This window comes from Enterobacter sp. 01-M-02-SI-ECC (genome assembly GCF_047530595.1).
In the GTDB taxonomy this organism is placed as follows: Bacteria; Pseudomonadota; Gammaproteobacteria; order Enterobacterales; family Enterobacteriaceae; genus Enterobacter; species Enterobacter cloacae_M.
This window is the reverse complement of record NZ_JBLKCZ010000016.1, coordinates 3,068-58,923: the sequence shown is the minus strand read 5'-3', so window position 1 is coordinate 58,923 and position 55,856 is coordinate 3,068. Positions and strand designations below refer to the sequence as shown.

Below are 55,856 nucleotides of genomic sequence, written 5' to 3'. Positions count from 1 at the left end.
GCGGTTGGACCGTCCTGACGCTCAACACCGTATTTCCACGCCACCGCGGATTCAACCTGGTCACATGGACGCCATGTGCTCATGTTCGGGGTCACACGCAGGGAAGCCACCTGCTCTACCGGCTGGTGAGTTGGACCATCTTCGCCCAGACCGATGGAGTCGTGGGTGTAGACCATCACCTGACGCTGTTTCATCAGCGCGGCCATACGCACGGCGTTACGTGCGTATTCAACGAACATCAGGAAGGTAGAGGTGTACGGCAGGAAACCGCCGTGCAGGGAGATACCGTTGGCAATCGCGGTCATACCGAATTCACGTACACCGTAATGGATGTAGTTACCGGCAGTATCTTCGTTGATTGGCTTAGAACCAGACCACAGGGTCAGGTTAGATGGTGCCAGGTCAGCGGAGCCGCCCAGGAATTCTGGAAGCCATGGGCCGAACGCTTCAATCGCATTCTGAGACGCTTTACGGCTCGCGATTTTAGACGGGTTCGCCTGCAGCTTAGCGATGAATTCGTTGGCTTTCGCGTCGAAGTCAGACGGCATTTCACCTTTCATACGACGGGTGAATTCAGCCGCTTCCTGCGGGAACGCTTTCGCATAGGCAGCGAATTTCTCGTTCCAGGCCGCTTCTTTCGCCTGGCCTACTTCTTTTGCATCCCACTGAGCGTAGATCTCAGATGGAATTTCGAATGCAGGGTGTTTCCAGCCCAGCGCTTCGCGGGTCAGTGCAATTTCCGCATCACCCAATGGCGCGCCGTGGGAGTCGTGAGTACCCGCTTTGTTCGGGGAGCCGAAGCCGATGATGGTTTTGCACATCAGCAGGGACGGTTTGTCCGTCACCGCGCGCGCTTCTTCCACTGCACGTTTAATCGAGTCAGCATCGTGACCATCAACGCCACGCACTACGTGCCAGCCGTAGGCTTCGAAACGTGCTGCAGTGTCGTCGGTGAACCAGCCTTCAACGTGACCGTCGATGGAGATACCGTTGTCGTCATAGAACGCAACCAGTTTGCCCAGCTTCAGGGTACCTGCCAGGGAGCACACTTCGTGAGAAATGCCTTCCATCATGCAGCCGTCGCCCATGAACGCGTAGGTGAAGTGGTCTACGATGTCGTGACCAGGACGGTTGAACTGCGCCGCCAGCGTCTTCTCGGCAATCGCCATACCCACAGCGTTAGCAATACCCTGACCCAGCGGGCCGGTGGTGGTTTCTACGCCAGCGGTGTAACCCACTTCCGGGTGACCTGGAGTTTTGGAGTGCAACTGACGGAAGTTTTTCAGCTCTTCAATTGGCAGATCGTAGCCGGTGAGGTGCAGCAGGCTATAGATCAGCATTGAGCCGTGGCCGTTGGACAGCACGAAGCGGTCGCGGTCAGCCCATGACGGGTTCTGCGGGTTGTGGTTCAGGAAATCACGCCACAGGACTTCGGCGATATCAGCCATACCCATAGGAGCCCCTGGGTGGCCGGATTTGGCTTTCTGTACTGCGTCCATGCTCAGCGCACGAATAGCATTAGCAAGCTCTTTACGTGAGGACATTTTAACTCCAGATCGGACTGTTAAAGGCCATGCCCTTGACGACAGCGCGTTTTGGGCTACGCCGGAAAAAAGTGCCAACAATGTAACCCAAGCCGCAAGTCATGTACATGGAGCATTCTTTTGCTTGTTAAGAAATCTCTGGATCATGCTCGCATGTTGCGCAATCTGCTCGCCCGGCCCTGCAGATATTCCTTATACTTAGCCCGACACCGGCTTCGCTGACGGTGCCCTTTTCGGATTTTATTCAGTTTAACGAGTACGGAAGCAACCTCATGAAAATGCGTGCAATAGTGCTGGCCCTGGGTACAACGCTCCTGCTGAGCGGCTGTCAGAATATGGATTCTAACGGTCTGATGACGTCAGGCGCAGAGGCCTTTCAGGCCTATTCCCTGAGCGATGCGCAGGTGAAAGCGCTGAGCGACCAGGCCTGTAAAGATATGGACGGAAAAGCCACGCTTGCGCCGGCTAACAGTACCTACACGCAGCGTCTGAATAAGATTGCTTCCGCGCTGGGCGACAACATCAACGGCCAGCCGGTGAACTACAAGGTGTACATGGCGAAAGACGTGAACGCCTTCGCGATGGCGAACGGCTGTATCCGCGTCTATAGCGGACTGATGGACATGATGACCGACAACGAAGTGGAAGCGGTGATCGGCCACGAAATGGGCCACGTTGCCCTGGGCCACGTGAAGAAAGGGATGCAGGTTGCCCTGGGCACCAATGCCATCCGCGCAGCGGCGGCCTCAGCGGGCGGTATCGTTGGCAGCCTGTCGCAGTCACAGCTTGGCGACGTGGGTGAAAAGCTGGTTAACTCTCAGTTCTCACAGCGTCAGGAGTCCGAGGCGGATGACTACTCATACGATCTGTTGCGCAAACGCGGCATTAATCCTTCAGGCTTAGCCACCAGCTTCGAAAAACTGGCCAAGCTGGAAGCCGGACGCCAAAGCTCCATGTTTGACGATCACCCGGCCTCAGAAGAACGCGCACAGCATATTCGCGACCGTATGGCCGCAGACGGAATTAAATAATTTCAGAAGGAGGCAATTTTGCCTCCTTTTTATTTCGCATGAATTGTTAACTTAACAGCACGTATCGATAACACCCCTGAAAGCCCCGCCAAATCTGCCCTATCGCATTGAAATGTCTGGTCACATAATTATTGCAAAGGTCTCTTTTTCCGGTAATTATCACGCCCGCAGTTATTCAAATTACTATATCCAGACAGAGACGTTCCCTCCGTGAAAAAAGAATTATCATTAATTGCTTTAAGCTTATTTGCCGCATTACCTGCCGCTGCAAGCCAGCAATCCGACAGCCAGGGTTTTATTGACGACAGCCATCTGGACCTGTTTTTACGCAATGCGTATATCAGCCGCGATTACCATCAGGGCCAGCAGGACAAAGCCGAGTGGGGTCAGGGGATCATTGCCACGTTTGCATCCGGCTATACCGAAGGGCTGGTGGGCTTTGGCGTGGACGGTATTGCTCAATACGGCGTGCGCCTGGACGGCGGCCGTGGCAAGAGCGGCGCGGGCGGCATCGACTTCTTTAAGCAGGAAGATGACGGCCGGGCAAAATCCGATCTGGCAAAGTTTGGCGCCACCGCCAAAATGCGCATCTCGAATACCGTACTGAGCTACGGGAATCAGCGCCCTGAGCTGCCCATCGTGAATGCCGACAGCTCCCGCCTGCTGTTTGAAAGCTATACCGGCACCATGCTGACCTCAAAAGAGATCGACGGTCTGGAAGTCAACGCTGGTTACTTCACCGACGAGCAGCGTAAAAGCGATGACCGCCACGACAGCGGGCTGAAGAGCCTCTCCTTCGGCGGTGCGAGCTATCAGTTTAACGACCAGTTCAGCGGCGCGCTGTACGCCTCTCATAATGAAGAGGTAATGAACAAGCAATACCTGGGCATGAACTTCAAACAGCCGTTCAGCACCGGGCAGCAGCTGGTACTCGACTTCAACGGCTATAACTCCCGTCTGGACCAGGGTTACGCGGACAGCCTCGACACGGGCCGCAGCAACACCATCTGGAGCCTGGCGGCGAGCTACATCTGGGACATTCACACGTTCAAAGTGGCGTACCAGCAGAGCAGCGGCAGCACCGGCTACAACTACGGCGGCTATCGCGACAAGGGCGGCGTGGGTGATGGCGGTAACACCATCTGGCTGGCGAACTCCTACTGGTCTGATTTTAATGGCGAAGATGAACGTTCCTGGCAGGCATCCTACGGTCTGGACTTTGCCGGCCTTGGCTTACCGGGCCTGAGCTGGACCACCGCCTACGTGCGCGGCGATAACATCAAAACCTCTGAAACCAGCAACGGCAAAGAGCACGAGTGGTTTAACCAGATCCAGTACCAGGTGCAGGATGGTCCGGCGAAGGATCTGAAGCTGAAACTGCGCTACTCCGTCCTGCGCGTCTCCAGCAACGCCAGCGAGTACAACGTGGGCGGGGACGAGATCCGCGCTTACGTGGAATACCCGTTTAACGTGTTCTAAAGGCAATAAAAAACCTCTCAGTAGAGAGGTTTTTTTTCACGCAAGGCGAGGCTTATTCGCCTTTTTTGGCTGCCTGAATATAGAGCATTTCCAGCGCCAGAGTCGCTGCGGCCAGCGCGGTGATCTCGGACTGGTCGTACGCAGGCGCCACTTCCACCACGTCCATCCCGACAATGTTCAGATCCTTCAGGCCGCGCACCAGCTTAATGGCACGATCTGAGGTCAAACCGCCGATGACCGGCGTACCGGTGCCCGGTGCAAATGCCGGATCCAGACAGTCGATGTCGAAGGTCAGATACACGGGCATATCACCCACGATCTGCTTCACCTGAGCGATGATGTCGTCGACGCCGCGATCGTTAACCTGGCCCGCATCCAGCACGGTGAAACCGTTGTCTTTGTCGAACTCGGTGCGAATACCGATCTGCACCGAGTGGTTCGGGTCGATCAGACCTTCGTTCGGCGCGGTGAAGAACATTGTGCCGTGGTCGAACTCGCAGCCGTTCGCGTAGGTGTCGGTATGCGCATCGAAGTGCACCAGCGCCATTTTACCGAAGTGCTTCGCGTGGGCGCGCAGCAGCGGCAGGGTCACGAAGTGGTCGCCGCCGAAGGAGAGCATGCGCTTACCGGCGGCCAGCAGCTTCTCGGCGTGGGCCTGCAGCTTTTCGCTCATCTCACGCGCGTCGCCGAAGGCATACACCAGGTCACCGCAGTCCACCACGTTCAGGCGCTCGCGCATGTCGAAGTTCCACGGGAAGCGGTTGTGCTCCCAGGCCAGGTTAGTGGAAACCTGACGGATCGCCGCCGGGCCGTGACGACCACCCGCGCGGCCAGATGTCGCCATATCGAACGGCACGCCGGTGATCACCCAGTCAGCGTCGCTGTCGTACGGCTGGAAGTTCATCGGAAGGCGTAAAAAACCAAACGCGTTAGATACCAGAGAGTTATCGTACTGATGACCTAAAGTGCTCATGTCCTGACCTCTTTTAAAGTCGATACATTAAAAACAGATGAAAAAAAATCCCCTCCGCGTCGTTAAACCCGACGAGGAAGGGATTGATTCGTAAATCGCTTATTAGGGCGAATTATCGCCGGTAATGCATACGGGTTCAAGTGAGTATAGCATTCTGCCGGATGGCGGCTTCGCCTTATCCGGCCTACGTTCGTAGGCTAGGTAAGCGCAGCGCCACCGGGCATCAGCGACTTAGCGGTCTGATGCCCTCACCCCGCCCCTCTCCCACAGGGAGAGGGAGGTTTTCCTACTCGTCTTCCAGGTAGGTATACCCGTACAGACCCGCTTCAAACTCTTCCAGGAACTGCTGCTGGAGCGCGTCGTCCAGACCGGTGTTTTTCACCTGATCGCGGAACTGTGTCAGCAGGGTTTTCGGATCGAGCTGAACGTATTCCAGCATGTCCGCCACGGTGTCCCCTTCATCGGACAGCTCAACTTCCACGCTGCCGTCAGGGAACACGAACACGTCCACCGCTTCGGTATCACCGAACAGGTTATGCATGTTGCCGAGGATCTCCTGATACGCGCCGACCATAAAGAAGCCCAGCATCGGCGGGTTCTCCGGGTCGTATTCCGGCATTGGCATCGTCGTTGCGATACCGTCGCCGTCGACGTAGTGGTCGATGGCGCCGTCGGAGTCACAGGTGATGTCCAGCAGCACCGCACGGCGTTCCGGGGCATGGTTCAGCCCTTCCAGCGGCAGAACCGGGAAAAGCTGGTCGATACCCCAGGCATCCGGCATCGACTGGAACAGCGAGAAGTTGACGTAAATCTTATCCGCCATACGCTCCTGCAGCTCGTCGATAATCGGACGGTGCGCGCGGTTGCTCGGGTCGAGTTGTTTCTGCACTTCATGGCACATGTTCAGGTAGAGCTGCTCCGCCCAAGCGCGCTCCTGCAGGCTGAAGGTGCCTGAAGAATAACCCACGTGAATGTCATGCAGATCCATCTGGCTGTCGTGCAGCCATTCGCGCAGGGAACGACGCGTGCCCGGCTCGTGCATCTCCTGCCAGGTTTCCCACATGCTTTGCAGGGAACGCGGGGCATCGTCTGCCGGAGGCGTTGCCTCGGAGATTTCGCTACGCTCAACGCCGATGATGTTAGAAACCAGCACCGTATGGTGCGCGGTCACCGCGCGACCGGATTCGGTGATCACCGTCGGGTGCGGCAGGCCGTTCTCTTCACAGGCATCGCCGATCGCCCAGATGATGTTGTTCGCGTATTCGTTCAGGCCGTAGTTCACGGAACAGTCAGACTGCGAGCGGGTCCCTTCGTAGTCCACGCCCAGGCCGCCGCCCACGTCGAAGCACTGAATATTTACGCCAAGCTTATGCAGCTCAACGTAGAAACGCGCTGACTCACGCACGCCGGTCGCAATATCGCGAATGTTGGCCATCTGCGAGCCGAGGTGGAAGTGCAGCAGCTGAATGCTGTCCAGACGACCGCGCTCGCGCAGGATTTCCACCAGCTGCAGTACCTGGTTTGCCGCCAGGCCGAACTTGGATTTTTCGCCGCCGGAGGACTGCCATTTGCCGGAACCCTGTGACGCCAGACGCGCACGCACGCCAAGGCGTGGCACCACGTTCAGACGCTCGGCCTCTTCCAGCACGATGGCGATTTCGGTCATCTTCTCGATAACCAGATAGACCTTGTGGCCCATCTTCTCGCCAATCAGCGCCAGACGAATGTATTCACGGTCTTTATAGCCGTTACAGACGATCACTGAACGGGTCATGCCCGCATGCGCCAGAACTGCCATCAGTTCAGCTTTGGAACCGGCTTCCAGACCCAGCGGCTCGCCGGAGTGGATCAGAGATTCAATTACGCGGCGGTGCTGGTTCACCTTGATCGGGTAAACCAGGAAGTAGTCACCTTTATAACCGTAGGACTCACGCGCGCGCTTAAACGCGGCGTTAATCGAACGCAGGCGATGTTGCAGGATCTGCGGGAAGCAGAACAGTGCAGGCAAACGCTGGCCCTGAGCTTCACGGGCTTTAACCAGCTTCGCGAGATCCACGCGCGCTTCAGGGACGTCCGGATCCGGGCAGACGCTGATGTGGCCCAGTTCGTTGACGTCGTAATAGTTATTGCCCCACCAGGCAATATTGTAAGTGCGCAGCATCTTGCTGGCTTCCTCGGAGCTCATCGCAACCTCCTGCATAGAACGTAGTACACCCTGTTCGCCCGCTGACGAAGGCGAAAAAGAAGACATGTCGTCAGACATAGCGAACCTCAACTCTTTGTATTAAGTGTAAAACAGTTGACTACTATCGCAGCGTTATACGGCGATAACAACCCATAAACGGCTCCGTTTCCCAGCAGAGTATGCTGAAATCCAGACCGTGCGACCGGTTTCTTATTCATATCATTGTAAAACACGTATCCGAACTCTGTATGACAAGGTTCGGCGAAACCACGAGAAAACTCTTGTATTAACAAGAGCGCCCTTGTTCAGTTTTCACAAAGCGCGACCGGCCCTGGAATCCTGAGAAGCGCCGAGATGGGTATAACATCGGCAGGTTTGCAGACTAAAAATGCGGGTTGCGGGAATCAAATGCGCGCCAGAACGGCTGCGCTGAATTAGCGGAAAACGATGGTTCATTATCTCGTATCACCTCCACGGCCGCTTCTGCTGAAACGGACCCCAAGCCAAAGCTAAAAGTTCACTGCTTAACCCGGCTGGAAGTGGCGACACGATGAGTTCATCGAGCGCTTATTTTATATGAGCCGCGCGCCGCGTTTTATACCGAGAAGGGGGCTAAAAAGCAAAACAAAAATGCGCGTGTTGCCGGAGCCGTCAGGAATTATTGCCAGCCGCAATTTCAACTGAGTGAGAGGTTAGTCAAAAAAAACTGGAAATCGGGCGAAGAAGTGACCTAAAATAGCCATCCAGATGTTAATCCATCTATACTGATTAACACTCATACTGCCAGTGTCAAAAACCTGCAGGCCTTGGTAGAATTATCTCCTTTGGCTATTCCACACAGCAGCTTGAGCTAACCAAATTCCTCTTAGGTGAAATAAAACATGGCAAAACACCTGTTTACGTCCGAGTCCGTATCAGAAGGACATCCTGATAAAATTGCTGACCAAATCTCCGATGCGGTGCTGGATGCGATCCTGGCGCAGGATCCAAAAGCGCGCGTAGCGTGCGAAACCTATGTCAAAACCGGCATGGTTCTGGTTGGCGGTGAGATCACCACCAGCGCATGGGTTGATATCGAAGAGATCACCCGTAATACGGTGCGTGAGATCGGCTATGTGCATTCTGATATGGGCTTTGATGCCAACTCCTGCGCGGTTCTGAGCGCGATTGGCAAACAGTCTCCAGACATCAACCAGGGCGTTGACCGTGCCGATCCGCTGGAACAGGGCGCGGGCGACCAGGGCCTGATGTTCGGCTATGCAACCAACGAAACCGACGTGCTGATGCCAGCACCGGTCACCTACGCACACCGTCTGGTGCAGCGTCAGGCTGAAGTGCGTAAAAACGGCACCCTGCCGTGGCTGCGCCCTGATGCGAAAAGCCAGGTCACTTTCCAGTACGACGACGGTAAAATCGTCGGTATTGACGCGGTGGTTCTGTCTACCCAGCACGCCGAAGATATCGATCAGAAATCCCTGCAGGAAGCAGTGATGGAAGAGATCATCAAGCCGGTTCTGCCGACCGAATGGCTGAGCTCTGCGACCAAATTCTTCATCAACCCAACCGGACGCTTCGTTATCGGCGGCCCAATGGGTGACTGTGGCCTGACCGGTCGTAAAATCATCGTTGATACCTACGGCGGCATGGCGCGCCACGGTGGCGGTGCGTTCTCCGGTAAAGATCCGTCTAAAGTTGACCGTTCTGCGGCGTACGCGGCGCGTTATGTGGCGAAAAACATCGTTGCTGCCGGCCTGGCTGACCGCTGTGAGATCCAGGTTTCCTACGCGATCGGCGTGGCTGAGCCAACCTCCATCATGGTTGAAACCTTTGGTACCGAGAAAGTGCCTTCAGAACAGCTGACTCTGCTGGTGCGCGAGTTCTTCGACCTGCGTCCATACGGCCTGATTCAGATGCTGGATCTGCTGCACCCAATCTACAAAGAAACCGCTGCATACGGTCACTTTGGTCGTGAACATTTCCCATGGGAAAAAACCGACAAAGCCGCCCTGCTGCGTGAAGCTGCCGGTCTGAAGTAATCGACTGACATCTGCGTGATAAAAGGCCAGCCTTCAGGCTGGCCTTTTTTTGTCGGGTGACGCCGCAAAGGCGCACATATGGAACCGATTACACCGCACCGGATGCGTCTCGCTTTCAGAATATTCTCTTTGCATGATCGCCTTTCTTCTGCTGTTACATCTCATTTCAGTTAAGTCTGAAATGTGTTCTTTCGCGATGCATATCACCTCGTTTACCTCTATATTTTCAAAGCTTTAATTATTTTTACGGTTGCACCTTAGTGTAACCGATTACACCTATGTGATTAATCTCACATATTTTTACGGGTCACTCACCTACCCTTTATATCAATAAAACTGATAACCCAACTGGAGGGCATAATGCCTGACAATAAAAAACAGGGGCGTACGTCCAACAAGGCGATGACATTCTTCGTCTGTTTCCTCGCCGCCCTGGCAGGATTACTTTTTGGCCTGGATATCGGCGTCATTGCCGGTGCATTACCTTTCATCACTGACGAGTTCCAGATCAGCGCTCATACCCAGGAGTGGGTGGTCAGCTCCATGATGTTTGGCGCGGCCGTCGGGGCCGTCGGCAGCGGCTGGCTCTCCTTCAAGCTCGGGCGTAAAAAGAGCCTGATGATCGGCGCGATCCTGTTCGTTGCCGGTTCACTCTTCTCTGCCGCTGCGCCTAACGTTGAGGTCCTGCTGGTTTCCCGCGTGCTGCTCGGCCTGGCCGTGGGCGTGGCGTCCTATACCGCCCCGCTTTACCTGTCTGAAATCGCGCCGGAGAAAATCCGCGGCAGTATGATTTCGATGTACCAGCTCATGATCACCATCGGTATTTTGGGCGCGTACCTTTCCGATACCGCGTTTAGCTACAGCGGCGCATGGCGCTGGATGCTCGGCGTGATCATCATCCCGGCCATTTTGCTGCTGATTGGCGTCTTCTTCCTGCCGGACAGCCCGCGCTGGTTCGCCGCCAAACGTCGATTCCACGATGCCGAACGCGTGCTGATGCGCCTGCGCGATACCAGCGCCGAAGCGAAAAACGAGCTGGAAGAGATCCGCGAAAGCCTGAAGGTCAAACAGTCCGGCTGGGCGCTGTTTAAAGAGAACAGCAACTTCCGCCGCGCGGTGTTCCTTGGCGTATTGCTTCAGGTGATGCAGCAGTTCACCGGGATGAACGTCATCATGTATTACGCGCCAAAAATCTTTGAGCTGGCGGGCTATACCAACACCACCGAACAAATGTGGGGGACCGTCATCGTGGGTCTGACCAACGTGCTGGCGACCTTTATCGCCATCGGTCTGGTGGACCGCTGGGGACGTAAGCCAACGCTGACGCTGGGCTTCCTGGTGATGGCAGCCGGTATGGGTGTCCTCGGTACCATGATGCATGTGGGCATTCACTCACCAACCGCCCAGTACTTTGCGGTCGGCATGCTGCTGATGTTTATCGTCGGGTTTGCGATGAGCGCTGGCCCGCTGATTTGGGTTCTGTGCTCTGAGATCCAGCCGCTGAAAGGGCGTGATTTTGGTATCACCTGCTCTACCGCAACCAACTGGATTGCCAACATGATCGTCGGAGCAACGTTCCTGACCATGCTCAATACCCTGGGCAACGCGAACACCTTCTGGGTCTACGCAGGTCTGAATATCTTCTTTATTGTGCTGACAATCTGGCTGGTTCCAGAAACCAAACACGTTTCTCTGGAACATATTGAACGTAACCTGATGAAAGGTCGTCCGCTGCGCGAAATCGGCGCCCACGACTGATCCTCACGCGGGAGGCGCCTCTTGCGCCTCCCCGCTTCGCGCTTTATGCTCTGCCCCTATGAAAGCACCCCGTCTCCCCATCGCCCTTCAGCAAGCCGTTATGCGCTGCCTGCGGGAAAAACTCGCCCAGGCGAACCTGAAGCTCGGCCGCAATTACCCTGAACCTAAGATCGTTTATCAGCAGCGCGGAACCGCGGCGGGTACCGCCTGGCTCGAGCCGTATGAGATCCGCCTTAACCCGGTGCTGATGATGGAAAACCAGCAGGCGTTTATCGAGGAAGTGGTACCGCACGAGCTGGCGCATCTGCTGGTGTGGAAACACTTCGGACGCGTCGCGCCCCACGGCAAGGAGTGGAAGTGGATGATGGAAGCGGTGCTCGGCGTTCCGGCACGCCGCACCCATCAGTTCGAACTGGAATCGGTGCGCCGCAATACCTTCCCCTACCGCTGCCAGTGTCAGCTGCACCAGCTTACCGTCCGCCGCCATAATCGCGTGGTGCGCGGCGAGGCGACCTACCGCTGCGTCAAATGCGGCGAGCCGCTGGTTGCGGAATAATCATCTGAACTTTCAGGAACTTTCCTGATCTGACTGATTGCATACGGGAACAACATTCGTTACGTTGCGGGCTCGTTTTGACACGGAGTGTAAGATGTCCCGTAATTTTTCTCTCGCGGTCGCCTTTCTGACGACGGCGCTCTCAGGCCATGCTCTGGCCGACGGTATCAACAGTTTTTCCCAGGCCAAGGCAGCAGGCGTGAAGGTAAACGCCGATGTGCCGGGGGATTTCTACTGCGGCTGTAAAATTAACTGGCAGGGTAAAAAAGGGGTCGTTGACCTTGAGTCCTGCGGCTATAAGGTGCGTAAAAACGAAAACCGCGCCAGCCGCATTGAATGGGAACATGTCGTTCCGGCCTGGCAGTTTGGCCACCAGCGCCAGTGCTGGCAGGATGGCGGACGTAAAAACTGCGCCAAAGACCCGGTTTATCGCCAGATGGAAAGCGATATGCATAACCTGCAGCCTGCCGTAGGTGAAGTGAACGGCGACCGGGGTAATTTCATGTACAGCCAGTGGAACGGTGGCGAAGGCCAGTACGGCCAGTGCGGTATGAAGGTTGATTTTAAAGAGAAAGTCGCCGAGCCCCCTGCCCGCGCGCGCGGCAGCATTGCCCGCACCTACTTCTATATGCGTGACCGTTACGACCTCAACCTCTCCCGCCAGCAGACGCAGCTGTTCAACGCCTGGGACAAGCAGTACCCGGTGACGGAGTGGGAATGCCAGCGCGACGAACGTATCGCCAGAGTCCAGGGGAATCACAACCCTTACGTCCAGCGGGCTTGCCAGGCGCAAAAGAGCTAACCTACACTACGGCAATTCGCTTATATCGCATGACACATGGAATTTCTGACTATGCGCATTCCCCGCATTTACCATCCTGAACTGATTACCGCAGGCCGCGAAATCGCCTTGTCTGATGACGCCGCCAACCACGTTGGCCGCGTGCTGCGCATGGGCGCAGGCCAGGCAATACAGCTGTTCGACGGCTCGAACCAGGTTTTCGACGCGGAAATCACGCGGTCTGATAAAAAAAGCGTACACGTTAACGTCCTGCGTGGCGAAGTGGATGATCGGGAATCACCGCTGCACATCCATCTGGGCCAGGTGATGTCGCGCGGCGAGAAAATGGAGTTCACCATACAGAAATCCATTGAACTGGGTGTAAGCCTCATTACGCCACTTTTTTCTGAGCGCTGCGGCGTTAAACTGGATGCGGAACGTCTGAACAAAAAGATCCAGCAGTGGCAGAAAATCGCCATTGCGGCTTGCGAACAGAGTGGCCGCAACCGTATTCCGGAGATCCGCCCGGCGATGGATCTGGAGGAGTGGTGTGCAGAAGAGGAAAGCGGGCTGAAGCTCAATCTTCATCCGCGCGCCAGCGCCAGCATCAATACGCTGCCCCTGCCCGTTGAGCGCGTACGCCTGCTGATTGGCCCCGAAGGCGGCCTGTCGGCGGACGAAATTGCGATGACGGCACGTTACCAGTTTACTGATATTCTGTTGGGACCTCGCGTTCTGCGCACTGAGACAACGGCACTCACGGCCATTACCGCGCTACAGGTACGGTTTGGCGATCTGGGTTGAAGCATTAACGGAGAAGAACATGATCAAGCTCGGCATCGTGATGGACCCCATCGCAAACATTAACATCAAGAAAGATTCCAGCTTCGCCATGCTGCTGGAAGCGCAGCGTCGCGGCTATGAACTCCACTATATGGAGATGAACGATCTTTACCTGATCAACGGTGAAGCCCGCGCGCGCACCCGCATCGTTAACGTCGAGCAGAACTATGACAAATGGTATGAGTTCGGCACCGAGCAGGATATTGCCCTGGCCGATCTCAACGTCATCCTGATGCGTAAAGATCCGCCGTTCGACACCGAATACATCTACAGCACCTATATCCTTGAGCGCGCAGAAGAGAAAGGCACGCTGATCGTCAACAAGCCGCAGAGCCTGCGCGACTGCAACGAGAAGCTCTACACCGCCTGGTTCTCTGACCTGACGCCGGAAACCCTGGTGACCCGCAGCAAAGCGCAGCTGAAGGAATTCTGGCAGAAGCACGGCGATATCATCATGAAGCCGCTGGACGGCATGGGCGGCGCGTCGATTTTCCGCGTTAAGGAGAGCGACCCGAACATTGGCGTGATTGCCGAAACGCTGACCGAACTGGGCACGCGTTACTGCATGGCGCAGAACTATATTCCGGCGATTAAAGACGGCGATAAGCGCGTTCTGGTGGTAGATGGAGAACCGGTTCCTTACTGCCTGGCGCGTATCCCGCAGGGTGGCGAAACTCGTGGGAACCTGGCAGCCGGCGGTCGCGGTGAGCCGCGCCCGCTGACCGAAAGCGACTGGGAAATTGCCCGCCGCGTTGGCCCAACGCTGAAAGCCAAAGGCCTGATCTTCGTTGGCCTGGATATCATCGGCGATCGTCTGACCGAAGTGAACGTCACCAGCCCGACCTGCATTCGTGAAATTGAAGCGGAATTCCCGATTTCGATCACCGGAATGCTGATGGACGCTATCGAAAAACGTTTACAGAAATAACCTAACAATACTATTAGTGACAGCGCCTGTGTTTGTCCCCATACTGGGCGTTGTCGCTTTTTAAACCAGGAAACAGTACCTCTGACAATGAATTTACAGCATCACTTTCTTATTGCCATGCCTGCTCTCCAGGACCCGATTTTTCGCCGCGCCGTGGTTTATATTTGTGAATACAATGAAGACGGCGCGATGGGTATTATCATCAATAAACCACTGGAAAATCTTCAGGTTGAAGGAATTCTGGACAAGCTGAAAATCTCGGCTGAAGCGCGACTGCCGGAAATACGTCTTGATAAACCGGTGATGCTGGGTGGACCTCTTGCAGAAGATCGCGGCTTTATCCTGCATACGCCGCCGGTATTCTCTTCCAGTATTCGAATTTCGGATAACACCGTCATCACCACCTCGCGTGATGTGCTCGAAACGCTGGGTACCGCAGAGCAACCTTCTGAAGTGCTGGTGGCGTTGGGCTATTCGTCCTGGGAGAAAGGCCAGCTTGAGCAAGAGATCCTTGATAACGCCTGGCTTACCGCGCCTGCGGACATGAACATCCTGTTTAAAACCCCTATCGCCGATCGCTGGCGTGACGCGGCGAAGCTGATTGGCATTGATATCCTGACCATGCCTGGCGTAGCGGGGCACGCCTGATGAGCGGAACGCTTCTGGCCTTCGATTTTGGTACCAAAAGCATTGGCGTCGCCGTGGGGCAGCGCATCACCGGTACCGCGCGTCCGCTTACGGCCCTGAAGGCCAATGACGGCACGCCAGACTGGAATCTTATCGAGCGTCTGCTCAAAGAGTGGCAGCCGGATGATGTTATTGTTGGGCTGCCGCTGAACATGGACGGCACAGAACAGCCGCTTACCGCCCGGGCGCGTAAGTTCGCCAATAAAATCCATGGCCGCTTTGGCGTCTCCGTGAAGCTGCACGACGAGCGTCTCAGCACCGTCGAAGCGCGTGCGGGCCTGTTTGAGCACGGCGGCTTCCGTGCGCTCAACAAGGGCAGCGTGGACTCTGCTTCCGCCGTGATTATCCTCGAAAGCTATTTCGAGCAGGGCTTTTAAGCACGGGGGCCTACAGCCGGCCCTGCGCCCGTCTCTCCGCCAGGCTCTGGTCAAAGTTCTGCATTCCTGCCTGCTGACCGGTTTGAATGATCCCGGGCAGTTGCCACGTTTTCCCTTCACGAATCAAATTCGCCGCCGCCGCAGTGTTCACCAGCAGTTCATACAACGCGACGCGCCCGCCCTGCAGATCGGGAAGCAGCCTCTGCGCCAGCACCGCTCGCAGGCTGCCGCCCAGCTGGTTACGCACCGGATCTTTCTCCTGCGCCGGGAACGTATCGACCAGCCGTTCAATCGCCTGCGATGCCCCGCGCGTATGCAGCGTCGCCAGCACCAGGTGTCCGGTTTCCGCCGCCGTCAGCGCCAGGCGGATCGTTTCGCTGTCGCGCAGCTCCCCCAGCAGAATAACGTCCGGATCCTGGCGTAAGGCGCTGCGCAGCGCTTCAGCAAATGACGGGCTGTGCTGGCCTATCTCCCGCTGCTGGATCAGACAACGTTCGCTCTGGTAGATAAACTCCACCGGATCTTCAAGCGTGAGGATATGGCCGTCAGCATGGTGGTTGAGAAAATCGACCATCGCCGCCAGCGTAGTGGATTTGCCGCTGCCGGTCGCCCCCGTGACCAGAATCAGCCCGGCGTCATTGGACAACAGTTCCGGGATCGCCCGCGGCGCGCCCAGCGAAGAGAGCTGTGGGCAGCTACGCGGCAGCAGCCGCAGCGTCACAGAGACACCTCTCATCTGCTTAAAGGCACTGCCGCGCAGCCGCTGGCCTCCCGTCACCGTCGAGGCAAAATCCACCTGCCCCTTTGCCCACCATATCCCCTGCTGCTCATCGTTGAGCCACGCTTTCAATAACGCTCCGACATCGGGAGGCGGAAAAGGAGCGGGTTCAAGCCGACCTAATCTGCGCCAGCGCGGTGGCGAATCACTGCACAGGTGTAGATCGGAGACGTTATGCTTTACACTAAGAGCCACAATTTCTTCCACATCCATAGACTACTCCTCGGAAAATGAACGACATTGCGCATAACCTGGCACAGGTCCGGGACAAAATCTCAGCCGCCGCAGCGCGCTGCGGCCGTGCTTCAGAAGAAATTACGCTGCTTGCAGTCAGCAAAACCAAGCCTGCGAGCGCCATCGCAGAAGCTATTGACGCAGGCCAGCGGGCGTTTGGTGAAAACTACGTTCAGGAAGGCGTGGATAAAATTCGCTACTTTCAGGAACAGGGGAATACGGATCTGCAGTGGCACTTTATTGGCCCCCTGCAGTCGAACAAAAGCCGTCTGGTAGCAGAACACTTCGACTGGTGCCACACCATCGATCGCCTGCGTATTGCTACCCGCCTGAATGACCAGCGTCCGGCAGAAATGCCAGCGCTTAACGTGCTGATTCAGGTCAACATCAGCGACGAAAACAGCAAGTCCGGCATTGCGCTGAGCGAGTTGGACGCGCTGGCCGCAGAGGTTGCCGAACTGCCGCGCTTGACCCTGCGCGGGCTGATGGCAATTCCGGCGCCTGAGTCAAGTTATGAAAGGCAGTTTGCCGTGGCACAGCAAATGGCTGTAGCATTTGAGGCGCTTAAAGCGCGCTATAACACGGTAGACACGCTTTCACTGGGCATGTCAGATGATATGGAAGCCGCCATCGCGGCAGGCAGCACTATGGTGCGCATCGGTACGGCAATTTTCGGTGCGCGCGACTACTCAAAATAATAAGGAAACCTGAGGAACGCCATGAAGACGTTGACTTTCCTGCTCTCAACAGTGCTTGAGCTGTATACGATGGCGCTTTTGCTGCGCGTCTGGATGCAGTGGGCCCGCTGTGATTTTTATAATCCGTTCTCGCAGTTTGTCGTGAAAATCACGCAACCTGTTGTCGGACCTCTGCGCCGCATTATCCCGGCGATGGGTCCCATCGACAGCTCGTCTCTGCTGGTGGCGTTTATTCTGAGCGTTATCAAAGCGATCGTGCTGTTTATGGTCATCACCTTCCAGCCGATTATCTGGATTGCTGCGGTCCTGATTTTAATCAAAACCATCGGCCTGCTGATTTTCTGGGTGCTGCTGGTCATGGCCATCATGAGTTGGGTAAGCCAGGGGCGTAGTCCGGTAGAATATGCGCTGATCCAACTGGCCGAACCGCTGCTGCGCCCGATTCGCAATCTGCTGCCTTCGATGGGCGGTATTGATTTCTCGCCGATGATCCTGGTTCTGCTGCTCTATGTGGTCAACATGGGGATCGCTGAGCTGTTACAGTCCACGGGCGATATGCTGCTGCCGGGGCTGTGGATGGCGCTATGAGTGCCGTAAGCACCTGCGCTGACGGGCTGGTTTTGCGGCTGTATATTCAGCCGAAGGCCAGCCGTGACAGTATTGTCGGGCTGCATGGCGACGAGTTAAAAGTCGCCATCACCGCCCCGCCGGTTGACGGTCAGGCGAACGCGCATCTGACTAAATATCTGGCAAAACAGTTTCGCGTTGCCAAAAGCCAGGTCATCATTGAAAAAGGTGAACTTGGGCGACATAAACAGGTAAAAATCCTTAATCCGCAATCTATCCCGACGGAAGTCGCGGCTCTGAAAGAACAGGACTAAACCATGCAGAAAGTTGTTCTCGCGACCGGCAACGCCGGTAAAGTGCGCGAGCTGGCCTCGCTATTAAATGATTTTGGGCTGGACGTGGTTGCCCAGACCGATCTGGGCGTGGAGTCCGCCGAAGAGACGGGGCTGACGTTTATCGAAAACGCGATCCTGAAAGCGCGTCACGCCGCGCAGATTACCGGCCTGCCCGCGATTGCCGACGACTCCGGCCTGGCCGTGGATTTTCTCGGCGGTGCCCCGGGGATTTACTCTGCGCGCTATTCCGGCGTTGACGCCACCGACCAGCAGAATCTGGAAAAGCTGCTTGTCGCCCTGAAAGACGTACCGGACGAACAGCGCACCGCGCAGTTTCACTGCGTGCTGGTCTATATGCGTCACGCGGAAGACCCTACGCCGATTGTCTGCCACGGCAGCTGGCCGGGCGTGATTACCCATGAAGCAGCTGGCAACGGCGGCTTTGGCTACGACCCGATTTTCTTTGTCCCGACCGAGGGCAAAACCGCTGCGGAACTGACCCGCGAAGAGAAAAGCGCGATTTCCCACCGTGGACGCGCGCTGAAACTGTTACTGGAAGCACTGCGTAATGGCTAATTTGCCGCCTCTGAGTCTGTATATTCACATCCCGTGGTGCGTGCAGAAGTGCCCGTACTGCGATTTCAACTCGCACGCCCTGAAGGGCGAAGTGCCGCACGATGACTATGTTGCGCATCTGCTGGCCGACCTGGACGCCGATGTCGCTTACGCACAGGGACGTGAAGTTAAGACCATTTTCATTGGTGGCGGTACGCCGAGCCTGCTGTCCGGCCCGGCAATGCAGACGCTGCTGGACGGCGTGCGTGCGCGCCTGAACCTGGCGGCGGATGCGGAAATTACCATGGAAGCCAACCCCGGCACCGTTGAGGCTGACCGTTTTGTCGACTATCAGCGCGCGGGTGTAAACCGCATCTCCATCGGCGTGCAGAGCTTTAGCGAACCGAAGCTAAAACGTCTGGGACGCATTCACGGCCCGGAAGAGGCGAAGCGCGCGGCAAATCTGGCGACCGGGCTGGGCCTTCGCAGCTTCAACCTCGATTTGATGCACGGCCTGCCGGATCAGTCGCTGGAAGAGGCGCTGGACGACCTGCGCCAGGCGATCGAACTGAACCCGCCGCACCTGTCGTGGTATCAGCTCACCATTGAGCCAAACACGCTGTTCGGTTCCCGCCCGCCGGTGCTGCCGGACGACGACGCGCTCTGGGATATCTTCGAGCAGGGTCACAGGCTGCTAACCGCTGCGGGCTATCAGCAGTATGAAACGTCCGCGTATGCGAAGCCGGGCTATCAGTGCCAGCACAACCTGAACTACTGGCGCTTTGGCGACTACCTGGGAATTGGCTGCGGCGCGCACGGCAAGGTGACCTTCCCGGACGGGCGCATTCTGCGCACCGCCAAAACCCGCCACCCGCGCGGATACATGGAAGGCCGCTACCTGGAGCGTCAGCACGACGTTGAGGCGGCGGATAAACCGTTTGAGTTCTTCATGAACCGCTTCCGTCTGCTGGAAGCCGCGCCGCGCGCGGAGTTTGCGCGTTACACCGGGCTGCCGGAGTCGGTGATTCGCCCGCAGATCGACGAAGCGCTGGCCCAGGGGTATCTCACCGAGAGTGAGGAATACTGGCAGATCACCGAGCACGGCAAGCTGTTCTTAAACTCTCTTCTTGAGCTGTTCCTCGCCGAAGAATCCTGAAGGCTTATTCAGGATTTTGCATCCCGCTCTGCCGGCTGAGGAAAAGGCTGGCAGAGTGTGGGGATGGAAAAATCAAAACAACTCCGCAAACAAATGACGCCCGAAGAATTACGCCTCTGGTATTTGCTCAGGGGTCGTCGCTTCTTTGGGTATAAGTTTCGTCGGCAGATGCCTATTGGTCCGTACATCGTGGATTTAGCCTGCTTTAAGGCGAAGCTGATCGTTGAGCTGGACGGGGGTCAGCATCAGAACAAAGAGAAGTATGATTCACGACGTACCGAGTTTTTGAATGCGAACGGATGGGAAGTCTTACGGTTCTGGAATAACGAATTCAGGGCTAATGAGGAGGAGGTGTTGATAGCTATTCTGCAACGACGGCAATGCCTGATGCCCTCACCCTAACCCTCTCCCCATGGGAGAGGGAACGATTACACCCTCTCCCATGGGGAGAGGGCCGGGGTGAGGGGCCCAGCGCGCAGAGATCTTACTTAAGCGTCCCCACCAGCGCCTTCCGGCTATCTTCCAGCGACACCACGCGTTTACACACGTCTTTGCCGAACTGCTGGAAATCATCTTCCTGGTTCTTCCACTCGTTCTGAATGGAGGTCTGCAAGCCGCCCAGACTGCCCAGCACGCCCTGCAGCGGGTTACCGCCGCCCTTCAGCACGGCTTTCGCCCCCATTTCGTTGATGCTGTCCTGCAGGATGCCGCCCATCGCCTGATTCACCAGCTGCTGCCCGTCAGCGCGGACCTGATCAATCGCCTTGTAGTGGAACGTCAGGCCGTCGGTGCGCGTCTCGATAATGCGGTTCATCTGCTCTTTAAGCTGCTTATCGAGCTTCGTCAGGCGGGTGCGCATGTTGCTGCTCTCACCCACTTCTTTAGTAATGATCTTATCCAGCGCCACGCGGCTTTTCTCAACGCGGGTCAGCGCGCCGTCGTTGATCCACGGCAGTGCGGTACGCAGCTCAGCCTGGTAATCCTTCGCCTGCTCGCGCTGCGCGGCAGTCAGGTTTTGCGGCTTGCCGTTAAACGTCACGTTACCATCCGGCGTAATCACCAGATTGCCGTTCTCGCCTTTGACCTGCACGGTTTGCGGGCTTAACACCACGTCATCACGCGGGGTGACGCTACATTGATAATCCGCATGGGCGGTGAATCCGGTTGCCATCAAAGCAACAGCCAGCAACGTTTTGCGCATCTTAAACACTCCCTCAGACAAAATGGGCCAGCTAATGCTGGCCCCTTATTGCTTTATTAGTCCCACCAAACGTCGAAAAGTTCGCTGACGCGGACATCTTCTAGCTTGTGGTCTTCAAGCCATTTACGTACCAGCGCCTGATGTTCTTCGGTGCATTTACCCACTTCCTGGGTGCAGATCAGACCTTCCCAGGCCAGGTAACCGCTACCGTCGAAGGCCAGCTTGTTTGGCTCAATCACGTCATTGATGAACGCATCCACGTCCTGATCGATCTGCTCTACACTGGTGCCTTCCGGGAAACGCCACGCTACGGAGAAGCCCACTTCCTGGAATTCTTCGATATGCATCTTTTTACGCAGACGACGGCTACGATTCTTTGCCATTATTTCACCCTCTCGAACATTAAGTCCCATACACCGTGACCAAGACGATGGCCACGCTGTTCAAATTTAGTTACCGGACGCGATTCCGGACGCGGTACATAGTCGTTGCTCGCAGACTGGTTTTTGTAACCGTCCAGCGACGACATCACTTCCAGCATATGTTCCGCATACGGTTCCCAGTCGGTCGCCATATGGAAGACACCGCCCAGCTTCAGCTTGCTTTTAACCAGCTCGGCAAACGGCGCCTGAACGATACGGCGTTTATTATGACGCGCTTTATGCCACGGGTCAGGGAAAAAGAGCTGAACCATGGTTAAAGAATTGTCAGGAATCATTTTGTGCAGCACTTCCACCGCGTCGTGACACATCACGCGCAGGTTCTCAACGCCCTCTTCGTGGGCCGTTGCCAGACACGCGCCCACGCCCGGCGAATGCACTTCGATACCAAGGAAGTTCTGCTCCGGGCGAGCTTTCGCCATTGTCACCAGCGAGGCGCCCATACCAAACCCGATCTCCAGCGTGACGGGTGCTTCGCGGCCAAACAGTTCAGCAAAATCCAGAGGCTGCTCGCTGAACTCAACGCCCATCACCGGCCAGTAGTTGTCCAGCGCGTGTTGCTGCCCTTTTGTCAGGCGGCCCTGACGGCGGACAAAGCTGCGAATACGGCGCAGCGGGCGACCGTTTTCATCAAATTCCGGTGAAATGACGTCGTTTTTCATAAAAGAGTTGTCTGCTTGTGAGAATGTTCGGGAAACGGGCATTATCCAAAGTTAAGGCTTCTATGCAAGCATGGGAAAGATCCGGTTTACAGCAGATTGACGCTGTGCTGCAATCTGCGTCCCTGATTATGCGAATCGATGACCATGCAAGCCTCTCAATTTTCAGCCCAGGTGCTGGACTGGTACGACAAATACGGGCGTAAAACTCTGCCCTGGCAAATTGAAAAAACGCCTTACAAAGTATGGCTCTCCGAGGTGATGTTGCAACAAACGCAGGTCGCCACGGTGATCCCTTACTTCGAGCGTTTTATGGCGCGCTTCCCGACGGTGACCGATCTGGCCAACGCCCCGCTGGACGAGGTCCTGCACCTGTGGACCGGTCTTGGCTATTACGCCCGCGCGCGTAACCTTCACAAGGCCGCACAGCAGGTTGCCATGCGCCACAACGGGAAATTCCCGGAAACCTTCGATGAGGTGGCCGATCTCCCCGGCGTAGGACGTTCAACCGCAGGCGCCATTCTCTCCCTGTCTTTAGGCAAGCATTTCCCGATCCTCGACGGCAACGTGAAGCGCGTGCTGGCACGCTGCTATGCCGTCGACGGCTGGCCGGGTAAAAAGGACGTTGAAAAACATCTCTGGGAAATAAGTGAAGCGGTCACCCCGGCCAACGGCGTCGAGCGTTTCAACCAGGCGATGATGGATCTCGGCGCGATGGTCTGCACGCGCTCAAAACCAAAATGCGAACTCTGCCCGGTGAATAATCTCTGCGTGGCGTATGCCAACCATTCATGGGCGCAATATCCGGGTAAGAAACCCAAACAGACGCTGCCGGAGCGCACCGGCTATATGCTGCTGATGCAGCACGGCGACGAGGTCTTCCTCGCCCAGCGTCCACCGAGCGGTCTGTGGGGTGGTCTATACTGCTTCCCACAGTTTGAAGATGAAGATTTGCTGCGTGAATGGCTTAAACAGCGCGGGATTGCTGCCGATAACCTGACGCAGCTGACCGCGTTTCGCCATACGTTCAGCCATTTCCACCTGGATATTGTACCCATGTGGCTTCCCGTGTCGTCATTTGCCTCGTGCATGGATGAAGGCACCGCTCTCTGGTATAACTTAGCGCAACCGCCATCAGTCGGACTGGCGGCTCCCGTGGAGCGCCTGTTACAGCAATTACGTGCCGGTGCAATGGTTTAGCATCGACAAGAAAAAGAGGAATGAGTATGGCCAGAACGATTTTTTGTACTTTCCTGCAGCGTGACGCTGAAGGCCAGGATTTCCAGCTTTATCCGGGCGACCTGGGTAAACGCATCTACAATGAAATCTCCAAAGAAGCCTGGGGACAGTGGCAGAAAAAGCAGACCATGCTGATCAACGAGAAAAAACTCAGCATGATGAACCCGGAACATCGCAAGCTGCTGGAGCAGGAGATGGTGAGCTTCTTGTTCGAAGGTAAAGACGTGCACATCGAAGGCTATACGCCACCGGAAAAATAACAGCGTGCGGGGGAACCCCCGCCGTTAAAGCAAACACAACACGCACTCCCGGAATGATGAAAAAACTTTTAGCGCTAGCCCTTGTTGCGCCGTTGCTTGTCTCGTGTTCGTCAAAAAAAGGCGAAGATTACAACGAAGCCTGGATCAAGGACACCAACGGTTTTGACATTTTGATGGGGCAGTTTGCCCACAACATCGAGAACATATGGGGATTTAACGAAGTTCTTATTGCAGGACCTAAGGACTACGTTAAGTACACCGACGCCTATCAGACCCGAAGCCACATCAACTTTGATGAGGGTACGATAACGGTTGAAACCATCGCAGGCACCGACCCTGCGGCACGACTGCGTCAGGCGATCGTCAAAACCCTGCTGATGGGTGACGATCCTGGATCTATCGATCTCTACTCCGATGCCGACGATATCACGATCTCGAAAGAGCCGTTCCTGTACGGCCAGGTTGTCGATCAGACTGGCCAGCCGATCCGCTGGGAAGGTCGCGCCACGAAATTTGCCGACTACCTGCTGCAGACGCGCCTGAAAAGCCGCTCTAACGGTCTGAAGATTATCTACAGCGTCACCATCAACCTCGTCCCGAACCACCTGGACAAGCGTGCGCATAAGTACATTGGGATGGTGCGTCAGGCCTCGCGCAAGTACGGCGTGGATGAGTCGCTGATCCTGGCGATTATGCAGACCGAATCCTCGTTCAACCCGTACGCGGTAAGCCGTTCCGACGCCCTGGGGCTGATGCAGGTAGTGCAGCACAGCGCCGGTAAAGACGTCTTCCGCGCGCAGGGGAAATCCGGCACGCCGAGCCGCAGCTATCTGTTCGATCCGCAGAGCAACATTGATACCGGCACGGCCTATCTGGCGATGCTGAACAATGTGTACCTGGGCGGAATTGATAACCCAACGTCACGCCGCTATGCGGTGATCACCGCCTATAACGGCGGCGCGGGCAGCGTGCTGCGCGTCTTCTCGAATGACAAAGTGCAGGCCGCAAACATCATCAACAGCATGGCGCCGGGGGATGTCTACTCTACCCTCACCACCCGCCACCCGTCTGCGGAATCCCGCCGGTACCTGTATAAGGTGAATACGGCGCAGAAAAACTATCGTCGCCGGTGATCGGCACACCTTCTCCCCTCTGGGAGAAGGTGTTCTGTTTCCCCTCTCCCTGTGGGAGAGGGTCAGGGTGAGGCATCAGGCCGCACCTATCCAACACCACCCATACGAAAATGTTATTTGCATCACAATCCAAACTGCAAATTAATGTGGATTGCATTTTTTTGCGGGAGGTAACAAAACATATCGTTGCCAACTGATAGAATTGCATCAAATAACAACCCTGAATGTTCCTATAACAACATATCTCCCGCTCACTTGTGAGGAAAGTAACATGAACCTTAAGCTGCAGCTTAAAATATTGTCGTTTCTGCAGTTCTGCCTGTGGGGTAGCTGGCTGACTACACTCGGCTCCTATATGTTTGTGACGCTCAAGTTCGACGGTGCGTCAATCGGTGCCGTTTACAGCTCGCTCGGTATTGCGGCTGTCTTCATGCCAACGCTGCTGGGCATCGTGGCGGATAAATGGTTGAGTGCGAAATGGCTGTACATGCTTTGCCATCTGGTGGGCGCGGGGACGCTGTTTATGGCAGCCCAGGTGACCACGCCGGGGGCGATGTTCATGGTGATCCTGCTTAACTCGCTGGCCTATATGCCAACGCTTGGCCTGATCAACACCATCTCCTACTACCGCCTGAAGTCCGCGGATATGGATATCGTGACCGATTTCCCGCCAATCCGTATCTGGGGAACTATCGGCTTTATCATGGCGATGTGGGGCGTGAGCTTCGCGGGCTTCGAACTGAGCCATATGCAGCTCTATATCGGCGCAGCGCTCTCCGTGCTGCTGGCGATCTTTACCCTGACGCTGCCGCACATTCCGGTCTCAAATCAGCAAAAAAACCAGAGCTGGAGCACCATGCTCGGCCTGGACGCCTTCGCGCTGTTCAAAAACAAACGCATGGCGATCTTCTTTATCTTCTCCATGCTGCTGGGCGCGGAGCTGCAGATCACCAACATGTTCGGCAATACCTTCCTGCACAGCTTCGACAACAACCCGCTGTTCTCCGGCAGCTTTATCGTTGAACACGCGTCGGTGATGATGTCCATCTCTCAGATCTCTGAGACGCTGTTCATCCTGACCATCCCGTTCTTCCTGAGCCGCTACGGCATCAAGAACGTCATGCTGATCAGTATCGCGGCATGGATGTTGCGCTTCGGTCTGTTCGCCTACGGCGACCCAAGCCCGTTCGGCACCGTGCTGCTGGTGCTGTCGATGATCGTTTACGGCTGCGCCTTCGACTTCTTCAACATCTCTGGTTCGGTGTTTGTGGAAAAAGAGGTGAAGCCTGAAATCCGCGCCAGCGCACAGGGTATGTTCCTGATGATGACCAACGGCTTCGGCTGTATTCTGGGCGGCGTGGTAAGCGGTAAAGTGGTTGAGATGTACACCACCAACGGCATTACCAACTGGCAGCCTGTGTGGCTGATCTTCGCGGCGTACTCGCTGGTGCTGTTCTTCGCGTTCATCGCGCTATTCAAGTACAAGCACGTGCGTGAACCGCACGGTGCGCAGCCAATAGCGCATTAATCTTTGCGGTATTGTGCCCGGTGGCGGCTTCGCCTTACCGAGCCTACAAAAACACCGTTCACAGGCCGGGTAAGCGTTAGCGCCACCCGGCTATTTTATTGCAGATAGCACCCACCCCACAGACAGCAAATCCGCGCTGCCGCCCGGGCTCAGGTTTCGTACAATCAATGCGTTATCCATCTTCAGCAACGCCTCGCGATCCCAGCCACTCGCCAGTAATTCCTGCGCGTAGCCCTGAACGTAGCGCAGCCCTTCAATGCCGCCGCGCGAGACGAGATTACTGTCCTGATTGACCGCCATCAGGCGCAACAGCAGGCCGTGAAGCGACTGTCCGTTCCACTGCGCCAGCGCCTTACGCGCCGTCGCAAAGCCGCTTTCCGCCTCTCCGCGCGCGCCGGTTAAGCCGTACTGATGAAACTGCCGCTCGCCCGCCGTCGCCTGTCCGCCGCGCGCGGCCAGCTCCCGAGATACTAGCCCGCTGCAGATGTTACTTACCTCACAGCAGAGGCTGTCTGCGGAGATATGTTTCACACGCCCGGCAGCGAAGCACAGTAAACCCAGGGCAAAAATCCCGCCCTTGTGGGTGTTCACTCCGTTCGTCGCGGCGTACATCGCCTGCTCGCAGGCCATCCCCATCGGGCGGATAATGCGAAGCTGTGCGTCAGCGGGTTTATCCGCATGCGCGTTACCGAGCTCGGCAAAGCGCGAAAACCACGGCGTAATCGCCGCAATGCTGCGGACGAACAGCGCGTGGTCCATATCGCGATGGGAACCGTTATTGAGCTTGTCCACCAGCCCCGGCTTGGGCGTCAGCTCCAGCTCCTGCCACAGCGCCGCTTCGGCAAGCGCGGGCACGTCAGCCGGGCGCGGTTTAGTCGCGAGCAAACCAGTCATCGATCATCTTCTCCACGCGGGAGACCACCTGCTCCACAGGATGAGCGCGCGAACGGGAACAGGCATGAGCGGGCTCGTCGCAGATCAGACAACGCCTTAAATTTGCGCCCAGCGACTGACGCCCGACGTGGCCGTGCTGAGGGCAGATCACGTCCAGATCCCACAGCCTGCCGAGCGGGTGCGTCTGCTCCAGCTCCGCGCAGTGCGCTTTGATTTCCACAGCGGGATGGGCCACGCACCACAGGGCCTCCGGCCCGGTCGGGAGCCATAGAACCTGGCGGTCCAGCACCCGCCAGCGGTTTTCCCACAGCAGCTGGTCGCACATCTGCAGCGCCACGCCCATGGTGTTTCGATAGCGCAGACTGTCTTTGATTTCCCCTGGCGTGACCAGCGTGAGGGAAATCACCGGTTGTTGATAGTGCTCGAGCATGTCAGCCTGGCGCGCTGCGCGGCGCTCTTTCGCCGCCAGCAGTTCGTCCAGACTGACACCCGTCCGCACGGGTGTCGCTAAAATCACACTTCCTCCTTCACCTGTCGTACGGTGTCGATCACGCTGCCGTCGCGGTAGCGGATCACCCCGACGATTTTGTCGGTAAATTCAATCGGTTTCGGTACGCCGGTCAGGGAAATCGCCCGCTCGTAAAGCGCGCTAATGTCTACAACCTTCAGTCCTGCTTCCATCAGTCGTTCGCGGATCTCCGGGCGCGCCGGATTGACCGCAATGCCGTGGTCTGTGACCAGCACGTCGATGCTCTCGCCCGGCGTGAGGCGCGTGGTCACCCGCTTCACGACCGTCGGAATACGGCTTCGCAGCAGCGGCGCGACCACAATGGTCAGGTTCGCCGCGGCGGCCACGTCGCAGTGCCCGCCGGACGCGCCGCGCATCACGCCATCGGAGCCGATGATGACGTTGACGTTAAAATCGACGTCGATTTCCAGCGCGCTGAGGATCACCACGTCGAGCTGGTCGCAGCTTGCCGCCTTGCTGCCGGGGTTGGCGTAGACGTTAGTGGAAATCTCCACGTGGTTCGGGTTGCGCGCCAGCGAGGCCGCCGCCTGGCCGTCAAAGCACTGGGTGTCGAGCAGCTTTTCGATGAGCCCCTTCTCGTGCAGATCCACCAGGCTGCCGGTGATGCCGCCAAGCGCAAAGCGCGCCTTCACGCCGCTGCGCTCCATCTTCTCTTCCATAAAGCGCGTGCAGGCGGTCGCCGCCGCGCCGGAGCCGGTCTGCATCGAGAAGCCCGGTTTGAAGTAGCCGGAGTGTTCAATGACGTCCGCCGCATAGCGGGCGATCATCAACTCGCGCGGGTTGCTGGTGACGCGCGCCGCGCCGACGCTGATTTTCGCCGGGTCGCCCACGCTCTCAACCTGCACGATGTAGTCCACCTGGTCCTGCACCAGGCTGGCGGGCATATTCGGAAACGGCACCAGTTCTTCGGTCAGCAGCACTACCTTGCGGGCAAAGTGCGCGTCCACCATGGCGTAGCCCAGGGAGCCGCAGCACGATTTGCCGTGCGTCCCGTTGGCGTTGCCAAACTCATCGCTGCACGGCACGCCGAGAAACGCCACGTCAATATTGAGCTCGCCGTCCTGCAGCAGCTTCACGCGACCGCCGTGGGAGTGGATTTGCACCGGCTCGTCCATCAACCCGTGGGAGATCGCGTCCGCCAGCCTGCCGCGCATGCCCGAGGTGTATATCCGGGTGATGACGCCGCTTTCGATATGCTCGATCAGCGCGTCGTTGCAGGTCATCAGCGAGCTGGAGGCCAGCGTCAGGTTTTTGAAGCCCATTCGCGCCAGCAGCGCCACAACGGTGTTGATCACCCGGTCGCCTTCGCGAAACGCGTGGTGGAAGGAGATGGTCATGCCGTCCTGCAGGCCGCAGCGCTTAACCGCCTCTTCAACAGAGGCGCAGAGCTTGCGGCTGTGCTTCGCGTCGCTGTCCGCCAGCCACGGCGTGGCGCTGTGGGCGGTATCAAAGGGTTTTAAGTCCCGCAGATGGGGAAAATACACGTGAAGAAGTTCAGTCTGATTCATTATTTCATCCTTACCGACGCACGCCGGAGGCCGCCGCGCGCTCCAGCACCACCTGCGCGTGGTTAATAATCGGTGCATCCACCATTTTGCCGTTGAGCGATACCACGCCCAGGCCGTTACGCTCGCCCTCTTCTGCCGCCTCAATCACCCTTTTGGCGTGATCCACCTCTTCCTGAGTCGGGGCGTAGGCGTTGTGCAGCAGATCAATCTGGCGCGGGTTGATCAGCGATTTGCCGTTAAAGCCCATCTTGCGGATCAGATCGACCTCGCGCAGGAATCCGGCCTCGTCGTTAACGTCTGACCACACTACGTCGAAGGCGTCGATACCCGCCGCGCGGGCGGCGTGCAGCACGGCGCAGCGGGCGTAGAAGAGCTCGGTGCCGTCGCCGCGCTCGGTCTGCATGTCCATCACGTAGTCAAAGGCGGCCAGCGCGATGCCGATGAGGCGCACAGAGCTGCGGGCAATCGCCACGGCGTTGATGACGCCAATGGCCGATTCAATCGCCGCCATCACGCGGGTGGAGCCGACCTCGCGGCCGCACTCCTGCTCAATACGCTCGAGGTGGCCTTCCAGCTCGTAGATATCGTCCGGCGTGTCGGTTTTCGGCAGGCGGATCACGTCCACGCCGGCCCGCACGGCGGCCTCCAGATCCAGCAGGCCAAACGGCGTGCTGAGCGGGTTAATGCGCACTACGGTTTCGATATCCTGATACATCGGGTGCTGCAGGGCATGGAACACCAGCATGCGCGCGGTATCCTTCTCGCGCAGGGCAACGGCGTCCTCAAGATCAAACATGATGGAGTCGGGACGGTAGATAAATGCGGTGGAAAGCATGGCGGCGTTGGCGCCCGGCAGGAACAGCATGCTGCGGCGGAGTTTGCTCATTTCAGCGCCCCCCAGTTGATGGCCTGTTCATCGGCGGCACGCATCAGCGCACTTTGCAGGCGGGCGCGGATCACACAGTCCAGCGCCCCTTTGTCTTCAATAATAATTAATCCCTGGTGAACGTTCATGGCGCGCAACGTGTCGTTGACCACCTGGCGAATTTGCTCGCCAAACTGCTTAATCACTTCACTGTGGATGACTATCTCCAGCTCGCCGTGAGCGGGAGCGATTTTCACCATCAGGTCGCTGGACTCCTGCGTTCCGGCCAGCGCCTCCCTTACAATTTTCATGATAAATTCCTGGTAGTTAAGCGACTTCCGCACTCGCACGGTAATGCGTTTCGAGATGCGCGAAGGTGGAGTCCGGGACAATCTCCCGGATCCGGGAAAACTGCTGTGTCTTCAGTAAGCGGCGCACTTCGGACGCTGAAATAGCGTTGCCGGTGGCCTTGATGCGCGGCATTTCCACCACCTCGATATGCGAGGCCAGCAGGTCGTGCAGCGTCTGGTTGTACTGGCGGGTGATATCGCAAAACGGCTCCGATCCGATGAAGCGGTGCGTGATGCCGAGCGCCGGGGCGATGAAGTCCCGGAAGATCAGCACGTCGATCTCGCTCCACGCCTGCTGCACTTTGCCGGTCTCCTTCAGGAAGTAGGCCGGGAAGGTGGCGCGGGAGATGATGTACTGCGAGCCTTCATGCACCACCACGTTCGGCAGATGCGCCACGCCCGCGCGCACCATCTCGAGGCGCGCGCTGAACGGGAAGAACGAGGCGTCCTCACGCACCACGAACAGGTGCAGGGCGTCGCACCTCTGCGCCGCCTGCTCCACCAGATGGCGGTGGCCTAGGGTGAACGGATTGGCGTTCATCACTATCGCGCCAATGTTCTCCCCGCACTTGCGCTTCGCGCGCAGGGAACGGCAGTAGCGTTCGATCCCCTGCGGGGTGTTCTCCATCAGCACCGCGTTGTTTCCGCTCTGGGCAATCGGCCAGAAGCCGCTGCGGGCAAAGCGCTCCCGGTTGCATGGGCGGGTGCAGAGGAAGAGATGAAAATGGCCGCACTCCAGCGCCGCATTTTCCACCTCAGCCAGCAGCCGCGCGCTGAGGTTCTCGCCGCGAAGCTGCTCGTTGACCGCCACGCATTTGATGACGTTGGCGGCAAGCCCTGCGCAACCCACCAGCTGCGGGCCGGACCAGGCTTCGACAAACAGCGTGATGTCGTTGTCCAGGCCAAGGCCGCTGTCTGCCAGCAGGTAGCGGATCTGGCTTAAGCGTTCCGGATGTTTCGCCACCAGCGTGTGGCGAAAATCGATGGGTTGACTGTTCATGCCGCCTTACTCAGTGTGCTGCCGCAAGCCCGACGGCTGGCGCTTCCACGATCACGTTGCTCAGATGACCGATATGTTCGATCTCCACCTCAATGCGATCCCCTTCCTTCATAAACAGCGGCGGATTGCGCTTTTTACCCACCCCGCCCGGAGATCCGGTGATGATCACGTCGCCCGGACTGAGGCGGGTGAAGGTGCTGATGTACTCGATCAGCTCCGCCACCTTATGGATCATGCTGCTGGTGTTGTCTTCCTGTACCATGCGGCCGTTCAGCCAGGTGCGGATCGCAAGCTGGTGCGGATCCGGAATCTCATCTGCCGTCGCCATCCACGGCCCAAACGCGCCGGTTTTGCGCCAGTTTTTACCGGCGGTGAACCAGGTGTGCTGCCAGTCGCGGGCGGAGCCGTCCATGTAGCAGCTGTAGCCCGCCACGTGGCGCAGGGCGTCGTCGCGGCTGATGTTCTCCCCGCCTTTGCCGATGATCACCGCCAGCTCGCCTTCATAGTCGAATTCGCTGGAGTGGCGCGGCTTCAGCACCGGCTCGTTGTGGCCGGTCTGTGAATCCGGGAAGCGGACAAACAGCGTCGGGGCCGGATTATGCTGGTCAAACTCCTTGCGCTTGTCGGCATAGTTCATGCCCACGCAGAGGATCTTTTCCGGCTGCTCAATCACCGGTAAGAAGGTGATGGCGCTCAGCGGCACGTCCACGGCATCGTTCAGGTAGCGGGTGGCCTGCGCCAGCCCGTTGCCCTGCAGCAGCGCCTTGAGGTCGCTGTAGCGGTCGCCGAGACGGCGGCCTAAATCAATCACGCCGTCGGCCTGGACGATGCCGTAGCTGCGTTTTCCCTGGTATAAAAAGCTTGCGAGTTTCATTGTTCTTTCCTGAAAACTTAAACGAGGAAGTTGCCCAGAATCAGCAGTGAGACAGAGACGTTAATCGCCCCGCCGATACGGGTAGCAATCTGGGCGAACGGCATCAGGCTCATGCGGTTGCCTGCGGTCAGGATCGCCACGTCGCCGGTACCGCCCTGGCCGCTCTGGCAGCAGGAGACGATGGCGACATCAATCGGATGCATACCAATCTTTTTGCCGACGAAGAAGCCGGTGGCGACCAGTGCAGAAACGGTGCTGACAATTACCAGCAGGTTGCTGACGGTGAACGCCGCCACCAGTTCATGCCACGGGGTGATAGCCACGCCGACGGCGAAGAGGATTGGGTAGGTCACGGAGGTCTGGAAGAATTTGTACACCACCTGAGAGCCTTCGAGCAGGCGCGGAGAGGCGCCGTTGCAGAGCTTCACCAGCACCGCCATAAACAGCATGCCGACCGGTGCGGGCAGGCCAATCAGCTTGTGGCCAAGCATGCCCAGCATGTAGAGCAGCACCGCCAGCAGCGCGCCGGAGGCGATAGTGGTGACGTCCGCTTTGCCGGAAAAAGCAGGCTGAGAGACCGTAGCATCGGCATTCGCGCGGTTAGGCATCAGCTGGCCTTCACCGGTCAGGTGCGGGAAGCGTTTACCGAGCTGGTTCAGGCAGCCGGAGATGATGATTGCCGTCAGACCGCCGAGCATGACCATCGGCAGCACGCGACCGAGCGCAACGCCCTGGTCCATGTGCAGCAGGGTGGCATAGCCGATGGAAAGCGGGATCGCCCCTTCCCCGACGCCGCCCGCCATAATCGGCAGAATGATAAAGAAGAAGATCTGGAACGGCTCAAGACCCAGCGCCAGGCCGACGCCCATCCCCACCAGCATGCCGACGATTTCACCGCACAGCATCGGGAAGAAGATGCGCAGGAAGCCCTGAATCAGCACCGTGCGGTTCATGCTCATGATGCTGCCGACGATGATGCAGCAGATGTAGAGATAGAGAATGTTGGTGGATTTGTAGAATTTGGTGGTGGACTCGACCACTACGTCCGGCAGCAGGCCATAATAGACCAGCGCGGAAGGGATAAAGGTGGCGCAAATCGCCGCCGCGCCGAGCTTGCCGACAATCGGCAGGCGTTTGCCAAACTCGCCGCAGGCAAAGCCGAAGAAGGCCAGCGTTGCCACCATGACCACGATATCGCTCGGCAGTTTTCCGCCCAGGCAATCAATCGCAATCAGCGCGCCCGCCAGAACGAACAGCGGCAGAGGAATAATCCCAACTTTCCAGGTATCCATAATATGCCACCAGCGCTCTTTGAGCGAAGGCTGCTGAATTTCAATCGGGTCGTGGGTAACAGAGAAAGAATCGTCAGTTGTGCTCATAATAAGCCCCTTGGTTATTTTGTGCGTTCAGCTTAGAGTCACAAAGGCTTACTTTATGTGAGGGATGGCATATTAAAAGCGAAGTTTTAATGGCAGCTATGGTTTTAATGGTTTCTTTTATTTAATGTGATTTATACCTTATTTATGGCCGTGGTTTTTATGGTTTCTTTTCCGAATTGAACAAACAAATAACATTTGCTCGCGCAGCCCGAAGTACGTTCGCCTTCAGGATAACTCTTTTACAGCGCCCGCTGTGCAAGGGATCACAAGTTTTCGGCAAAGCGGGCGTCAGCGCGAAAAAAGATGATATATTGGCGATCTTTGCTGCTACCTCGCGTGATAGTTATGAAAGTCTCTTTCCAGATTAAGCTGTTTATTTCGCTGGTTGCCTTTTTCTCGGTGCTTTTCGCGCTGCTGGGCGGATATTATTATGCCGACGTCGGGAAACAGCTTTATCAGGAAATGAGTACGCGTGCCAAAATACAGGCTGAAGAGATTGCGCTTATTCCGACATTGCGTAATGAAGTTGAACAAAAGAATATCAACGCCATCCATGATTTTATGCAGAAGATTTCTGCGCACAGTGACGCCAGCTTTATTGTGATTGGTGATAATAAAGGGCAGCATCTTTTTCACTCCGTATTTGCCGACAGAGTGGGCACAACCCTGGTTGGCGGAGACAATGAAGCCGTGTTGCAGGGTAAAAGCACCACCACCATCCGCAAAGGCGGGCTGGGCATTTCGCTGCGCAGTAAAGCCCCCATCTTCAACGCCGCCGGACAGGTGGTCGGCATTGTTTCGGTAGGCTATCTCACCAGCTACCTTGATACCATTACCGTCAGTAAGGTGGTCAATATCCTGATTGCCGCCGTGCTGCTGCTGATCGCTCTCTTTATCTTCTCCTGGTTCTTTACCCGCAGCATCAAGAAGCAGATCTTCTCCCTTGAGCCGCGCGAGATCGGCCTGCTGGTGCGCCAGCAGAAGGCGATGATGGAGTCTATTTATGAAGGGGTGATTGCCATTGACGATCGGCGGCGGATTGAAGTCATCAACCAGGCGGCGCGCAAGCTGCTGGGTCTGAGCCAGCCGGCCCGCGAGCTGCGCGGACAGCTGATAAGCCAGGTGATCGATCCGGTCCCGTTCTTCGACATGCAGACGATGCTGGCGAAAGATACCCATGACGAGATTTGCCGTTTTAACGATCTCACGGTGATTGCCAGCCGGGTGCACATCATGCTTGAGGGGTCGCTGCAGGGCTGGGTGATCACCTTCCGTGATCGCAACGAGATCGACTCGCTGAGCGCCCAGCTCAGCCAGGTAAAACGCTATGTCGATAACCTGCGCATTATGCGTCATGAGCAGTTAAACAGGATGACCACCCTCTCCGGCCTGCTGCACATGGGCCGCTACGAGGAAGCCATTGGCTACATTCAGGCGCAGTCGGAGCATGCTCAGGAGCTGCTGGACTTCATCTCTTCGCGCTTCTGCTCCCCGACCCTGTGCGGCCTGCTGCTCGGGAAAGCCGCCCGCGCGCGGGAGAAAGGCGTCGAGCTCAGTTTCGACCCGGCCTGTCGGCTGGACAGGCCGTTCCAGCCCCTTGGGGAGCAAGAGCTGATTTCAATTATTGGCAACCTGCTGGATAACGCCATCGAAGCAACGCAGCGATCGCCGCTTCCCCACGCGCCGGTAGAAGTGCTGATCAAACTCAGTGAACAGGAGCTGATTATTGAAGTCGCCGACCAGGGCGTTGGCATTACACCGGCGATCCGTGACCGGATCTTTGAACGCGGCATCACCACCAAAACGCGCGGCGATCATGGGATTGGCCTGTATCTGATCGAAAGCTACGTCACACAGGCTGGCGGCGCGATAGAAGTTGCCGATAATACCCCGCGCGGCGCCATTTTCTCCTTGTTTATCCCGGCCACGGGAACCGCCCGGCAACTGGAAGACACCGACTATGCAACATGAACTTATCGACGTACTGATTGTTGAAGACGAGAACGAACTGGCACAGCTGCACGCGGAGCTGATAGGCAAACATCCGCGTCTGAGGCTGGTAGGCATTGCCTCGTCGCTGGCTGCGGCCCAGGCAGAGCTTGAAAGCAAACAACCGCAGCTGATGCTGCTGGATAACTACCTGCCGGACGGTAAAGGCATCTCGCTTATCAATAACCCCATGCTGGCCCGCGCCAACTGCTCGGTGATTTTTATTACTGCCGCCAGCGATATGGACACCTGCAGCCAGGCGATTCGCAACGGCGCGTTCGACTACATCCTCAAACCCGTCTCCTGGAAGCGGCTCAGCCAGTCGCTGGAGCGGTTCGTGCAGTTTGCCGAACAGCAGCGCGTCTGGAAGATTGTCGACCAGCAGAACGTGGATTCGCTGTATCAGCTTCAGGCGAAAAACTACCGCCAGGACAACGGCAGTAAAGGCATTGAGGAAAATACGCTGGCGCGGGTGCAGTCACTGTTTAACGATAAGGCAACGCACTGCTTTACCGTGGATGAGGTGGTGAGCGAGACGGGATTAAGCAAAACGACCACCCGGCGCTATCTGGAGCACTGCGTGGAGGCGGGTTTTCTGACGGTGGAGATGCTGTATGGCAAGATTGGGCATCCGAGGAGGATGTACAAGCGTAGTGCGGTTTGATGAAACGTTCCCCCTCACCCCGGCCCTCTCCCCAAAGGGGCGAGGGTGAAAAGACAGCACCGTGCGATCCCCTCTCCCCTTTGGGGAGAGGGTTAGGGTGAGGGGGGCTACCTTAATACATACCCATACAGCCGCTTAATCCCGTCGGCATCCTTCTCGCTGTAAACTCCCTGCAGCTCCGGCGAGAAGCCCGGCAGCAGGTTGACGCCCTCCTCCAGCGCCAGGAAGTAACGCTGTACCGCCCCGCCCCAGACTTCACCCGGCACCACGCACAGCACGCCCGGCGGATAGGGCAGCGCCCCTTCGGCAGCAATGCGCCCTGCGGCATCCCGAATGCGAACCAGCTCCACGTCACCGCGAATATAGGCCCGGTTAGCATCCTGCGGGTTCATCACCACCTCAGGCAGACTCTCCTTGCGGAACATCGCCTTCTGCAGATCCTTCACGTCAAAGCTGACGTAGAGATCGTGCATCTCCTGGCACAGCTGGCGGAGGGTGTAATCCCGGTAGCGCACCGGGTATTTCTGGAAGATCGTCGGCAGCACGTCCGCCAGCGGCGTGTCGTCTTCAATATGCTGTTCGAACTGGCCCAGCATCGCCACCAGCTGCGCCAGCTTCTCGCTGCTTTCGGCAGGCGTTAGCAGGAACAGGATCGAGTTGAGGTCGCATTTCTCCGGCACGATGCCGTTTTCGCGCAGGTAGTGCGCCAGAATCGTCGCCGGGATCCCGAAATCCGTGTACTCTCCGGTTTCAGCATCGATACCCGGCGTGGTCAGCAGGAGCTTGCACGGGTCGACAAAGTACTGCTCGCGGGCATAGCCCTCAAAGCCGTGCCATTTGGCCCCCGGCTCAAAGCTGAAGAAGCGCAGCTCGCTGGCAATGGCGTGCGTCGGATGATCCTGCCACGGCCGCCCCGCCACCACCGGCGGGATAAACGGTTTGATCATATGACAGTTCGCAATGATCGCCTTGCGCGCCTCAATCCCCAGCTCGACGCACTCCGCCCACAGCCTGCGTCCGCTTTCCCCTTCGTGGATCTTGGCATTCACATCCAGCGCGGCGAACAGCGGATAAAACGGGCTGGTGGAGGCGTGCAGCATAAACGCGTTGTTCAGCCGCTTGTGCGGGCAGAAACGCGCCTGACCGCGAATGTGGTTATCCTTTTTATGGATCTGCGACGTTTGCGAGAATCCGGCCTGCTGTTTGTGCACCGACTGGGTCACGAAAATCCCCGGATCGTTCTCGTTCAATTCCAGCAAGAGCGGGGACGTTTCCGCCATCATTGGAATAAACTGCTCGTAGCCCACCCAGGCGGAGTCAAAGAGGATGTAGTCGCACAGATGACCGATCTTGTCGATCACCTGGCGGGCGTTGTAGATCGTCCCGTCGTAGGTGCCAAGCTGAATGATCGCCAGGCGGAACGGACGCGCCTCGTCGGCCTTTTCCGGCGCCGCCTCGCGGATAAGATCCCGCAGATAGGCATCGTCAAAGCAGTGGTCGTCAATCCCGCCAATAAAGCCAAACGGGTTACGCGCGGCCTCAAGATAAACCGGCGTGGCGCCCGCCTGGATCAGCGCCCCGTGGTGGTTAGACTTATGGTTATTGCGGTCGAACAGCACCAGGTCGCCGCGGGTCAGCAGCGCGTTGGTCACCACCTTGTTTGCCGCTGACGTGCCGTTCAGCACGAAGTAGGTTTTGTCCGCATTGAACACTTTTGCCGCGAACTTTTGCGCGTGCTTGGCGGACCCTTCGTGGATCAGCAGATCGCCCAGCTTCACGTCGGCGTTGCACATGTCGGCGCGAAACACGTTTTCACCGAAGAAATCATAGAACTGTCGCCCTGCCGGGTGTTTTTTGAAAAAGGCCCCGTGCTGGTGGCCCGGACAGGCGAAAGTGCTGTTGCCCATCTCCACATACTGGCTCAGGGTGTCGAAAAAAGGCGGCAGCAGATTCTCTTCGTAGCGGCTGGCAGCGGTCTCCAGTTCCAGAAACTCCTGAGCTTTACCCGAGATAACCGCGCTGGCGCCGTCGGGTACGTCCGTAGGCTCCTGCGAGAAAATAAACACCGGTAGCTGAAAGCCCGTGCGTTTCAGCAGTGCAAGAATGCCGCTGCGACTTTCAGCTGTTGTGATGACGACGGCCGCCACATCGGTAAAATCAGTGCTGTCCAGCGTCATCTTTTCGCGGTGCGTAGACACAGTTGAAAGCAGCTCGCGGCTGACGGCAATTTTCATGGTTTTCATAGGCGCAGTTACCCTCACCGGGCGGTGAGACAGGGAGGAGAAAATTCGCGCAATAATGTCACCTTTTATTTTGAGGTGCAAGAAGGAATCAGTATGCACCAAATCAACCAAAGCTAAGGCCCGCGCAGCCCTGCCGTGCCATAATAATGCAATATCAATGATTAAATAACAGGAGTTAACTTTGGTTATCGGGCCATTTATTAACGCAGGCGCCGTATTGCTGGGCGGCGTACTCGGCGCCGTGCTGAGCCAGCGGTTGCCGGAGCGTATTCGCACCTCCATGCCCTCAATATTCGGCCTGGCATCGTTAGGGATCGGTATTCTTCTCGTGATCAAATGCGCCAACCTGCCGGTGATGGTGCTGGCCACCCTGCTCGGCGCGCTGATTGGCGAATTTTGCTATCTGGAAAAAGGCATTAACAGCGCGGTGAGTAAAGCCAAAAACCTGATTGCCCGACCGGGCGGCAAGGCGAAACACGGCACGCACGAGTCGTTTATTCAAAACTATGTCGCCATCATCATTCTGTTTTGCGCCAGCGGCACCGGGATTTTCGGTTCAATGCAGGAGGGGATGACCGGCGACCCAAGCATATTGATTGCGAAAGCGTTCCTTGATTTCTTCACCGCCACCATTTTCGCCACAACCCTTGGCGTCGCCGTGGCGGCGATTAGCGTCCCGATGCTGCTTATTCAACTCGCGCTCGCGACCTGCGCCACGTTGATTCTCCCGCTAACCACGCCGGCGATGATGGCAGACTTCACCGCCGTCGGCGGCCTGCTGCTGTTGGCTACCGGGCTGCGCATCTGTGGGATCAAGATGTTTGCCGTGGTGAACATGCTGCCCGCACTGCTGCTCGCCATGCCGCTCTCCGCACTCTGGACGCACTTTTTCGCTTAAGGATGCGGCGAAATGGTGAGAGATTGCGCAGTCTGTAACGAAAACAACATTTTTCGTTGACGCCACGGGGCAGATCGGGTTTAATGCGCCCCGTTGCCCGGATAGCTCAGTCGGTAGAGCAGGGGATTGAAAATCCCCGTGTCCTTGGTTCGATTCCGAGTCCGGGCACCACTTCTTCAGAGCCTGTTCGTTAAGAGATGAGATCCTTAACGGGCAAGACAGCAGTCCCCAGACGGCATGATGATGGTACTTGTGTTACCGCATCAGTTGAACACGGGACTTAAATCCAGAGGATGTTGCTACCATCCTCTGGATTTCTCACGTCCACAATTTACTTCACGAACGTATTTACCCTCAGATCTTCCCTGTGTCAATCTTTTGTAAAGCAAACATCCCTTTTTTTTCCATTTTTAATTTCATCAACTTAGATTTAACTTAAGATTAGTCTTATGCAGCATCCAGCTCCTCCAGCATGTCCCGTACCTTATCCAGGTCACTTTCAACATACTCCAGCGTGACCGCCGGTGTTGAATGACCCAGCAGGTCCTGTGCCATCTTCAGGTTACGATCCGGCAAACGCATCAGGTTAGTCGCGATGGTGTGTCGGAACCTGTGCGGACTGACTGTAAAACCGCATTCTCGTGAAAGCCGTCTGAAAAATGCACGCAACGGCGGATAATCCATGTTGCTACTGATTTCATTCTTCCGGCCATCAAAGCGAGAAAGATTAAACAACTGGTCCTGCATCTTCGCGCCACGCTCAAGGGAAAGGTTATAGAGCCTTTCAAGTCTGGGGCGGAGGTTTTCAGTAATCGGAACCCGGTGCTCCTTATGGTTCTTGGAACCCTCAGGCCGGAGATTAATCCAGCGGTGCTCAAAATTTACATCCTCCAGGCGAATGTGCAGCAGCTGGTTCTGGCGCATTCCTGTCCTCCGCAATGCATCCAGTACCGTTAGCCAGAACCATGCTGGCCGTAAGGCGCTTTTTCTTAACTCCATCATACCAATCCGTTCATCCTCTTCCCTTGCCAGCATATGCAGATAAATTTTATTCATCTGCACATCAGTCAGTGTTTTTTTGCGTTTGACATCGGGTCGGGTGATTACGCCGTTGAAAGGGTTTTCCCTCATCGTTACAAGCCCATTAACGATGGCGTGATTAAATATAGCGCGCATATGAGTCACTTTATTATTCCATGTCGTTCTGCTCAGTCCTTCCTCATGGATAATTTTTCGGCGCCACGTTAAAACCAGCGTTTTATCAACCTGCTCAGGTGAAATACCTTTCCCGCTAAAGGAAATGAATGATCTGACTACCTTCCTGTAGCTCCACTCCGTAGCCGGGCGCAAAGATTTACTGAAAAAATAATCATCCAGCACTTCTTCAAATGCATTGTTCATATTCACCTCGTATATTGTTATTCTGATTTAAACAATAGTATTAATTTCTTCGTGCAAGCCATACGCTGTCCGGTGGACAGGTTCCTTTTCTGTAAATAATGTCAGCACTCAGCATGTATCCTGACATTTTGGTGTAACGACCGCTTTTGTCCGGCGTATCGTATTTATGGTAATGCCAGAGGCCTTTACCATTTCGTGAATAATGAACGTTCAGAGCTTCAAAGCTTTTTTGTAACTCTGATTTATCCAGTGACTCGTTTGTATTCAGCGATAAATATTTAAAAAAACACTCAGGTGAAACAATGAATACAAACTGAGCCAGAATATGTGCAAAACTCTCACCCTCATTGACACTAACCGTACCGTCAAGGATTGAGGATTTCAGCCAGTCCAGAAACTTTTCTCCTGGAGTGCCAGATTCCATCCCGACCAGCGAAGGCTCTTCAGAAGAAGTAGTTTCAACCTTCTCTTCAACAACAGGAGCACCAGAGCCCGACATCTGGTCAAGCACATTAAGAAGTTCTGCGGTTGATACCGACTCATCCGTGACAGTTTCATCACCTGTTCGTTCATCGGATGACTGTGTATCATGATTATCAAATGCCGAAAGCAACGTAACCTGACCGGTAACATCCTTAGCAGCATAATCACCTGTCTGGTTAGTATCGTAACCTATTGAAGCATTGTTAATTGGCTCTGGAACCGGTGTTATATTTTTGTGACTGGACGTTTGATGCATATCGTCGTCTATTAAATTTGGGATATTGTTTGTTCTGGATTCTTCCTCCCCTTCCTCCCCTGTGGTGATCACCTTATCGCTTTCAGAGGGGCTTGCTGTACCAGAAACGGTTCCTGATTTATTGGCAACGCTGGCAAGCGCATCGCTGATGATGCTGTTGAGAATTCCAGACTGAGCTTTTTGTCCGCTGAGATACAAAAATAGCGCACCTGAAATCGCCGGCCAGCGTTGAAGCCAGATAGCCGCAGCATCCGGGATGAGTTTACTGGCAATGTACATGCCGTTCATTGAAGCCGTTCTCCCCTGCCGGGGACGCACCCGCCAGTTTGCACCGGGTATTTCCATCCCCGGACACCAGGCTTTTCCGTTCGCCAGGCTCCCTTCAATCTGCGACAACCAGTCAAGATGATGAAAAAGCCCAGCCCAGAACACTGCGCATATCCAGGCAGGCCCCTGCTCTGCCTGCTCCTCAGGCGTCGCTCCCGGAGGTAACATCATACCGCGTACCAGCCTCACGGCACTTGCGGCCACGGATAAACTGAGGTCAGTAAAGCTCCCTGGTGTGGAGAACGGCCCCGCCCAGGCTGCCGGTACTTCCTGAACCCGAGCAGCCATTTGCTCTAAGGGTTTTAGCCAGAATTCGTCAAAGGCTGACTGTGACAGTGGGCAATTTTCCCGCAACATCCGGACGATCTTCTGTCGCTCCGCAGTTCCCAGTAACAACTGACCGGACCGTACGTTCCTGAACCCTCCCGCTTGTACCGGCTGCACGGATGGCCTTACTGAGTGTTCCGTTCCGACTGCCAGCCCAAGGCCTGTTAACCATTTCAGTCCACGCATAACCACCCCATAACCAGATTCCGAATTGACGCTACGCTATGGAGACGGTTGTATTTTGCAAGTCAAAAGCCTTAGTTCCTGATTAAACAAAACGAACTTGCATTAATCCTTAAAGGCCGGTTCACAGTTTTCAGATGAAGATAATTAATCAGCATGCTTCCTTAAGCGCCATCAGAAATCTGAGGGAAGCGACAGGAATGCAAAGATTAGTGGTCTCTGGAATTATCCTCTGCTGGGGTCTTGCGAGTTACGGGCTCATCGCTCTGATTACGGGGTATCAGGATGGGATGGTGTATCTCTGGGGGCTTGTTTTGCTATCCCCTTTTTCTCTGAGAGTGGTGAACTGGATGCAGCGCAAACTCATCAACCAGCCCTGCATCCTGAGCTATCATAAGCGCAGCTCAAGGATATTCGTGCATCTGTCGCCAAGCCAGCCAACCGTCAGTATTTCATCCGAACGTGTGGTCTGGTTCTGGAATGGAGTGCTAACCAGTATAGAGGACGCTCTCAGTGGTAAAGAAAACACCATCGTGATTGCCTCCCATCTCCTGACCTCTTATCGAATTAAACGTATCAGAAGGCATCTTCAGATTCAGGCCGGACATTACCGAAGCCATGTCATACATGTCCCCTTCACACCCGCTGCTCGTGCAGTTATGCAACTGGAAATTCTTCTTGCACAGTGGCGCTGGCGTGTACCGTCCAGAGCGTTATGGCCCGTTCTTGTCATACGAAAAACTTTCAATCCGAAAAAATAATTTCCCCTGTTTTGATTATTCACCTGTTGTCACACTGGCTACATCAATGTAGTCGATCTGAACGATCGATTTTCATCGTTATACATCCACTCTGGTGCGCGGTAACGTATCCACAGTGGATACAATAATTAATAACTTAAGTCGAATTAATGTATTAGCCAACACCGGGAAATTATATGAACCGTCTGAACATCACCTCCATCCTTGCCAGTATCATCACTGAACGGGATGAAAATATGCAGCAGCTGGTAGCCCAGCTTTCGGACGGAAAGAAAACGTCTGGCAGCCCTATTGCAATACGTTTTAAACCAGCTGTCAGGGATTTCGTCACACTGGTATCAGGACGCCTGGGTATTTCATCAGCTGAACTGGTCAATATTCTCGTCGAGGGTATCATGCGCGAGACGCTTATCCCCCGACAGGCTGTGATCACACATATCCACGAACGGTTCTGGCTGCTGATGGATGAACACCGCCTGTCGGTACTGGACGTGGCTCGCCTGCTCTCGGACTGGAATATCGGTCTGAGCGTTCTGGAAAGCCGTGAAAGAACGATGGATTACTTAACTGCACCTTTGCTGAAACAGCTATCTGACTGGTTCTGTGTAAGTACCAGATGGCTGGAAGGAAGTGATCCCCGGCCAGTGTACCTGACCGCATTCAGCGAATGGATGCAGGTTGCCATGATAATTAAAAAAAGAATTCAGGAATATACATCTGACGACAACCTGACCCGTCCTGACATATTCCTGGTCAAAGAGAATCAATACACCTCAGGAGATATCAAAAACGAATCCGGACATGTTTTCATTTTTATTCGTCGCTATAAAACCGTTAATAACTCAACAATTCGTGTAGTTGAATGTATCGGACATTGTCCATCTTCAGGTGCTTATAAAACACAACTTAATTCATTCCTGAGCATGAGCAACATTCTCTTCAGGACGAATATTCTCAACAGCTTCGACACATTTTATGCATCCGGTTATTTACTGCATGCGCTGAGAGAAGGAAAGATACTTCCGGCCGCTGCACTGTGGGAGATTCAGAAACTTCAACGAACAGAGTCAGGTAAGTTTTCTCAAAACATTTGGACCGAAGAGGAAAGAGAACCTTTTCTTTTCCCTGAGGAATTTATAACACCAGAATGGAGTAAATTTGTTAGCCAAATAACAGCCCTCAATATTAAGTGAAATAACTAGTCAGACACATTGTTTTATTGGTGCGCCAGCGCCAGGGGATTTTTTTGCCTTAAACACCATAAACGACAAAGGATATAAATGATGAAAGCTTCAATTTCAATGATTACACGCTGCGTTTCCCTTGCTCTTCTGGTTTCCGCAGCGCCGTCGGTTAATGCTGCGACGAACTGGATGGAGGCACGCGGTGATGCTATGGGTGGCACCGGCGTGGCATCCGCGCACTACGGTACAGCTGCTCTGTCTAACCCTGCTCTGTTAACTACGTCCGGACCAACCGATGATTTCAGCCTGGTGCTGCCATCGGTGGGCGCCCAGGTCTCTGACCCGGATAAAACCGTGGATAAAGCGGATGATGTTAAGGACCTCTGGGATCGTTTCGACAGCGCCGTCGCTAATCAGTCCGGTGTCAGCGAAAGCGCCGCGGCACTCAAGAGTAAGCTTCAGGATTTGAAAAACACACATGCGAACGGCCAGGTCGGGGCTTCAGTTATTGCAACTGTGCCGAACCAGACACTACCGTTCGCCGTTGTGGTGAAATCATGGGGTACTGTCTCTGTCGATGGTAAGGTCAGCGATCACGACCTGGAATACCTCGACAAAGTCGCCGATGGCACAATCCCCCCTTCTGCAGTGGATACTGACTCACTTACGTCAAGAGCCTACGGTCGTGCGGCTGTGATCACCGATGTCGGCGTGGCCATGGCGCATGAGTTCGAAACTACAGGACATGCCTGGTCCTTTGGTATCACACCAAAATACCAGCGCGTTGACCTGTTTAACTACAACGTTTCCGTCAGTAATTTTGACAAAAACGACATTGACTCCAGCGAGTACCGCAATACCAAAACCGGTTTTAACGCCGACGTCGGTCTGTCCACAAACCTGAACGACAACTGGACTCTCGGTCTGGCCGTACAAAATATCATCCCCCGCTCAATCGATACCAAAGAAGTAAATGGTGAAAAGGGAACGTTCAAGATTAAACCGCAGGCCACTGCCGGCGCCTCATGGCACAACAGCTTCATCACAACCGCGCTCGATGTCGACCTGACTGAAGCGAGTGGTTTCACCAGTGATAATAAGCGTCAGTTTGCAAGTCTGGGTGCCGAGATTAATGCCTGGAACTGGATGCAGGTGCGCGCGGGTTACCGCCAGAACATGGCTTCCGGAGAAGGCAATGCTTTCACTGCCGGCCTGGGGTTCTCTCCGTTTGATGTGGTTCACCTGGATATCACGGGCATCGCAGGCACTGATCGTACCTACGGGGCGGTTGCACAACTTCAATTCACTTTCTGATCCAGCAAAATGAAGGGGCTGTTTACTGACAGCCCTGGAAGTCCTCAGGAGAACACTATGAAAAAACTCATTCTTTGCTCAGGTATCTCTTTTGTACTTATGGCTCTTGCGGGGTGTAGCCAGAACCAGCTCAATCAATTTCAGCGACAACTGTCTGATGTCAGCACAATGATATCACCTGGAGAGCAGCATACTTCTGACAAACAGGCTGAACGTAATGAGATTACCCAGGCATTCAGCCTGCCAGTCGGCGTAGATACTGCTGCACTACGCCTGAAGCAACATTATGGTTTTCCCTCAGATGAAGATGTTTCAGCAGCAAGAAACAATGGCCAGGGAAATGCTGGCTGGTCAGCATCGGCAATTTCGGAAGGTGCCAGTTGGTCAGCCCAACCTGGGTCTTATTATCGAATGAGCCGGAACTGGGCAGCTAATGATCGTCTGACAATAGAAGTCACAGGCGATGCTAAACGCAGCAACGTGACCGCAATTTATCGTTCCTCCAATCCGGAGCATCTTAAACCTGAATGGACCGCGCGCCTGTGGAAACAAATTCCGGAAGTCGCAGGCGGTACGAAGGTTAGTCGGGAGGTTGGGCAATGAGCAAGTCACCTTCTACACGGCCGCAGGAGACTGATATGTCCAGTTTACCAACTGGTGAAAATATCAAAGCCATTGAAAAGCTAATTAGCGATGCCTCAGAGGTTATTGCAAAACGCGAGCGCTCAGTCAGACGTGCAGAACGAAATCTGGAAATAGCCGAAGACCACCTTGCAGACCTGGAAAATCAGAGAGATGAACTCGTCATAGCGAGCTGGGGAGATGCTCCCAATTGGCATGGAATATTTTGTATGAGTGAGGATGCCTCAACTACCATGCGAGCATACCGTGATAAATGGGTCGGTACGATCGCAGGTCTGCGTCTGACTGCCTTCGGCAATATTTATACCGGACAGTCAGTTTACGGGATCGGTTTCACAACAAAGTCTGAAGAAGAACTGGAGCAAACAATCCAGATGGTGGAGTTTGTTCTGCCGTACCTTATTGCTGATGAGCGAAAAGAAAAATCATTAATGATTTATAACTACCCCGCGGTGGACTGCTGCCACAGCTTCGTTTTTAATATCGAAACAGGTACATATGGCATAGCCACAGATCGCTTTATGTCACGTCAGGAAACGATGGAGTTTCCCTCACTGGAATTCGCACTTCGTCACCTCCAGGCAAACACCTTAATAGACGATGTAGATAAACTGAAAAGCCTGAACGATGAGGTGACGGAATGAAAGATGTGTACTGGGTAGTCGAAGCCAACGGGAAGGAAATTGGCGCTATGACACTGGATGAGTTTGAATACATCCACAAGTCCGTGAAGGCAAACTGGATGAACAGGATCGTTGCCGTTATCAGGTTTTTCTTTTTCCCTGCATATAAGAAAACAGGCCTGTACTGGCCTGAAATTGAAGAGGAAGTAAAAGCACTTTTGCAGGTCAGAACTGATGCTCAGCTAACCATTAAATTCGTTCGCGGAGAAATGCCAACTCAGATAAGACTACTATAACGGCCAGTAGCAAGATGCTGCCCCTTCAACCATTCAATCCCTGTACCCAATGAAAAAGCCCCCGGGAGGGAGCTTTTTATTATTCAGGCGGCCTGATTCAGGACATGACGTAAACGACCGGGCCAGTTGCCCTGGTAATGCGCAAACGTATGCAACACACGACGGCGTTCATCGCAAAGAGAGTTGCCAATAACCACTTCACCTGGCACTCCACACAGCGTTAACTGAATATAAGCCATCCCCGCAGCCAGCGGATCGATATCAGTAGCTGAAACCCACAAATACCGGTGTGGTGAATAACCGGCATCGCGCAGCACAGTGGCAAATGCGAGCGCCATACATCCCGCGCCACAGGCTGGCTCCGCCAGGGTAATAAAAGGCTTGTCCGCAAAATTATCAGCAACGTTGCCGAGCTGCATGCGCGCCATCATGATGCCCACATCCCATGGGGTAAAAAACTGACCACGATATTTATCACCCAGTTCAAGCTGCATGAAAACCTGTCCAAGAAAATCCCCCGATGAATCATCCAGCCCATTGACAACATGGGCCAGCAATTCTGCCATACGGACTACATCCTTCTTTTCATAACGTGCAACTATGCGCAGATATTTCTGCTCCCGCTTTTCGCAGAAACTGAGGGCATTCTGAAGAGCAATAACGCTGCAACTGATGAAGTCTTCAAAAACCTGATGTCGATGGTGATAACGAGCAGTCTGGTTGAAAAGCGAAATGAACGCCTTTTCATGGTTTATTAGATTTTTCATGCATGTCTCCTTTAACAGGAAACACGCCCCTGACAGGGAAACAGTGTTTCCCGTCAGGGTGAAAAAAAGCCACAACAAGTGTTGTGGCCAGTATGTTGAACCGGTTAGCCCGGGTTATCCTGGTTTAGTGTCAGGCCCGAATGCTCCCGTATTGTGCCGCTGGCGCCGCATATGGCGTTACCGCTGTGGTTTCCGTAGAGACAAGGTACATTCTTGCTGTTTCACCGTTGCTCAGTTGCTGCATTTCTTCCGGCCAGGGGCCACTGTCAACGTGATCACCGCGGTCAAAACAGTTATATCCGGAAAAACCTTCATCCACTGATTTCCAGTAATGACGGATCTCACAGTCAAACAGCTCTGACATCTCACCCATAACCTCTCCAGATGGCGGGTACCAGGGGGTATCGAACGTCAGTAATATCGTGCCCAGTGATTCACGGCTCCAGTTGGCTTTATGACCAGCCGGGAACTCCACACCATACAGCTGCGTGTAAAGATCTGCAGTTGTGTTAAGCCCCCGGAACAAACCACTGTTACCGTTCAACTCAGTTGCAAGACGTGACGGCATTATCATCAGCATATCGCAGGGACAACTCGCGGCCGGCATTATACTGAGCCATTCCCAACGCTCCTGCGGATCGAACTGTTCCCCGAAGCTGGCAACACCAAACCAGTCAGCATAGTGAACAGCCATCAACTGGGACATTATCTGGCGCGATGAAACGGGAATACTCTCCCATTTAAGTGTTTCCAGGCCGGACTGAACCCAGATCTTCTCCATACGTGCAATAGTAGCGCTGTCGAGCCACGCATCCTTTTCCATTAATTCCAGGAAATGCTGGAACGCCTGGTTTGCCGAAGTAGAAGCCCCCGTACCGGCGGCCGTAAGCATCGGATAAGCAGTAAACTCTGTCGCTTTTGTTGGCTTAAGTATCCCGGCACATCCAGCAAGAAACAGCTTTATGGCCTGCCGTATGGCATGTCGATAACGCGGAGTTTCAGTGCCGGCAATCCAGGACTGCATCACGTCAATACAAACAGATTTCGCAGTGATTTCCAGACGGTTTTTGCACCATGAAAACATAGTTATTACTCCTCTTTAGTTTAGACAGAGGGCATCTCCCTGAGGAGATACCCTCAGGGGATGCTGATGGCCAGGGCCATCAAGTTTATTGTTAAGCAGCCTTGTTCTGTTCCGGTTGTCGGTTCAGTGGCTGCAGTAAAAATTCCGACGCTTCCCGGGCAAACCGGCAGGCGCGGAAAAAGGCTTTTTTATCGTCACGAAGTACCTTCAGCCAACTGGCCAGATAGCTTTCATGCTGAACATCACCGTAAATACCCAGCTCTGCACAAAGAAAAGCACTGCCGGTTTCGGCAATAAGCTCCTCAAAGGCGTAAACCGGATCACCGAATTTTCGCGAAGAAGATGTTATCCCTTCACGGCTAAGGCGGCGGCTGTGGCCGGTTGCATGAACCAGTTCATGCAGTAGTGTGGACCAATAATCAGCTTCAGAATTAAACTGCGAAGTCGTAGGCATCACAATTCGATCGGTTGATGGCTGATAATACGCCCGGTTTTGTCGGTACGATGTGCAAACCACACCGGTTGCATTCAGTACTGACAGTACCTGCTCCTGTTGTTGTTCACTGAGTATGGAATGCCGCTCCTCTTCTGCCTCTGTTGGCGGCATGCCGGCAACAGCATCCGGCAGTCCATCACACTGGGCGACATTGAAAAGTTGCAGCGGCTTCAGCATTGCAAGCGACTCCATGACGGGATTACCGTCTTTATCGAACAGCTTGTTATCGTTGCCATCCGTCGCCTGTTTCTCAAACGGTTTGTAGATGATGGCCATCGAGCTGGTTTCACCCTTACGCACCTGACCACCCACGGCTTTCGCCTGCTGGTATGTCAGCCATCGATCGGATGAAAATCCCCGCTCTTCAGCAGTCATCCACAGCAAGGGTATATTCACTCCGCTGTAATGGCGGCCGGTTGTGGCATTGACCGGTAACGCGCTGCCATGTACGTTCTGTGCAGAACGCCACGGCCGGCGCCACGGTGGAACCCCTTTTTCCAGGGCGGCAATGATTTTGTCGGTGACCTGCTGGTAAAGATCGGCTTTCTGAGCCGGCGCGGCCTTACGGCCGCGAATGGATTTGTTCATAAGGATGCAACCTGTAAAAAAGGGCGCATCCTCCCCGGGGCGGAAGAATGCGCCACCGGGAGTGGAAAAAAGTCAGAGATAGTCAGTAATACAACCTAGCGGCGGGTTCCCGCGTAACGGAAAGAGCCATCAGACATCACCTCGCTGACGCTGCTGCGTACGCTGCGAACCGCACTCTCAAACATCGTGCGATCAGCCGGTTTTGCCCGTTTACAGTCGAGACGGATTACCCTGTCAAGCACAGACAGCGCCTGTGAGCGCCAGCTCAGACGTTCCGCATTCCCTACACAGGCAGGTAAATGCCGGAGAGACTGATCGTAGAGCCAGCGAATATTGCTGCGATATTCCTCCACCAGGACATACACCTTTTCTGGCGGACGGGTCTCCTTACGAATTGTCATACCAGTCCCCAGTGGACCGGCCGATGGCATCATAAAAAGATCGTGGTGTTCGTTCAGAACGGCGTCGAATTTGCTCTGCTCCATAAAGGTCTGAAAAGCGTATTCCTTCTCGGGAATTAACAGGTCTGCATTTTCAGACCAGTTTGCATCTTTCGAGGGATTACAACCTTCCGCCCATGCCCTGAGCCATTCGCCGGGGTTTCGGTCATCCGGAACCCGGATGTATATACCAAGGTTCTTTTCAAGCAGCAGTGGCCTTTGCATACCGCCCTGCTGTGATAAAAGAGGGCGTAATTCGGTTGAGGTAAAGCGAATCATCAGGACTCCTTAAATTAATAAGGAGGAGACCTCCCCTGGAGGGAAGGTCCCTCCGGGAAGTGTTAATCAGTCAGAACTGATTCAGTCGAAACGGTAACGCAGCCAGGCCATCTGCTGCGCCATCTGCCGTCCCGCCCGTAAAGCCTTACGTGCGGAGGCAAACTGACCGGCGCTGGCCAGTTGCTGATACTGCCAGTCACGCGAACTGTAGCCCGTTCTGCGTGAAATGATGGCGGTAAAACCCCCTTCAGACTGAACGACCTCGGCGCGGAAACTGCTGTGACCGCTACGGTTGGTGAACCATTCGGCCTGCTGCTGCCGCATTGCTTCTGAAATGCGGCTGAGGACGCGCGTGGTATGGGTGATAAACAACAGTATTATACTGCTCATGATTTTCTCCTTAGTTAATGCGGAGAAAACCATCACCGCAGATGCAGGGAGGTTGTCCCCGCATGGGTTGGTACATCAGTTATAAGCTGGCTTCATTCAGAAAACACAACCACCTCCGTATGGAGAAAGTCCCCATAGGGTTCAGTGCTTCACGTCAGAAATCAGCATCGCTGCGTTCCATAGACAGAAAGGCCTCTTCGTCTTTGACTGCGCTTTTGTAGAAATATGTCCAGGCTTCTTTATCAATACCTTCTGCCATGCGGCAGAGGTCGTTAAAGAATGCCTCCCATGATCCCGGTATAAGTTTTCGAACATACAGTTCAGCCAGTTCCCGGGCAACAGAAGCCATATCCCAGACGTAATACGGAAAGCCGTCTTCATCTGTCCCGGTATTTAGGTCAAGGCGGCGAAGCGCTGCGATACTCAGCAGCTCGCCTTCCGCTTTAGCCAGTGCAACTTTGTGAGCATTACGCTCGCTGGCATGGATGTGAAAATCTTCGGTGAGAATTAACTCGTTCATAAAGGATTCCTTAAAGAGTTGTGGAATCCTGTCCCTGACTGGGACAGAAGTCCCGTTAGGGTGAGAGAATCTTCGACTAATAAGGCCGTCAGGCGATGTCTGAGAAATGGGCGCTCTGATAAAACATTTCGCGCAATTGCTCTGTAGCTTCGTCCAGCTCTTTTTCCTCGCGAGACCTGGTTACGCCCTGAAGAAAAGCTGTACTCCAGTGAAAACTGTGAACATCTGTCCCCAGAAGCGTAAGCTCGCTCACTGCTTCTTCGACAAAGGTATGTTTTATGAAGCCATGCTCAGTTGCAAAACCAACTGTATGCGCGACATGTCTGAGAAAAGTCAGGTAATCAGGAAGGCCGTCAGCAGGAACCTGAGGATCTGCGTCGACCATGAGTTTGTTATCCAGACGAACGTTAAGCTGAGTTTTTACGTAATCCATAATGATTTTTGCAGAAGCGGGTGAGTCACAACTCAGTAACGCGAGCGGATTGATCATTCTGGTGTAATGCATGGGTACGATTCCTTATGAAAAAAGGGAACCGTCCCAAAGGGAAAGTATCCCTCAGGGTGAGAATCAGGCCAAAAATGCCGGATGAGTAAATCAGGTGTTTGGTAGTGTGAAGTGAAGTAGAAAAGGACCTTAACCTGTAATCAGGTTCCTGTTTGCAAAGGTTAAACAGGTTTGAACCGCCCGAAAGCGCCATCTCTCAGGTTATAATGGCATTGGCATGTGATTACCCGAAGGCGCCTGTCTCAAATCACTCAGGCATTGGCAGTTGTCAGAGACAACGTTAGCAAATTAAGCGTACACAATTCCCGCACCTCAGGCAATAGTGTCAACGCAAAGATCTTTCCACATTATGGTTTGAACCAGGACGATGAAGCCCTTAACGGGAAAGTCACTACTGCTGAGAATATCCTGAGAAAATGTGTCATGTTTAAATTGACCAGAAAAAAGGATCATATTTTTACATTTCATGAGCGTTTTCTTTTTCTCTCAGTGATTTCCTGAAAGTTTCAGACAGTGCGCCACGGATGAAATACAGACAGGCATCAGTACGGGTAAATTTGTCGCCGTAATGCGCATGAGCCTCCTGTGAACAGGCCACCTCGTAATGCCCCCTGTCGATAATACGTGAAATCCTTTCCTTCCATCCCAAAAACACACGACCAATAACCAAATCCTCACCAGAAACAAAAATGCTTTTACTCATTACCCTCTACCTTATTATAAACACGAGCCACGTAATGTCCCCTGCCATCGCCATGTCCCAAATCCATTGATGCCAGAGCCTGTGCCTCTTCTTTAGTGAAGCCTCTTTTCATATGATAATTCATGACATCAACAGAGTAGGCATAGCGTAAACTATGAGGCGCATATTTTCCTGTTAATCCGGACTCACGGACAACATTGCGATAACGTTCAATAGCCGTATGTAATGATGGCTTATCAATCAACTTTCCATTATTTTCATTCAAGTGTTTAAGGGACGCATTTATTGCAGCCAGAGTTGACTCACGATCTAATACCGTTGTATCTCTTGGTCGTCCTCCTTTTGTCCCAAATACAACACGTATTTTTTCGTCACCATTGAGTAAAGCTTTTTGCCAGGTACGCAGCGATTTAGCAGACTGTACTGTTTCTTCTGTTCTTAACCCGAGCAATCTGGATAATCTCATTGCACATGCAACGCCATCATCCTTTTGCTCTACACTCGTCAATACCTGCCGAAAATAAGCATCGGGAATAGCCACCTTAGTTCCATCCCGGCTCGTTTCTGAAATACCCAGAGCCTGATTGCTCAGTTTTTCATGAGAAGGATTTGCCATGAATGTTTTCCCCGCAACACGTAACAAAGCCCGGATAGCTGCCATTTCGTTCTGAAGTGTGCGTCTGGAAATATCTTCTGAAAGGCGGCTCTTCATATACAACTCGATATGCCCCGTCTTGATATTTTTAATATCTCTGATTTGAACATTAAGTTTTAATAAACGTTCGGCAAACCTGTCCGCAATTTTCATTCGGTCAGAAACGGTTTTAAAACTTCCCCCTGCCTGCCTGGCAAGCGTTTTAAGATTTTTATTCAGTTTTGCCATAAACAACCCTCCATTTAAACAGGTGTCAGTGCTTTTCCGTCTGCGTGAACGGAAAAGCACTGACACCGGCTGCGCCACAGCTACAGACGATGAATTTCACCCCGACGGCACGGTTTATGGTTGCGCTTCCTGCGTCTCGACAGATATCTGTGCATCGGGGCGGCGAAATGTTGAGTTATTGCGAAGCTCCCCAGGTCTCTGACCTGTTCGCGGTTTGCACCGGGCTGAAATTAATCAGTCTGCTTCCACACACCAGTATGTTGACTGGTGTCGCCATCGATATCGTGTCGATTTTCTCCTTTCAGAATGAAGTCCTTACCCATTTTTACGGAAAAGACGTTTGGTTGATAAATGAACAAGCAGTGAATGAAGTACGTTTTTAAGGCCCTTAAAACCTTTAAGTACGTGTTGGTCAGTTGGTAAAAAAGTTGTCGAAATGGCAGTGCGTCAGCTCTGCCAGTTATGCGCTGCGCGCGTCACTTGGTACTCGTTTCACTCGTGCACAAGTGACGCCGCGCTCCTCTGCTCTCAATGCAGTCGTGGAAGATGCCCAAATGTTCCAAATGGTCATACCCACGCCGCAAAGTTCGCAACGGCAAGCAGCGTCATAAAGAGTGAAAACGATAAGAAAATTGCGGCCAGACAACGGCTACAAGACGTATCTGAAAGACAGATACAGAAGTGAAAGGGACCTTCATCGCCAGATTCAAACTGTATGCGATCTTCGTTTTCAAAGGTTAAACGAAGTTACCGCCCGAAGGCGCCACCTCTCAGGTCACGGTGGCATTGGCATGGCGATCACCCGAAGGCGCCTCTCTCAGATCGCCGAGGCATTGGCATGTTGCATACAACGCAACGGTATAACGAGTAAGATATTAGATCGGAGCGTGATCCTTTATCAAGTTTTTAACTGTGGCTTATGTAATCTGGTTGCGACGTGCACCTCAGATCCTAAAACATTGATTACCAGAACACCAACAACCAGTCTAAAAAACCATATTAAGACTATATTTTAACAAATGGCACGAAATCTCTGGAGTTTAAAGAACTACTCTATTTCCTGTTTTAAATGCTCAATAAATGTTCTAGTGAGTGGGTTGATATATCTTGATTGTTTTTCAATCGCATATAAATAATGCGATACCCCTGAGTGATAATCAGGCAAAATATGAACCAAAGCTCCTTCTGCAATATAAGCAGCAGCCAGATAGTCTGGAAGGCAAGACACTCCCTGGTGATTTAGTAAAACATTCAGTAATGTCAGACTTGAATTTGATGTAATCGCTGACTCTACCGGAACCAAAACTTCCCCATTAGTTCCTGAAAATATCCAGTTATCATGGTATGCCATCACCGGATTAGTTATACAGCGATGATGGGTTAAGTCGGCAGGTGTTTGTATTTGTGGCTTTCCTTTAAGATATTGAGGAGAACAACAATATATCCAGTTAATCATATCAAGATAAATATGACTATCTGACTCATTGAGTTTTTTTGTAATTCTAAGCACCATATCAAAATTAGTTTCTGATAAGTTAATAATATTATCATTGAGGTCAACATGAAATTTCACTTGCGGAAATTTCGTCTGATAAGACATAATATACTCAGGAAGAATCTTTGAGCCATAAGCAACTGAACAGGATAATCTAAGATGCCCCTCAGGTTCGGAGAAACTACGCACCTGTGAAAACATATCTTCGCAATCCTGCAATAGCAGGATTGCGCGGTTAAAAACTGCTTCGCCATGCTCAGTAAGAAAAACATTCCGTGTTGTTCTTCTTATGAGTAATTTCCCCAGTTGCTCCTCCAGTTTAGACAGACTTTTGCTGACTGCTGAACGAGAAAGGCCAAGTTCTTTGGCTGCTTTCGTAAAACTTCCCGTTTCGATTATCCTGACAAATACACTTAGTTGATTTAATGTACCTGAGCTTAGCATGTTATTCTCCTTCGAATCATAAAAAATGAGTTTAACAAATATTAATGATGACGCTCTTCCGTTATTATGATCTATTACACATAAAAATGATAAAAGCACTAACCTATAAATTAGGTTTCCAACAATTCAACAATGCGTTGATTATTATTCACCAAACTACGGGCTTATGCAATCTCGGTCACAAAATAAGGTTTAAGTATTAGCGGAAATAAAAACCATGTGGTTATGTAAAAAGCGAAGATGTTTCTTGTTTAACTAACATAATGGTAACATCATGAATAGCAGCTCTGAAATTTCCGTAAGAATTACGC

The 55,856-nt window shown here is 54.3% G+C and carries 59 protein-coding genes and 1 tRNA gene (1 of these 60 cut by a window edge); 31 read left to right on the top strand and 29 right to left on the bottom strand.

Annotated features, from left to right (window positions below; all coding sequences use genetic code 11):
* Positions 1–1,544, bottom strand: the 5' portion of a protein-coding gene (tkt, locus tag ACMWLG_RS18255; RefSeq protein ID WP_023309118.1) for a transketolase. 448 nt of this gene lie to the left of the window's left edge; only the first 1,544 of its 1,992 coding nucleotides appear in the window; it begins with the start codon at positions 1,542–1,544; the stop codon falls past the left edge of the window.
* 272 nt (positions 1,545–1,816) lie between these two features.
* Between tkt and ACMWLG_RS18250 the strand changes: the two genes are divergently transcribed.
* Positions 1,817–2,575, top strand: a complete 759-nt coding sequence (locus ACMWLG_RS18250) for a M48 family metallopeptidase (RefSeq protein WP_021242066.1) — start codon at positions 1,817–1,819, stop codon at positions 2,573–2,575.
* Between the two features lie 210 nt (positions 2,576–2,785).
* Complete coding sequence (locus ACMWLG_RS18245) at positions 2,786–4,054, top strand: OprD family outer membrane porin (protein WP_023309119.1); 1,269 nt, start codon at positions 2,786–2,788, stop codon at positions 4,052–4,054.
* A 52-nt stretch (positions 4,055–4,106) separates the two neighbouring features.
* Here ACMWLG_RS18245 and speB read toward each other — a convergent pair whose 3' ends face one another.
* The 3 genes from speB to yqgB form a co-directional block, all read right to left on the bottom strand.
* Complete coding sequence (gene speB, locus ACMWLG_RS18240; protein WP_014071686.1) at positions 4,107–5,027, bottom strand: agmatinase; 921 nt, start codon at positions 5,025–5,027, stop codon at positions 4,107–4,109.
* Positions 5,028–5,313: 286 nt separating this feature from the next.
* On the bottom strand, positions 5,314–7,290 hold the full coding sequence (gene speA / locus ACMWLG_RS18235) for a biosynthetic arginine decarboxylase (RefSeq protein WP_045405365.1): 1,977 nt from the start codon (positions 7,288–7,290) through the stop codon (positions 5,314–5,316).
* 8 nt (positions 7,291–7,298) lie between these two features.
* Positions 7,299–7,430, bottom strand: a complete 132-nt coding sequence (gene yqgB / locus ACMWLG_RS18230; RefSeq protein WP_127312443.1) for an acid stress response protein YqgB — start codon at positions 7,428–7,430, stop codon at positions 7,299–7,301.
* A gap of 663 nt (positions 7,431–8,093) precedes the next feature.
* Here yqgB and metK point away from each other — a divergent pair.
* From metK to ruvX, 8 genes are all read left to right on the top strand, one after another.
* The gene (metK, locus tag ACMWLG_RS18225; protein ID WP_008499745.1) at positions 8,094–9,248 is read left to right on the top strand and encodes a methionine adenosyltransferase; all 1,155 of its coding nucleotides are present in this window, start codon (positions 8,094–8,096) and stop codon (positions 9,246–9,248) included.
* A 360-nt stretch (positions 9,249–9,608) separates the two neighbouring features.
* The gene (gene galP / locus ACMWLG_RS18220; RefSeq protein WP_023309123.1) at positions 9,609–11,006 is read left to right on the top strand and encodes a galactose/proton symporter; all 1,398 of its coding nucleotides are present in this window, start codon (positions 9,609–9,611) and stop codon (positions 11,004–11,006) included.
* A gap of 58 nt (positions 11,007–11,064) precedes the next feature.
* Entirely contained in the window at positions 11,065–11,562 is a 498-nt protein-coding gene (locus ACMWLG_RS18215) for a SprT family zinc-dependent metalloprotease (protein WP_032667932.1), read from the top strand.
* Between the two features lie 94 nt (positions 11,563–11,656).
* Positions 11,657–12,364 (top strand): deoxyribonuclease I, encoded by a 708-nt coding sequence (endA, locus tag ACMWLG_RS18210; protein WP_023333343.1) that lies wholly within the window; start codon positions 11,657–11,659, stop codon positions 12,362–12,364.
* Positions 12,365–12,415: 51 nt separating this feature from the next.
* Entirely contained in the window at positions 12,416–13,147 is a 732-nt protein-coding gene (gene rsmE / locus ACMWLG_RS18205; RefSeq protein WP_045403915.1) for a 16S rRNA (uracil(1498)-N(3))-methyltransferase, read from the top strand.
* Between the two features lie 19 nt (positions 13,148–13,166).
* Complete coding sequence (gene gshB / locus ACMWLG_RS18200) at positions 13,167–14,114, top strand: glutathione synthase (protein ID WP_029739222.1); 948 nt, start codon at positions 13,167–13,169, stop codon at positions 14,112–14,114.
* Between the two features lie 87 nt (positions 14,115–14,201).
* On the top strand, positions 14,202–14,762 hold the full coding sequence (locus tag ACMWLG_RS18195; RefSeq protein ID WP_028014368.1) for a YqgE/AlgH family protein: 561 nt from the start codon (positions 14,202–14,204) through the stop codon (positions 14,760–14,762).
* Positions 14,762–15,178 carry a Holliday junction resolvase RuvX gene (gene ruvX / locus ACMWLG_RS18190; protein WP_021242076.1) on the top strand — a complete coding sequence of 139 codons (417 nt, stop codon included), beginning with the start codon at positions 14,762–14,764 and terminating at the stop codon, positions 15,176–15,178. Before ACMWLG_RS18195 ends, ruvX begins: the two co-directional genes overlap by 1 nt.
* A gap of 10 nt (positions 15,179–15,188) precedes the next feature.
* On the opposite strand, the gene ACMWLG_RS18185 is transcribed toward ruvX, so the two are convergent.
* Positions 15,189–16,169, bottom strand: a complete 981-nt coding sequence (locus tag ACMWLG_RS18185; protein ID WP_023309128.1) for a type IV pilus twitching motility protein PilT — start codon at positions 16,167–16,169, stop codon at positions 15,189–15,191.
* Positions 16,170–16,186: 17 nt separating this feature from the next.
* On the opposite strand from ACMWLG_RS18185, the gene ACMWLG_RS18180 reads away from it, so the two are divergent.
* From ACMWLG_RS18180 to ACMWLG_RS18155, 6 genes are all read left to right on the top strand, one after another.
* The gene (locus ACMWLG_RS18180; RefSeq protein WP_045403918.1) at positions 16,187–16,888 is read left to right on the top strand and encodes a YggS family pyridoxal phosphate-dependent enzyme; all 702 of its coding nucleotides are present in this window, start codon (positions 16,187–16,189) and stop codon (positions 16,886–16,888) included.
* A 21-nt stretch (positions 16,889–16,909) separates the two neighbouring features.
* Positions 16,910–17,476, top strand: a complete 567-nt coding sequence (locus tag ACMWLG_RS18175) for a YggT family protein (RefSeq protein ID WP_023309130.1) — start codon at positions 16,910–16,912, stop codon at positions 17,474–17,476.
* Positions 17,473–17,769: a DUF167 family protein YggU gene (gene yggU / locus ACMWLG_RS18170; protein ID WP_023333349.1), complete on the top strand. Its 297-nt coding sequence runs from the start codon at positions 17,473–17,475 to the stop codon at positions 17,767–17,769. Before ACMWLG_RS18175 ends, yggU begins: the two co-directional genes overlap by 4 nt.
* Before the next feature lie 3 nt (positions 17,770–17,772).
* The gene (locus tag ACMWLG_RS18165; RefSeq protein ID WP_045403921.1) at positions 17,773–18,366 is read left to right on the top strand and encodes an XTP/dITP diphosphatase; all 594 of its coding nucleotides are present in this window, start codon (positions 17,773–17,775) and stop codon (positions 18,364–18,366) included.
* Complete coding sequence (gene hemW, locus ACMWLG_RS18160; RefSeq protein ID WP_045403924.1) at positions 18,359–19,501, top strand: radical SAM family heme chaperone HemW; 1,143 nt, start codon at positions 18,359–18,361, stop codon at positions 19,499–19,501. The genes ACMWLG_RS18165 and hemW overlap by 8 nt, the downstream gene beginning before the upstream one ends.
* Positions 19,502–19,564: 63 nt before the next feature.
* Positions 19,565–19,903 carry an endonuclease domain-containing protein gene (locus ACMWLG_RS18155; protein ID WP_045403926.1) on the top strand — a complete coding sequence of 113 codons (339 nt, stop codon included), beginning with the start codon at positions 19,565–19,567 and terminating at the stop codon, positions 19,901–19,903.
* Between the two features lie 82 nt (positions 19,904–19,985).
* Here the strand turns inward: ACMWLG_RS18155 and ACMWLG_RS18150 are convergent, their stop codons facing one another.
* The 3 genes from ACMWLG_RS18150 to trmB are packed head-to-tail and all read right to left on the bottom strand — an operon-like array spanning position 19,986 to position 21,804.
* Entirely contained in the window at positions 19,986–20,702 is a 717-nt protein-coding gene (locus ACMWLG_RS18150; RefSeq protein ID WP_023309135.1) for a DUF2884 domain-containing protein, read from the bottom strand.
* 56 nt (positions 20,703–20,758) lie between these two features.
* Positions 20,759–21,085, bottom strand: coding sequence for a YggL family protein (locus ACMWLG_RS18145; protein ID WP_014885198.1), 327 nt, complete (start codon positions 21,083–21,085; stop codon positions 20,759–20,761).
* Positions 21,085–21,804, bottom strand: coding sequence for a tRNA (guanosine(46)-N7)-methyltransferase TrmB (gene trmB / locus ACMWLG_RS18140; protein ID WP_045403928.1), 720 nt, complete (start codon positions 21,802–21,804; stop codon positions 21,085–21,087). The genes ACMWLG_RS18145 and trmB overlap by 1 nt, the downstream gene beginning before the upstream one ends.
* A 144-nt stretch (positions 21,805–21,948) precedes the next feature.
* Here trmB and mutY point away from each other — a divergent pair, with 144 nt between their 5' ends.
* From mutY to ACMWLG_RS18120, 4 genes are all read left to right on the top strand, one after another.
* Positions 21,949–23,001, top strand: coding sequence for an A/G-specific adenine glycosylase (gene mutY, locus ACMWLG_RS18135; protein WP_171863451.1), 1,053 nt, complete (start codon positions 21,949–21,951; stop codon positions 22,999–23,001).
* Between the two features lie 26 nt (positions 23,002–23,027).
* Positions 23,028–23,300 carry an oxidative damage protection protein gene (locus ACMWLG_RS18130; RefSeq protein WP_023309138.1) on the top strand — a complete coding sequence of 91 codons (273 nt, stop codon included), beginning with the start codon at positions 23,028–23,030 and terminating at the stop codon, positions 23,298–23,300.
* A 56-nt stretch (positions 23,301–23,356) separates the two neighbouring features.
* Positions 23,357–24,433, top strand: coding sequence for a membrane-bound lytic murein transglycosylase MltC (mltC, locus tag ACMWLG_RS18125; protein WP_045355622.1), 1,077 nt, complete (start codon positions 23,357–23,359; stop codon positions 24,431–24,433).
* Positions 24,434–24,704: 271 nt separating this feature from the next.
* Positions 24,705–25,961: a nucleoside permease gene (locus ACMWLG_RS18120; RefSeq protein WP_045403930.1), complete on the top strand. Its 1,257-nt coding sequence runs from the start codon at positions 24,705–24,707 to the stop codon at positions 25,959–25,961.
* 90 nt (positions 25,962–26,051) lie between these two features.
* On the opposite strand, the gene citG is transcribed toward ACMWLG_RS18120, so the two are convergent.
* From citG to ACMWLG_RS18080, 8 genes are read right to left on the bottom strand one after another with little or no spacing between them, the layout of a single operon-like run.
* A complete protein-coding gene (gene citG / locus ACMWLG_RS18115) occupies positions 26,052–26,855 on the bottom strand; it encodes a triphosphoribosyl-dephospho-CoA synthase CitG (protein ID WP_045403933.1) in 804 nt (267 codons plus the stop codon).
* Positions 26,833–27,372: a citrate lyase holo-[acyl-carrier protein] synthase gene (gene citX, locus ACMWLG_RS18110; RefSeq protein WP_045403935.1), complete on the bottom strand. Its 540-nt coding sequence runs from the start codon at positions 27,370–27,372 to the stop codon at positions 26,833–26,835. The genes citG and citX overlap by 23 nt, the downstream gene beginning before the upstream one ends.
* Positions 27,369–28,892, bottom strand: a complete 1,524-nt coding sequence (gene citF, locus ACMWLG_RS18105; RefSeq protein ID WP_414763018.1) for a citrate lyase subunit alpha — start codon at positions 28,890–28,892, stop codon at positions 27,369–27,371. Before citF ends, citX begins: the two co-directional genes overlap by 4 nt.
* A 10-nt stretch (positions 28,893–28,902) precedes the next feature.
* Entirely contained in the window at positions 28,903–29,778 is an 876-nt protein-coding gene (citE, locus tag ACMWLG_RS18100; protein WP_023309143.1) for a citrate (pro-3S)-lyase subunit beta, read from the bottom strand.
* A complete protein-coding gene (gene citD, locus ACMWLG_RS18095) occupies positions 29,775–30,068 on the bottom strand; it encodes a citrate lyase acyl carrier protein (protein WP_008499773.1) in 294 nt (97 codons plus the stop codon). Before citD ends, citE begins: the two co-directional genes overlap by 4 nt.
* 16 nt (positions 30,069–30,084) lie before the next feature.
* Positions 30,085–31,107, bottom strand: coding sequence for a [citrate (pro-3S)-lyase] ligase (gene citC / locus ACMWLG_RS18090; protein WP_045403939.1), 1,023 nt, complete (start codon positions 31,105–31,107; stop codon positions 30,085–30,087).
* 10 nt (positions 31,108–31,117) lie between these two features.
* Entirely contained in the window at positions 31,118–31,981 is an 864-nt protein-coding gene (locus tag ACMWLG_RS18085; protein ID WP_032660021.1) for a fumarylacetoacetate hydrolase family protein, read from the bottom strand.
* Positions 31,982–31,998: 17 nt separating this feature from the next.
* Positions 31,999–33,360 carry a 2-hydroxycarboxylate transporter family protein gene (locus tag ACMWLG_RS18080; protein ID WP_023309146.1) on the bottom strand — a complete coding sequence of 454 codons (1,362 nt, stop codon included), beginning with the start codon at positions 33,358–33,360 and terminating at the stop codon, positions 31,999–32,001.
* A gap of 345 nt (positions 33,361–33,705) precedes the next feature.
* Between ACMWLG_RS18080 and ACMWLG_RS18075 the strand changes: the two genes are divergently transcribed.
* Positions 33,706–35,331 carry a sensor histidine kinase gene (locus ACMWLG_RS18075; protein ID WP_045403941.1) on the top strand — a complete coding sequence of 542 codons (1,626 nt, stop codon included), beginning with the start codon at positions 33,706–33,708 and terminating at the stop codon, positions 35,329–35,331.
* Positions 35,321–36,013: a response regulator gene (locus ACMWLG_RS18070; protein ID WP_045403943.1), complete on the top strand. Its 693-nt coding sequence runs from the start codon at positions 35,321–35,323 to the stop codon at positions 36,011–36,013. The genes ACMWLG_RS18075 and ACMWLG_RS18070 overlap by 11 nt, the downstream gene beginning before the upstream one ends.
* Before the next feature lie 107 nt (positions 36,014–36,120).
* On the opposite strand, the gene ACMWLG_RS18065 is transcribed toward ACMWLG_RS18070, so the two are convergent.
* A complete protein-coding gene (locus tag ACMWLG_RS18065) occupies positions 36,121–38,256 on the bottom strand; it encodes an ornithine decarboxylase (RefSeq protein ID WP_045619865.1) in 2,136 nt (711 codons plus the stop codon).
* Positions 38,257–38,437: 181 nt separating this feature from the next.
* Between ACMWLG_RS18065 and ACMWLG_RS18060 the strand changes: the two genes are divergently transcribed.
* Together ACMWLG_RS18060 and ACMWLG_RS18055 are read left to right on the top strand one after the other, a co-directional pair.
* Positions 38,438–39,154 carry a DUF554 domain-containing protein gene (locus ACMWLG_RS18060; protein ID WP_023309150.1) on the top strand — a complete coding sequence of 239 codons (717 nt, stop codon included), beginning with the start codon at positions 38,438–38,440 and terminating at the stop codon, positions 39,152–39,154.
* A 95-nt stretch (positions 39,155–39,249) separates the two neighbouring features.
* Positions 39,250–39,325: transfer RNA gene (locus ACMWLG_RS18055), tRNA-Phe, on the top strand.
* 276 nt (positions 39,326–39,601) lie between these two features.
* On the opposite strand, the gene ACMWLG_RS18050 is transcribed toward ACMWLG_RS18055, so the two are convergent.
* Positions 39,602–40,555 carry a tyrosine-type recombinase/integrase gene (locus ACMWLG_RS18050; RefSeq protein WP_001057703.1) on the bottom strand — a complete coding sequence of 318 codons (954 nt, stop codon included), beginning with the start codon at positions 40,553–40,555 and terminating at the stop codon, positions 39,602–39,604.
* Between the two features lie 40 nt (positions 40,556–40,595).
* A complete protein-coding gene (locus ACMWLG_RS18045) occupies positions 40,596–42,134 on the bottom strand; it encodes a TraI domain-containing protein (protein WP_414763017.1) in 1,539 nt (512 codons plus the stop codon).
* Between the two features lie 197 nt (positions 42,135–42,331).
* On the opposite strand from ACMWLG_RS18045, the gene ACMWLG_RS18040 reads away from it, so the two are divergent.
* The 6 genes from ACMWLG_RS18040 to ACMWLG_RS18015 all read left to right on the top strand — a co-directional run bounded on the left by ACMWLG_RS18040 (position 42,332) and on the right by ACMWLG_RS18015 (position 46,951).
* Entirely contained in the window at positions 42,332–42,892 is a 561-nt protein-coding gene (locus tag ACMWLG_RS18040) for a pili assembly chaperone (RefSeq protein WP_231533171.1), read from the top strand.
* 176 nt (positions 42,893–43,068) lie between these two features.
* On the top strand, positions 43,069–44,085 hold the full coding sequence (locus tag ACMWLG_RS18035) for a hypothetical protein (RefSeq protein WP_231533169.1): 1,017 nt from the start codon (positions 43,069–43,071) through the stop codon (positions 44,083–44,085).
* A 108-nt stretch (positions 44,086–44,193) separates the two neighbouring features.
* Complete coding sequence (locus ACMWLG_RS18030; RefSeq protein ID WP_231533201.1) at positions 44,194–45,390, top strand: conjugal transfer protein TraF; 1,197 nt, start codon at positions 44,194–44,196, stop codon at positions 45,388–45,390.
* A 57-nt stretch (positions 45,391–45,447) separates the two neighbouring features.
* The gene (locus ACMWLG_RS18025; protein WP_152043833.1) at positions 45,448–45,993 is read left to right on the top strand and encodes a hypothetical protein; all 546 of its coding nucleotides are present in this window, start codon (positions 45,448–45,450) and stop codon (positions 45,991–45,993) included.
* A gap of 35 nt (positions 45,994–46,028) precedes the next feature.
* On the top strand, positions 46,029–46,676 hold the full coding sequence (locus ACMWLG_RS18020; RefSeq protein WP_231533168.1) for a hypothetical protein: 648 nt from the start codon (positions 46,029–46,031) through the stop codon (positions 46,674–46,676).
* Positions 46,673–46,951: a hypothetical protein gene (locus ACMWLG_RS18015; RefSeq protein ID WP_231533166.1), complete on the top strand. Its 279-nt coding sequence runs from the start codon at positions 46,673–46,675 to the stop codon at positions 46,949–46,951. Before ACMWLG_RS18020 ends, ACMWLG_RS18015 begins: the two co-directional genes overlap by 4 nt.
* Before the next feature lie 83 nt (positions 46,952–47,034).
* On the opposite strand, the gene ACMWLG_RS18010 is transcribed toward ACMWLG_RS18015, so the two are convergent.
* The 9 genes from ACMWLG_RS18010 to ACMWLG_RS17970 all read right to left on the bottom strand — a co-directional run bounded on the left by ACMWLG_RS18010 (position 47,035) and on the right by ACMWLG_RS17970 (position 53,606).
* Positions 47,035–47,718 carry an SAM-dependent DNA methyltransferase gene (locus ACMWLG_RS18010; protein WP_231533164.1) on the bottom strand — a complete coding sequence of 228 codons (684 nt, stop codon included), beginning with the start codon at positions 47,716–47,718 and terminating at the stop codon, positions 47,035–47,037.
* A 130-nt stretch (positions 47,719–47,848) separates the two neighbouring features.
* On the bottom strand, positions 47,849–48,802 hold the full coding sequence (locus tag ACMWLG_RS18005) for a DUF1281 domain-containing protein (RefSeq protein ID WP_000493293.1): 954 nt from the start codon (positions 48,800–48,802) through the stop codon (positions 47,849–47,851).
* Between the two features lie 91 nt (positions 48,803–48,893).
* Positions 48,894–49,886, bottom strand: coding sequence for an ArdC family protein (locus ACMWLG_RS18000; protein ID WP_231533162.1), 993 nt, complete (start codon positions 49,884–49,886; stop codon positions 48,894–48,896).
* A 95-nt stretch (positions 49,887–49,981) separates the two neighbouring features.
* The gene (locus ACMWLG_RS17995; RefSeq protein ID WP_058799376.1) at positions 49,982–50,605 is read right to left on the bottom strand and encodes a hypothetical protein; all 624 of its coding nucleotides are present in this window, start codon (positions 50,603–50,605) and stop codon (positions 49,982–49,984) included.
* A gap of 81 nt (positions 50,606–50,686) precedes the next feature.
* On the bottom strand, positions 50,687–50,995 hold the full coding sequence (locus tag ACMWLG_RS17990) for a hypothetical protein (RefSeq protein ID WP_032676630.1): 309 nt from the start codon (positions 50,993–50,995) through the stop codon (positions 50,687–50,689).
* Positions 50,996–51,149: 154 nt separating this feature from the next.
* The gene (locus ACMWLG_RS17985) at positions 51,150–51,515 is read right to left on the bottom strand and encodes a hypothetical protein (protein ID WP_219838444.1); all 366 of its coding nucleotides are present in this window, start codon (positions 51,513–51,515) and stop codon (positions 51,150–51,152) included.
* An 88-nt stretch (positions 51,516–51,603) separates the two neighbouring features.
* Positions 51,604–52,020 (bottom strand): hypothetical protein, encoded by a 417-nt coding sequence (locus tag ACMWLG_RS17980; protein ID WP_231533161.1) that lies wholly within the window; start codon positions 52,018–52,020, stop codon positions 51,604–51,606.
* Between the two features lie 457 nt (positions 52,021–52,477).
* Positions 52,478–52,723 carry a hypothetical protein gene (locus tag ACMWLG_RS17975; RefSeq protein ID WP_219838446.1) on the bottom strand — a complete coding sequence of 82 codons (246 nt, stop codon included), beginning with the start codon at positions 52,721–52,723 and terminating at the stop codon, positions 52,478–52,480.
* Positions 52,716–53,606, bottom strand: a complete 891-nt coding sequence (locus tag ACMWLG_RS17970; protein WP_001096463.1) for an integrase domain-containing protein — start codon at positions 53,604–53,606, stop codon at positions 52,716–52,718. Before ACMWLG_RS17970 ends, ACMWLG_RS17975 begins: the two co-directional genes overlap by 8 nt.
* An 89-nt stretch (positions 53,607–53,695) precedes the next feature.
* Between ACMWLG_RS17970 and ACMWLG_RS17965 the strand changes: the two genes are divergently transcribed.
* A complete protein-coding gene (locus ACMWLG_RS17965; protein WP_231533160.1) occupies positions 53,696–53,989 on the top strand; it encodes a hypothetical protein in 294 nt (97 codons plus the stop codon).
* 665 nt (positions 53,990–54,654) lie between these two features.
* Here the strand turns inward: ACMWLG_RS17965 and ACMWLG_RS17960 are convergent.
* On the bottom strand, positions 54,655–55,545 hold the full coding sequence (locus ACMWLG_RS17960) for a LysR family transcriptional regulator (protein WP_231533158.1): 891 nt from the start codon (positions 55,543–55,545) through the stop codon (positions 54,655–54,657).
* Positions 55,546–55,856 lie beyond the last annotated feature (311 nt).

Coding starts and splice junctions, on each gene's coding strand:
- ACMWLG_RS18250 (WP_021242066.1), top strand. CDS start 1,817: ATGAAAATGCGTGCAATAGTGCTGGCCCTGGGTACAACGCTCCTGCTG.
- speB (WP_014071686.1), bottom strand. CDS start 5,027: ATGAGCACTTTAGGTCATCAGTACGATAACTCTCTGGTATCTAACGCG.
- speA (WP_045405365.1), bottom strand. CDS start 7,290: ATGTCTGACGACATGTCTTCTTTTTCGCCTTCGTCAGCGGGCGAACAG.
- yqgB (WP_127312443.1), bottom strand. CDS start 7,430: ATGAATAAGAAACCGGTCGCACGGTCTGGATTTCAGCATACTCTGCTG.
- metK (WP_008499745.1), top strand. CDS start 8,094: ATGGCAAAACACCTGTTTACGTCCGAGTCCGTATCAGAAGGACATCCT.
- galP (WP_023309123.1), top strand. CDS start 9,609: ATGCCTGACAATAAAAAACAGGGGCGTACGTCCAACAAGGCGATGACA.
- ACMWLG_RS18215 (WP_032667932.1), top strand. CDS start 11,065: ATGAAAGCACCCCGTCTCCCCATCGCCCTTCAGCAAGCCGTTATGCGC.
- endA (WP_023333343.1), top strand. CDS start 11,657: ATGTCCCGTAATTTTTCTCTCGCGGTCGCCTTTCTGACGACGGCGCTC.
- rsmE (WP_045403915.1), top strand. CDS start 12,416: ATGCGCATTCCCCGCATTTACCATCCTGAACTGATTACCGCAGGCCGC.
- gshB (WP_029739222.1), top strand. CDS start 13,167: ATGATCAAGCTCGGCATCGTGATGGACCCCATCGCAAACATTAACATC.
- ACMWLG_RS18195 (WP_028014368.1), top strand. CDS start 14,202: ATGAATTTACAGCATCACTTTCTTATTGCCATGCCTGCTCTCCAGGAC.
- ruvX (WP_021242076.1), top strand. CDS start 14,762: ATGAGCGGAACGCTTCTGGCCTTCGATTTTGGTACCAAAAGCATTGGC.
- ACMWLG_RS18185 (WP_023309128.1), bottom strand. CDS start 16,169: ATGGATGTGGAAGAAATTGTGGCTCTTAGTGTAAAGCATAACGTCTCC.
- ACMWLG_RS18180 (WP_045403918.1), top strand. CDS start 16,187: ATGAACGACATTGCGCATAACCTGGCACAGGTCCGGGACAAAATCTCA.
- ACMWLG_RS18175 (WP_023309130.1), top strand. CDS start 16,910: ATGAAGACGTTGACTTTCCTGCTCTCAACAGTGCTTGAGCTGTATACG.
- yggU (WP_023333349.1), top strand. CDS start 17,473: ATGAGTGCCGTAAGCACCTGCGCTGACGGGCTGGTTTTGCGGCTGTAT.
- ACMWLG_RS18165 (WP_045403921.1), top strand. CDS start 17,773: ATGCAGAAAGTTGTTCTCGCGACCGGCAACGCCGGTAAAGTGCGCGAG.
- hemW (WP_045403924.1), top strand. CDS start 18,359: ATGGCTAATTTGCCGCCTCTGAGTCTGTATATTCACATCCCGTGGTGC.
- ACMWLG_RS18155 (WP_045403926.1), top strand. CDS start 19,565: ATGGAAAAATCAAAACAACTCCGCAAACAAATGACGCCCGAAGAATTA.
- ACMWLG_RS18150 (WP_023309135.1), bottom strand. CDS start 20,702: ATGCGCAAAACGTTGCTGGCTGTTGCTTTGATGGCAACCGGATTCACC.
- ACMWLG_RS18145 (WP_014885198.1), bottom strand. CDS start 21,085: ATGGCAAAGAATCGTAGCCGTCGTCTGCGTAAAAAGATGCATATCGAA.
- trmB (WP_045403928.1), bottom strand. CDS start 21,804: ATGAAAAACGACGTCATTTCACCGGAATTTGATGAAAACGGTCGCCCG.
- mutY (WP_171863451.1), top strand. CDS start 21,949: ATGCAAGCCTCTCAATTTTCAGCCCAGGTGCTGGACTGGTACGACAAA.
- ACMWLG_RS18130 (WP_023309138.1), top strand. CDS start 23,028: ATGGCCAGAACGATTTTTTGTACTTTCCTGCAGCGTGACGCTGAAGGC.
- mltC (WP_045355622.1), top strand. CDS start 23,357: ATGAAAAAACTTTTAGCGCTAGCCCTTGTTGCGCCGTTGCTTGTCTCG.
- ACMWLG_RS18120 (WP_045403930.1), top strand. CDS start 24,705: ATGAACCTTAAGCTGCAGCTTAAAATATTGTCGTTTCTGCAGTTCTGC.
- citG (WP_045403933.1), bottom strand. CDS start 26,855: ATGACTGGTTTGCTCGCGACTAAACCGCGCCCGGCTGACGTGCCCGCG.
- citF (WP_414763018.1), bottom strand. CDS start 28,892: ATGAATCAGACTGAACTTCTTCACGTGTATTTTCCCCATCTGCGGGAC.
- citE (WP_023309143.1), bottom strand. CDS start 29,778: ATGAGCAAACTCCGCCGCAGCATGCTGTTCCTGCCGGGCGCCAACGCC.
- citD (WP_008499773.1), bottom strand. CDS start 30,068: ATGAAAATTGTAAGGGAGGCGCTGGCCGGAACGCAGGAGTCCAGCGAC.
- citC (WP_045403939.1), bottom strand. CDS start 31,107: ATGAACAGTCAACCCATCGATTTTCGCCACACGCTGGTGGCGAAACAT.
- ACMWLG_RS18085 (WP_032660021.1), bottom strand. CDS start 31,981: ATGAAACTCGCAAGCTTTTTATACCAGGGAAAACGCAGCTACGGCATC.
- ACMWLG_RS18080 (WP_023309146.1), bottom strand. CDS start 33,360: ATGAGCACAACTGACGATTCTTTCTCTGTTACCCACGACCCGATTGAA.
- ACMWLG_RS18075 (WP_045403941.1), top strand. CDS start 33,706: ATGAAAGTCTCTTTCCAGATTAAGCTGTTTATTTCGCTGGTTGCCTTT.
- ACMWLG_RS18070 (WP_045403943.1), top strand. CDS start 35,321: ATGCAACATGAACTTATCGACGTACTGATTGTTGAAGACGAGAACGAA.
- ACMWLG_RS18065 (WP_045619865.1), bottom strand. CDS start 38,256: ATGAAAACCATGAAAATTGCCGTCAGCCGCGAGCTGCTTTCAACTGTG.
- ACMWLG_RS18050 (WP_001057703.1), bottom strand. CDS start 40,555: ATGAACAATGCATTTGAAGAAGTGCTGGATGATTATTTTTTCAGTAAA.
- ACMWLG_RS18045 (WP_414763017.1), bottom strand. CDS start 42,134: ATGCGTGGACTGAAATGGTTAACAGGCCTTGGGCTGGCAGTCGGAACG.
- ACMWLG_RS18040 (WP_231533171.1), top strand. CDS start 42,332: ATGCAAAGATTAGTGGTCTCTGGAATTATCCTCTGCTGGGGTCTTGCG.
- ACMWLG_RS18035 (WP_231533169.1), top strand. CDS start 43,069: ATGAACCGTCTGAACATCACCTCCATCCTTGCCAGTATCATCACTGAA.
- ACMWLG_RS18030 (WP_231533201.1), top strand. CDS start 44,194: ATGATTACACGCTGCGTTTCCCTTGCTCTTCTGGTTTCCGCAGCGCCG.
- ACMWLG_RS18025 (WP_152043833.1), top strand. CDS start 45,448: ATGAAAAAACTCATTCTTTGCTCAGGTATCTCTTTTGTACTTATGGCT.
- ACMWLG_RS18020 (WP_231533168.1), top strand. CDS start 46,029: ATGTCCAGTTTACCAACTGGTGAAAATATCAAAGCCATTGAAAAGCTA.
- ACMWLG_RS18015 (WP_231533166.1), top strand. CDS start 46,673: ATGAAAGATGTGTACTGGGTAGTCGAAGCCAACGGGAAGGAAATTGGC.
- ACMWLG_RS18010 (WP_231533164.1), bottom strand. CDS start 47,718: ATGAAAAATCTAATAAACCATGAAAAGGCGTTCATTTCGCTTTTCAAC.
- ACMWLG_RS18005 (WP_000493293.1), bottom strand. CDS start 48,802: ATGTTTTCATGGTGCAAAAACCGTCTGGAAATCACTGCGAAATCTGTT.
- ACMWLG_RS18000 (WP_231533162.1), bottom strand. CDS start 49,886: ATGAACAAATCCATTCGCGGCCGTAAGGCCGCGCCGGCTCAGAAAGCC.
- ACMWLG_RS17995 (WP_058799376.1), bottom strand. CDS start 50,605: ATGATTCGCTTTACCTCAACCGAATTACGCCCTCTTTTATCACAGCAG.
- ACMWLG_RS17990 (WP_032676630.1), bottom strand. CDS start 50,995: ATGAGCAGTATAATACTGTTGTTTATCACCCATACCACGCGCGTCCTC.
- ACMWLG_RS17985 (WP_219838444.1), bottom strand. CDS start 51,515: ATGAACGAGTTAATTCTCACCGAAGATTTTCACATCCATGCCAGCGAG.
- ACMWLG_RS17980 (WP_231533161.1), bottom strand. CDS start 52,020: ATGCATTACACCAGAATGATCAATCCGCTCGCGTTACTGAGTTGTGAC.
- ACMWLG_RS17975 (WP_219838446.1), bottom strand. CDS start 52,723: ATGAGTAAAAGCATTTTTGTTTCTGGTGAGGATTTGGTTATTGGTCGT.
- ACMWLG_RS17970 (WP_001096463.1), bottom strand. CDS start 53,606: ATGGCAAAACTGAATAAAAATCTTAAAACGCTTGCCAGGCAGGCAGGG.
- ACMWLG_RS17965 (WP_231533160.1), top strand. CDS start 53,696: ATGAATTTCACCCCGACGGCACGGTTTATGGTTGCGCTTCCTGCGTCT.
- ACMWLG_RS17960 (WP_231533158.1), bottom strand. CDS start 55,545: ATGCTAAGCTCAGGTACATTAAATCAACTAAGTGTATTTGTCAGGATA.